Annotated in this window: 50 protein-coding genes and 1 riboswitch (1 of these 51 running past the window's edge); of the genes, 42 read left to right on the top strand and 8 right to left on the bottom strand. The window is 36.6% G+C overall.

From position 1 onward, the window contains the following. The 4 genes from thrA to KBJ98_RS11470 form a co-directional block, all read left to right on the top strand. Positions 1-734 carry the final stretch of a bifunctional aspartate kinase/homoserine dehydrogenase I gene (thrA, locus tag KBJ98_RS11485; protein WP_210790831.1) on the top strand. Its footprint begins 1,681 nt before the window's first position, so only the last 734 of its 2,415 coding nucleotides appear in the window; its start codon lies off the left edge, out of view; it ends in the stop codon at positions 732-734. Positions 735-830: 96 nt separating this feature from the next. After that, complete coding sequence (locus tag KBJ98_RS11480) at positions 831-1,256, top strand: OsmC family protein (RefSeq protein ID WP_210790828.1); 426 nt, start codon at positions 831-833, stop codon at positions 1,254-1,256. A gap of 120 nt (positions 1,257-1,376) precedes the next feature. Further along, the gene (locus KBJ98_RS11475) at positions 1,377-2,549 is read left to right on the top strand and encodes a trans-sulfuration enzyme family protein (protein ID WP_210790826.1); all 1,173 of its coding nucleotides are present in this window, start codon (positions 1,377-1,379) and stop codon (positions 2,547-2,549) included. 101 nt (positions 2,550-2,650) lie between these two features. Further along, the gene (locus KBJ98_RS11470; RefSeq protein ID WP_210790824.1) at positions 2,651-3,061 is read left to right on the top strand and encodes an RrF2 family transcriptional regulator; all 411 of its coding nucleotides are present in this window, start codon (positions 2,651-2,653) and stop codon (positions 3,059-3,061) included. A 163-nt stretch (positions 3,062-3,224) separates the two neighbouring features. On the opposite strand, the gene KBJ98_RS11465 is transcribed toward KBJ98_RS11470, so the two are convergent. Further along, on the bottom strand, positions 3,225-4,007 hold the full coding sequence (locus KBJ98_RS11465; protein WP_210790823.1) for a sulfite exporter TauE/SafE family protein: 783 nt from the start codon (positions 4,005-4,007) through the stop codon (positions 3,225-3,227). A 287-nt stretch (positions 4,008-4,294) separates the two neighbouring features. On the opposite strand from KBJ98_RS11465, the gene KBJ98_RS11460 reads away from it, so the two are divergent. From KBJ98_RS11460 to metF, 11 genes are all read left to right on the top strand, one after another. Beyond that, entirely contained in the window at positions 4,295-4,990 is a 696-nt protein-coding gene (locus tag KBJ98_RS11460) for a phosphoadenylyl-sulfate reductase (RefSeq protein ID WP_210790821.1), read from the top strand. 129 nt (positions 4,991-5,119) lie between these two features. Further along, the gene (gene cysD, locus KBJ98_RS11455) at positions 5,120-6,019 is read left to right on the top strand and encodes a sulfate adenylyltransferase subunit CysD (protein ID WP_086453338.1); all 900 of its coding nucleotides are present in this window, start codon (positions 5,120-5,122) and stop codon (positions 6,017-6,019) included. 153 nt (positions 6,020-6,172) lie between these two features. Continuing rightward, a complete protein-coding gene (locus KBJ98_RS11450) occupies positions 6,173-7,417 on the top strand; it encodes a sulfate adenylyltransferase subunit 1 (protein WP_210790819.1) in 1,245 nt (414 codons plus the stop codon). A gap of 95 nt (positions 7,418-7,512) precedes the next feature. Further along, positions 7,513-9,603, top strand: a complete 2,091-nt coding sequence (locus tag KBJ98_RS11445; RefSeq protein WP_210790817.1) for a HEPN domain-containing protein — start codon at positions 7,513-7,515, stop codon at positions 9,601-9,603. Continuing rightward, complete coding sequence (cobA, locus tag KBJ98_RS11440) at positions 9,596-10,369, top strand: uroporphyrinogen-III C-methyltransferase (RefSeq protein WP_210790815.1); 774 nt, start codon at positions 9,596-9,598, stop codon at positions 10,367-10,369. Before KBJ98_RS11445 ends, cobA begins: the two co-directional genes overlap by 8 nt. Positions 10,370-10,371: 2 nt before the next feature. Then, entirely contained in the window at positions 10,372-10,950 is a 579-nt protein-coding gene (locus KBJ98_RS11435) for a precorrin-2 dehydrogenase/sirohydrochlorin ferrochelatase family protein (RefSeq protein ID WP_166136126.1), read from the top strand. A 230-nt stretch (positions 10,951-11,180) separates the two neighbouring features. After that, on the top strand, positions 11,181-12,233 hold the full coding sequence (locus KBJ98_RS11430; RefSeq protein ID WP_210790813.1) for an NAD(P)/FAD-dependent oxidoreductase: 1,053 nt from the start codon (positions 11,181-11,183) through the stop codon (positions 12,231-12,233). 174 nt (positions 12,234-12,407) lie between these two features. Then, positions 12,408-12,520: riboswitch (SAM riboswitch) on the top strand. A gap of 249 nt (positions 12,521-12,769) precedes the next feature. Next, positions 12,770-13,771, top strand: coding sequence for a homocysteine S-methyltransferase family protein (locus KBJ98_RS11425; protein WP_210790811.1), 1,002 nt, complete (start codon positions 12,770-12,772; stop codon positions 13,769-13,771). Positions 13,772-13,983: 212 nt separating this feature from the next. Continuing rightward, the gene (locus KBJ98_RS11420; protein ID WP_210790808.1) at positions 13,984-14,634 is read left to right on the top strand and encodes a hypothetical protein; all 651 of its coding nucleotides are present in this window, start codon (positions 13,984-13,986) and stop codon (positions 14,632-14,634) included. A 300-nt stretch (positions 14,635-14,934) separates the two neighbouring features. After that, positions 14,935-17,610: a methionine synthase gene (metH, locus tag KBJ98_RS11415; RefSeq protein ID WP_210790806.1), complete on the top strand. Its 2,676-nt coding sequence runs from the start codon at positions 14,935-14,937 to the stop codon at positions 17,608-17,610. Positions 17,611-17,691: 81 nt separating this feature from the next. Continuing rightward, a complete protein-coding gene (gene metF / locus KBJ98_RS11410) occupies positions 17,692-18,648 on the top strand; it encodes a methylenetetrahydrofolate reductase [NAD(P)H] (protein WP_210790804.1) in 957 nt (318 codons plus the stop codon). Positions 18,649-18,853: 205 nt separating this feature from the next. Here the strand turns inward: metF and gldA are convergent, their stop codons facing one another. Then, positions 18,854-19,750, bottom strand: coding sequence for a gliding motility-associated ABC transporter ATP-binding subunit GldA (gene gldA, locus KBJ98_RS11405; protein WP_210790802.1), 897 nt, complete (start codon positions 19,748-19,750; stop codon positions 18,854-18,856). Positions 19,751-19,938: 188 nt separating this feature from the next. On the opposite strand from gldA, the gene KBJ98_RS11400 reads away from it, so the two are divergent. The 15 genes from KBJ98_RS11400 to KBJ98_RS11330 all read left to right on the top strand — a co-directional run bounded on the left by KBJ98_RS11400 (position 19,939) and on the right by KBJ98_RS11330 (position 38,566). After that, positions 19,939-21,186 (top strand): dicarboxylate/amino acid:cation symporter, encoded by a 1,248-nt coding sequence (locus tag KBJ98_RS11400; protein WP_210790800.1) that lies wholly within the window; start codon positions 19,939-19,941, stop codon positions 21,184-21,186. A 389-nt stretch (positions 21,187-21,575) separates the two neighbouring features. Further along, the gene (locus KBJ98_RS11395; protein ID WP_210790798.1) at positions 21,576-22,403 is read left to right on the top strand and encodes a prephenate dehydratase; all 828 of its coding nucleotides are present in this window, start codon (positions 21,576-21,578) and stop codon (positions 22,401-22,403) included. A gap of 43 nt (positions 22,404-22,446) precedes the next feature. Next, the gene (locus tag KBJ98_RS11390; protein ID WP_210790795.1) at positions 22,447-23,592 is read left to right on the top strand and encodes an aminotransferase class I/II-fold pyridoxal phosphate-dependent enzyme; all 1,146 of its coding nucleotides are present in this window, start codon (positions 22,447-22,449) and stop codon (positions 23,590-23,592) included. A 209-nt stretch (positions 23,593-23,801) separates the two neighbouring features. Then, entirely contained in the window at positions 23,802-24,659 is an 858-nt protein-coding gene (locus KBJ98_RS11385) for a prephenate dehydrogenase (RefSeq protein ID WP_210790793.1), read from the top strand. Positions 24,660-24,752: 93 nt separating this feature from the next. Beyond that, positions 24,753-25,835, top strand: a complete 1,083-nt coding sequence (locus tag KBJ98_RS11380; protein ID WP_210790791.1) for a bifunctional 3-deoxy-7-phosphoheptulonate synthase/chorismate mutase type II — start codon at positions 24,753-24,755, stop codon at positions 25,833-25,835. A 132-nt stretch (positions 25,836-25,967) separates the two neighbouring features. Then, positions 25,968-26,945 (top strand): ribosome small subunit-dependent GTPase A, encoded by a 978-nt coding sequence (gene rsgA / locus KBJ98_RS11375; RefSeq protein ID WP_210790789.1) that lies wholly within the window; start codon positions 25,968-25,970, stop codon positions 26,943-26,945. A gap of 80 nt (positions 26,946-27,025) precedes the next feature. Further along, on the top strand, positions 27,026-27,478 hold the full coding sequence (gene dtd / locus KBJ98_RS11370) for a D-aminoacyl-tRNA deacylase (protein ID WP_210790788.1): 453 nt from the start codon (positions 27,026-27,028) through the stop codon (positions 27,476-27,478). Positions 27,479-27,625: 147 nt separating this feature from the next. Continuing rightward, positions 27,626-29,533 (top strand): DUF3857 domain-containing protein, encoded by a 1,908-nt coding sequence (locus KBJ98_RS11365; protein WP_210790787.1) that lies wholly within the window; start codon positions 27,626-27,628, stop codon positions 29,531-29,533. A gap of 6 nt (positions 29,534-29,539) precedes the next feature. Further along, positions 29,540-31,540: a DUF3857 domain-containing protein gene (locus KBJ98_RS11360; protein ID WP_210790786.1), complete on the top strand. Its 2,001-nt coding sequence runs from the start codon at positions 29,540-29,542 to the stop codon at positions 31,538-31,540. An 8-nt stretch (positions 31,541-31,548) separates the two neighbouring features. Then, complete coding sequence (locus tag KBJ98_RS11355) at positions 31,549-33,552, top strand: transglutaminase domain-containing protein (protein WP_210790785.1); 2,004 nt, start codon at positions 31,549-31,551, stop codon at positions 33,550-33,552. A gap of 2 nt (positions 33,553-33,554) precedes the next feature. Further along, the gene (locus KBJ98_RS11350; RefSeq protein ID WP_035661076.1) at positions 33,555-33,881 is read left to right on the top strand and encodes a nucleotide pyrophosphohydrolase; all 327 of its coding nucleotides are present in this window, start codon (positions 33,555-33,557) and stop codon (positions 33,879-33,881) included. Between the two features lie 100 nt (positions 33,882-33,981). After that, a complete protein-coding gene (gene aroA, locus KBJ98_RS11345) occupies positions 33,982-35,232 on the top strand; it encodes a 3-phosphoshikimate 1-carboxyvinyltransferase (protein WP_210790784.1) in 1,251 nt (416 codons plus the stop codon). A gap of 156 nt (positions 35,233-35,388) precedes the next feature. Further along, positions 35,389-36,438, top strand: a complete 1,050-nt coding sequence (queA, locus tag KBJ98_RS11340; RefSeq protein WP_210790783.1) for a tRNA preQ1(34) S-adenosylmethionine ribosyltransferase-isomerase QueA — start codon at positions 35,389-35,391, stop codon at positions 36,436-36,438. Between the two features lie 314 nt (positions 36,439-36,752). Next, positions 36,753-38,042: a kynureninase gene (gene kynU / locus KBJ98_RS11335; RefSeq protein ID WP_210790781.1), complete on the top strand. Its 1,290-nt coding sequence runs from the start codon at positions 36,753-36,755 to the stop codon at positions 38,040-38,042. A gap of 98 nt (positions 38,043-38,140) precedes the next feature. Next, positions 38,141-38,566: a YMGG-like glycine zipper-containing protein gene (locus KBJ98_RS11330; protein ID WP_210790779.1), complete on the top strand. Its 426-nt coding sequence runs from the start codon at positions 38,141-38,143 to the stop codon at positions 38,564-38,566. A gap of 57 nt (positions 38,567-38,623) precedes the next feature. On the opposite strand, the gene KBJ98_RS11325 is transcribed toward KBJ98_RS11330, so the two are convergent. Beyond that, positions 38,624-40,156, bottom strand: a complete 1,533-nt coding sequence (locus KBJ98_RS11325) for a cryptochrome/photolyase family protein (protein ID WP_210790777.1) — start codon at positions 40,154-40,156, stop codon at positions 38,624-38,626. A gap of 3 nt (positions 40,157-40,159) precedes the next feature. Then, the gene (locus KBJ98_RS11320) at positions 40,160-40,801 is read right to left on the bottom strand and encodes a flavin reductase family protein (protein ID WP_210790775.1); all 642 of its coding nucleotides are present in this window, start codon (positions 40,799-40,801) and stop codon (positions 40,160-40,162) included. A 169-nt stretch (positions 40,802-40,970) separates the two neighbouring features. Between KBJ98_RS11320 and KBJ98_RS11315 the strand changes: the two genes are divergently transcribed. Next, positions 40,971-43,358: a penicillin acylase family protein gene (locus KBJ98_RS11315; RefSeq protein ID WP_210790773.1), complete on the top strand. Its 2,388-nt coding sequence runs from the start codon at positions 40,971-40,973 to the stop codon at positions 43,356-43,358. A 66-nt stretch (positions 43,359-43,424) separates the two neighbouring features. Next, positions 43,425-44,765, top strand: a complete 1,341-nt coding sequence (locus KBJ98_RS11310; protein ID WP_210790771.1) for an FAD-dependent oxidoreductase — start codon at positions 43,425-43,427, stop codon at positions 44,763-44,765. 30 nt (positions 44,766-44,795) lie between these two features. On the opposite strand, the gene KBJ98_RS11305 is transcribed toward KBJ98_RS11310, so the two are convergent. Genes KBJ98_RS11305 through KBJ98_RS11295 form a run of 3 tightly spaced genes read right to left on the bottom strand, consistent with a single transcriptional unit; the run spans position 44,796 to position 48,004 of the window. Then, positions 44,796-46,052 (bottom strand): NAD(P)/FAD-dependent oxidoreductase, encoded by a 1,257-nt coding sequence (locus tag KBJ98_RS11305; RefSeq protein ID WP_210790769.1) that lies wholly within the window; start codon positions 46,050-46,052, stop codon positions 44,796-44,798. A 43-nt stretch (positions 46,053-46,095) separates the two neighbouring features. After that, positions 46,096-46,458: a cupin domain-containing protein gene (locus KBJ98_RS11300; protein ID WP_210790767.1), complete on the bottom strand. Its 363-nt coding sequence runs from the start codon at positions 46,456-46,458 to the stop codon at positions 46,096-46,098. Positions 46,459-46,477: 19 nt separating this feature from the next. Continuing rightward, positions 46,478-48,004: a helicase HerA-like domain-containing protein gene (locus KBJ98_RS11295; RefSeq protein WP_210790765.1), complete on the bottom strand. Its 1,527-nt coding sequence runs from the start codon at positions 48,002-48,004 to the stop codon at positions 46,478-46,480. Positions 48,005-48,379: 375 nt separating this feature from the next. Here KBJ98_RS11295 and KBJ98_RS11290 point away from each other — a divergent pair, with 375 nt between their 5' ends. From KBJ98_RS11290 to KBJ98_RS11255, 8 genes are all read left to right on the top strand, one after another. Beyond that, a complete protein-coding gene (locus KBJ98_RS11290; protein ID WP_166136215.1) occupies positions 48,380-49,198 on the top strand; it encodes a MotA/TolQ/ExbB proton channel family protein in 819 nt (272 codons plus the stop codon). 70 nt (positions 49,199-49,268) lie between these two features. Next, positions 49,269-49,880, top strand: a complete 612-nt coding sequence (locus tag KBJ98_RS11285; RefSeq protein ID WP_394369381.1) for an ExbD/TolR family protein — start codon at positions 49,269-49,271, stop codon at positions 49,878-49,880. Between the two features lie 18 nt (positions 49,881-49,898). Next, positions 49,899-50,447, top strand: coding sequence for an ExbD/TolR family protein (locus tag KBJ98_RS11280; protein WP_166136221.1), 549 nt, complete (start codon positions 49,899-49,901; stop codon positions 50,445-50,447). Between the two features lie 36 nt (positions 50,448-50,483). Further along, positions 50,484-51,281 carry an energy transducer TonB gene (locus KBJ98_RS11275; RefSeq protein ID WP_210790761.1) on the top strand — a complete coding sequence of 266 codons (798 nt, stop codon included), beginning with the start codon at positions 50,484-50,486 and terminating at the stop codon, positions 51,279-51,281. Continuing rightward, a complete protein-coding gene (locus tag KBJ98_RS11270; protein WP_210790759.1) occupies positions 51,281-51,511 on the top strand; it encodes a hypothetical protein in 231 nt (76 codons plus the stop codon). Before KBJ98_RS11275 ends, KBJ98_RS11270 begins: the two co-directional genes overlap by 1 nt. Before the next feature lie 3 nt (positions 51,512-51,514). Continuing rightward, complete coding sequence (locus KBJ98_RS11265; RefSeq protein ID WP_210790757.1) at positions 51,515-52,435, top strand: PstS family phosphate ABC transporter substrate-binding protein; 921 nt, start codon at positions 51,515-51,517, stop codon at positions 52,433-52,435. A 16-nt stretch (positions 52,436-52,451) separates the two neighbouring features. Next, the gene (locus tag KBJ98_RS11260; protein WP_210790755.1) at positions 52,452-54,125 is read left to right on the top strand and encodes a tetratricopeptide repeat protein; all 1,674 of its coding nucleotides are present in this window, start codon (positions 52,452-52,454) and stop codon (positions 54,123-54,125) included. 183 nt (positions 54,126-54,308) lie between these two features. Then, positions 54,309-54,941: a 7-carboxy-7-deazaguanine synthase QueE gene (locus KBJ98_RS11255; protein ID WP_210790753.1), complete on the top strand. Its 633-nt coding sequence runs from the start codon at positions 54,309-54,311 to the stop codon at positions 54,939-54,941. A gap of 63 nt (positions 54,942-55,004) precedes the next feature. On the opposite strand, the gene KBJ98_RS11250 is transcribed toward KBJ98_RS11255, so the two are convergent. Then, on the bottom strand, positions 55,005-55,715 hold the full coding sequence (locus tag KBJ98_RS11250; RefSeq protein ID WP_210790751.1) for a class I SAM-dependent methyltransferase: 711 nt from the start codon (positions 55,713-55,715) through the stop codon (positions 55,005-55,007). A 76-nt stretch (positions 55,716-55,791) separates the two neighbouring features. Here KBJ98_RS11250 and KBJ98_RS11245 point away from each other — a divergent pair, with 76 nt between their 5' ends. Both KBJ98_RS11245 and KBJ98_RS11240 read left to right on the top strand, forming a co-directional pair. After that, positions 55,792-56,286 (top strand): YkgJ family cysteine cluster protein, encoded by a 495-nt coding sequence (locus KBJ98_RS11245; protein ID WP_210790750.1) that lies wholly within the window; start codon positions 55,792-55,794, stop codon positions 56,284-56,286. Positions 56,287-56,365: 79 nt separating this feature from the next. Then, entirely contained in the window at positions 56,366-57,592 is a 1,227-nt protein-coding gene (locus KBJ98_RS11240) for an ABC transporter permease (protein WP_210790749.1), read from the top strand. Positions 57,593-57,671 lie beyond the last annotated feature (79 nt).

Genomic DNA, 57,671 nt, shown 5'->3' with positions numbered 1-57,671 from the left:
ACAAAGTGGCCAATACGTTGAGTTATAGTTTTTATAAAAAATTACGAAAAGTTCTGGCAGAAAACCAAAAGACGTATCTTTATGAAACCAATGTTGGAGCAGGATTACCTTTGATTGACACTATTAAATTGTTGCATCTTTCTGGTGAAAACATCACAAAGATTAAAGGCGTTTTCTCAGGAACATTGAGTTATTTGTTCAATAATTTTTCGGCTAAAGATGTACCGTTTAGCGAAATTTTGAAAGAAGCCATCGAAAATGGATATACCGAGCCAGATCCGAGGGAGGATTTATGCGGAAATGATGTAGGTCGAAAATTATTGATTTTGGCTAGGGAACTAGACTTGCAAAATGAGTTTGAAGAAATTGCGATTCAAAATTTAATTCCAGAACATTTGCGTAGCGGAGATGTGGGAGAGTTTTTGAATAAATTGACGGAGTTTGATCCTATTTATGCAAAAATAAAAGCCGATCAAAAACCGAATCACGTGTTGCGTTACATAGGCGAATTGTCAGGGGATTTGCAAAATGACAAAGGAAATCTCGAAGTAAAATTAGTTTCGGTGCCATCAGATACGGCTTTGGGCGGATTGAAAGGTTCGGACTCTTTCTTCGAAATTTACACCGAATCGTACGGAGACCGACCAATTGTAATTCAAGGTGCAGGCGCAGGATCTGCGGTAACGGCAAGAGGTGTTTTTGGTGATATTTTAAGGTTGTCTGATAAAGGGTAATTGAAGTGAACAGTTTTCAGGAATCAGAATTTAAATATAAAATCAGTTGTATCCGCGTGAGGAAATCCGCGTCATCAGCGTTCAAAAAAGTTAGTAATGAAAATAACATTAAACAGAGTAAACGATAATTTCCATTTCGAATTAAAAAACGAAAGAGGGCATTTGGTAAACTTAGATAGCCGTCCTGAATATGGAGGAAACGATATGGGCGCCAGTCCGATGGAATTAGTATTGATGGGAGTTGCTGGTTGTAGCGCCATTGATATGATTTCGATTTTAAAAAAACAACGTCAAGAAATCACATCTTTCAAAGCTGAGGTTGAAGGCGAACGCGTACAAGTTGGAGAAGCAAAACCATTTAAAAATATCCATGTGGTGTTTTATTTAGAAGGTGATATCAAGGAAGACAAAGCCGCAAAAGCAGCACAACTTTCTTTTGAAAAATACTGTTCGGTTTCCAAAACATTAGAACCAACAGCAACCATACATTACAAAGTAGTTTTGAACGGACTGCCATTATAAATTATCCAATAAAAAAACACAGATTGCACAGATTTACACAGATTTGTCAGTTTGATTTTGAAATTTAAAACAATATGAATTGGTGCAAATTCGTGCAATTCGTGTTAAAAATAAAAAAAGATGAACAATCAAGAATTTGGTTTCGAAACCCAAGCCATACGCAATCAGTTAGAAAGAACACAATATTTAGAACATTCGGTGCCTTTGTACCTCACGTCTAGTTTTGTATTTGAAGATGCCGAAGACATGCGTGCCTCATTTGCGGAGGAAAAAGACAGGAATATTTACAGTCGTTACAGCAACCCAAATAACAACGAATTTATTAGCAAAGTTTGTGCTATGGAAGGAGCAGCAGCTGGTTTTGCCTTTTCATCTGGTATGGCCGCGGTGTATTCTACTATGGCTGCTCTATTAAGTTCAGGGGATCACATTGTTTCTTCGAGCAGTGTTTTTGGTGCCACGCATTCGTTGTTTATTAATTATTTTCCAAAATGGAACATTCAAACCTCGTATTTTGACATCAATCAACCCGAGACTATTGAAGGTTTGATTACTCCTGACACAAAAATTCTTTTCGCAGAGTCACCAACCAATCCTGCTGTTGATATTATTGATTTGGAATTGCTTGGAAATATTGCCAAAAAGCATAATTTAATTTTAATTATTGACAACTGTTTTGCAACGCCTTATTTGCAGCAACCAATCAAATGGGGAGCGCATTTAGTGGTGCATTCAGCTACCAAATTAATGGATGGGCAAGGTAGAGTTTTGGGCGGAATAACAGTTGGCGATGCTGTTCTGATTCAGAAAATCTATTTGTTTTCCCGACTTACAGGACCTTCTTTATCGCCTTTTAATGCCTGGGTATTGTCTAAAAGTTTAGAAACATTAGCCATTCGATTGGACAGACATTGCGAAAACGCCCTGAAAGTGGCGGAGTTTTTAGAGAATCATCCTCAGGTAAATAAAGTGAAATATCCTTTTTTGAAATCGCATCCTCAGTATGAAATTGCACAAAAGCAAATGAAGTTGGGCGGCAATATTGTTGCTTTTGAAATAAAAGGAGGATTAGAAGCCGGAAGGGCTTTCCTAGATAAAATTAAATTGTGTTCGCTTTCGCCAAATTTAGGGGATACCAGAACTATTGTTACGCATCCAGCCTCAACAACACACAGTAAATTATCTGTTGAAGAACGTTTGGCGGTAAGTATTACCGATGGTTTGGTGCGTGTTTCTGTAGGTTTAGAAACCGTAACTGATGTAATTGCAGATTTGGAGCAGGCGCTTTCGTAACGGATAGATTTGGGATTAACGATTTTAGATTGTAGTTTTGGTTCAAACAATGCAATGTTTCATAAATGCGAATCTTTTTAATACAATTCTAAAACAGTAAAATGCTCTCAAAAAAAACAAAATACGGTATCAAAGCTTTGACCTTTTTGGCTCGACGAGAAGACCAAACTCCTGTTGCTATTGCTGATATTGCACAATCTGAAAACATTTCGCTTAAATTTTTAGAGAGTATTTTATTGTTGTTGCGTCATTCTGGTTTTTTGGGAGCCAAAAAAGGAAAAGGTGGTGGTTATTACTTGATAAAAGAACCGAAGGACATCAGCATGGCCAAAGTATATCGCATTCTGGAAGGGCCAATCGCCTTATTGCCGTGTGCCAGTCATAATTTTTATGAGCCTTGTGACGATTGTACCGATGAAGCCACTTGCGCCGTTCGTAAATTAATGACCGAAGTACGTGATAATACATTGATGATTTTAGAAAATAATTCACTGGCTGACATTGCTTTCTAACAGGGTAAATTGTAGCTAAAATATTGATATTCGAAATTAATTGTTCTGTTGCAGTTTTTTCTTCTAAGTATAAATAATTATATATTGAACAATATTGGAAATAAGAAAATCCCTTTCAGGACCTTGAGGCTGAAAGGGATTTTTTTATGCAGTTGTATTGGAGTTAGAAAATCAAATTATAGCCAACAAAAAACAACATAATTGCTATTGCATTTCGTAGTAATAAATCGGGAACTTTACCGCTTAAGAGACTTCCAATAAAAATACCTGGTAGCGATCCCATTAGTAATTGACCAAGTAATGTTAGATCTAAATTACCCATAGATGCGTGTCCTAAGCCTGCAACCAATGTTAAAGGCACAGCGTGCGCAATCTCTGTTCCAACTAATTTGGGCGTTGGTAATAAGGGGAAGAGAAAAAACAGCGTTACAGTACCTAAAGCTCCTGCGCCAATTGAAGTTAGAGTGACAGTAACACCAAGTAAAACTCCAATGGCTACGGTAAGAGCATTTTGAGTTTTACTTTCACGATGAAATTTGTCACCTGCATATTTTTGAGCAATTACCATTAGTTTTTTCTTAAAAATGATAGCAACTGAAGTGAATAATAAAGCCCAACCCAAACTGTATTTGATTATGCTATTGATTGCTGAAATGTCAGTTTTAATGCTGTTTAAAATCCATAAGGTCAACAAGGCTGCAGGCACACTTCCTAAAGATAACCAAGCGGTAATACTCCAATCGATATTTTTTTTCTTGTGATGCACAAATATGCCGCCCATTTTGGTAAAGGCTGCATACAGTAAATCAGTACCTACCGCTGTGGTAGGTGGAATACCAAACCAGAGTAAAATGGGAGTCATCAAAGAGCCACCACCTACACCGGTTAATCCTACTATAAATCCCACTATGAGACCGGCAATAACAAAACCTATTTGAAAATCCATTTATTTTAATTTTTTACAAAAGTAAAACTATTTTATAATAATCCTATAGATAAAGTAGAGTTTTAAATTTTGACAAAAAAATCATGATTTTAAATTTTTAATTCTGAAGTGGTTTAAAATTATTGAACTATCCTGGGACTTACTTTTGAACGAAATCGCTATAGTAGAAAAATGAATAAGCCTTGCTTGTTTTTTTGCGTTTAAAGTTTTGTAACTTACAAATAAATAGTACTTTTGCAAAGTAATCTAGTAAACCGATAGGGTAATAGATTTTTAAATAAAAATTCATGAGTACAACCATAGCAAAAGAACTGATTGAAAAAACCAAAGACTGGAACATTGAAACTGTTTTTAGTTTTTTAGCCAAAGAGTATAAAGATAAAGTGGTTTTTTCGACCTCTTTTGGTCAAGAAGACCAAGTAATTACAGCAATGATTGCCAATAGCGGTGCTGGGGTTCAAATTTTCACATTGGATACCGGTCGATTGTTTCAAGAAACGTATGATGTTTTTCATAAAACTCAAAAAAAATACAATCAACATATTAAAGTATTTTTTCCAGAGGCAGCAGCGGTAGAAAATTTATTGGAAACTAAAGGACCTAATAGTTTCTACGAATCAGTTGAGAATAGAAAAGAATGTTGCTCCATTCGTAAAGTAGTGCCTTTGCGCAAAGCTTTAAAAGGAAATTCGGTCTGGATTACCGGATTAAGAGCAGAGCAATCCGAAAACAGAAATGATTTAGCACTATTTGAATACGATGCGCATTTTGAAATTATCAAATTCAACCCACTCTTAAAATGGACTTTGCAAGAAGTAGAAGATTATTTAGAAAAAAATAATGTACCACAAAATGCATTGCACAAAAAAGGGTTTGTAAGCATTGGTTGTGCGCCCTGTACGAGAGCCATCACTCCAGATGAAGATATCAGAGCCGGAAGATGGTGGTGGGAATCGAGTCATAAAGAATGCGGGTTGCACTAAAAATAGAATAAAGAGAATAGAATAAAGAGAATAGAATAAAGAGAATAGAAAAACAATAATAGTTGTAAGATTTTAGTCGAGGTCACAACAACCTTACACTTTAAACTTTAAACTCTTAAACTAAAAATAATGAGTTCAGTATTAAAAACAAACGCTTTAGAAAGCGAAGCGATATATATTTTCAGAGAGGTAATTTCTCAGTTTGACAAACCAGTTTTGCTTTTTTCGGGTGGAAAAGATTCGATTACGTTAGTTCGCTTGGCGCAAAAAGCTTTTTTTCCAGCTAAAATTCCGTTCCCATTGTTACACGTAGACACTGGGCATAATTTTCCGGAGACCATTGAGTTCAGAGACAAATTGGTAGCGGAACTAGGATTAGAACTAATTGTGCGTAATGTACAAGACGCCATTGATCAAGGAAAAGTGGTTGAAGAGACTGGAAAATATTCCAGCAGAAACAGCTTGCAGACCACAACACTTTTAGATGCTATCGAAGAATTTAAATTTGATGCGTGTATCGGTGGAGCACGTCGTGACGAAGAAAAAGCTAGAGCCAAAGAACGAATCTTTTCAGTTCGTGATGATTTTGGTCAATGGGATGAAAAAAATCAGCGTCCAGAATTGTTCGATTTGTTGAACGGAAAAATAGAGAACGGTCAAAACGTACGCGTTTTTCCAATTTCGAATTGGACCGAGCTAGACGTGTGGAGTTATATCGAACAAGAGCAAATTGAAATTCCGTCGATTTATTTTTCACACAAGCGTAAAGTATTCTTACGTGATGGTATGATTTGGTCGCATTCTCCATTTGTGTACCAAGAAGAAAACGAAGAAATTGTAGAACGTATTGTTCGTTTTAGAACGGTAGGTGACATGAGTTGTACCGCAGCAGTTGATTCTTACGCAGCAACAATATCTGAAGTAGTGGGCGAAATTAGATCTTCAACAATTTCAGAAAGAGGAGCGAGAATTGACGACAAACGTTCGGAAGCAGCGATGGAAAAAAGAAAACAACAAGGATACTTTTAGAAAAGAATTATAAATTATGAATTATGAATTTTTCAAAAATTCCTAGAATTTATAATTCAACATTTAAAATAAAAAAATCAAATTTAAAAGTGTGGGTAGGGTAATTTGAGGAAACTTGAAACCTTAAACTTTTAAACTTTAAACAAAATTCAGATGGAAGTTTTAAAAATAGCAACAGCAGGAAGTGTAGATGACGGTAAGAGTACCTTAATTGGGAGATTATTGTATGATACGCAATCGTTGACAACAGATAAATTAGAAGCAATAGAAAAAAGCAGCAAGCAAAAAGGATATGATTATTTGGATTTTTCTTTGGCTACGGACGGTTTAGTGGCCGAAAGAGAACAAGGAATTACCATTGATGTGGCGCATATATATTTTTCGACAGCCAAAAAAAGTTACATCATTGCTGATACTCCTGGTCACGTTGAGTATACGCGAAACATGGTTACAGGAGCTTCGACCTCGCAAGTATCGATCATTTTAATTGATGCTCGTAAAGGCGTAATTGAGCAAACCTACCGCCACTTTTTTATCAATAATTTATTGAGAGTAAAAGAAGTTATTGTGGCGATCAACAAAATGGATTTGGTAGATTATTCAGAAGAAGTTTTTAATAAAATCAAATCGGATTTTGAAGCTTTAAATGCTAAAAGTACGTTCAAAGAACAAAACGTGAGTTACATTCCGTTAAGTGCTTTGACAGGTGATAATGTAGTAGAATCTTTAGGCGGAATGCCTTGGTACCAAGGTCAAACCATTTTGGAGCATCTGGAAGCGTTAGAGCCAGCTGATGTTTACGAAAAAGGAAAAGCGCGTTTCCCTGTTCAAACCGTTATCCGACCAAAAACAGAAGAATACCACGATTTTAGAGGTTATGCCGGAAAACTGTATGGGAACAATATCAAAGTGGGTGATGCAGTAACGGTGCTACCTTCTTTAACAGAATCAGTGGTGACAAATATTCATTTTTTTGACAAGCAATTTGAGGAAGCAGCTGTTGGCTCTTCGATCACCATCGAATTAGAAAATGATATCAATGTAACTAGAGGCGACATGATTGTAAAATCATCTGAGTTGCCAAAAGTAGAAAAGGACATCAACACCACCGTATGCTGGATGGACACTAAAAAGCTAGTTCCTGGTGCTAAATATTATGTTCAACACAATACTAACAGAGTTTTGGCTAAGATTGATAGTGTGAAAAATGTGATTGCAACTGACTTCTCAGGAACAACAGAAGCCTCTCAACTAGCCATCAACGAAATTGGCGAAGTAAATATTAAGTTAAGCAAAGCCATTTATTTTGATGCGTACAACGATAATAAATCAAACGGCGCCTTCATCTTAATTGATGCAACAACCAACACAACAGCAGGAGTAGGATTTATAAAATAACCTTTAGCTATTGGCTTTAAGCCTTCAGCAAAAATGTAAAATGAATTTCATAAACAGCTAAAAGCCCAAAGCTAATAGCGAATAGCTTATAACAAATGGAAAGTTTTAGAACCGAAATTGAAGATCCGATTGTTCAAAAAGACATAATCGATTTAGAAAGAAAAATTGCTTTATTCCGTGACGGAAAAATTGATGACGAGCGTTTTCGTAGTCTGCGTTTAGCACGTGGCGTTTACGGGCAGCGTCAGGAAGGCGTACAAATGATTCGTATCAAGTTGCCTTTTGGTAAAGTGACTAGCGAGCAACTCGTACGCATCACAAAAGTCTCTGATGAGTATTCAACAGGGCGTTTGCACATTACTACGCGTCAAGATATCCAAATTCATTACGTGAGTTTAGATCGCACGCCACAACTTTGGGCTGAACTAGAAAAAGACGATGTTACCCTGAGAGAAGCTTGTGGAAACACAGTTCGAAATATTACCGCTAGTGAAACAGCAGGAATTGATCCAGAGGAACCTTTTGATGTGTCTCCGTATGCGCATGCGATGTTTCAGTTTTTCTTGAGAAATCCGGTTTGTCAAGAAATGGGACGAAAATTCAAAATGTCTTTTTCATCATCTGATAAAGATACCGGTTTGAGTTATTTACACGATTTAGGATTTATTCCAAAAATTGTAGACGGTGTAAAAGGTTTCAAAGTGATGTTAGGTGGAGGTTTAGGTTCGCAACCGAGTCATGCCGAATTGCTGACAGAGTTTATTCCTGCCAATCAAATCATTCCTACTACAGAAGGGATTTTAAGAATTTTTGACCGCTACGGCGAAAGAGCCAAACGTTTAAAAGCACGTTTGAAATTTTTACTGAAAGAAATAGGGAAAGACGAATTTTTACGATTGGTAGACGAAGAGAAAAAAGCCTTGTCTCACCAAACTGTTGAAATTGATACCACTGCTTTTGAAGGAGCTATTGCAGCGCCATTATTAGAAGTTCCAAAAGTCGAAATTGAAGATACAGCAGCTTTTGAAGCGTGGAAAAAATCAAATGTAATTCCGCAAAAACAAGCGGGTTATGTGGCCATCGGAATCAAAGTACAATTAGGCGATTTTTATACTGATAAAGCTAGAGCATTAGCGCATTTGATCAAAAATTATGCAGCAAACGAATTGCGTTTTACGTTGCGTCAAGATATTTTAATTCGTCACGTAAAAGAGGAAAACCTTCCTTTCTTTTACCAAGAATTAGCCAAATTAGATTTTGTAACCACAGGCTACAACACGATTGCTGATATTACAGCTTGTCCGGGTACAGATACGTGTAACTTAGGAATTGCGAGCAGCACTGGAATTGCGGTAGAGTTAGAACGTGTTTTAACTACTGAATATCCGCAATACAGCAACAACCGTGAAATTACCATTAAAATTAGTGGTTGTATGAACGCTTGCGGGCAACACAATATGGCCGAAATTGGATTTCAAGGAATGTCAATAAATGCTGGTAAATTAGTAGCTCCAGCCTTGCAAGTTTTGTTAGGAGGAGGAAATTTAGGAAATGGAAACGGAAGATTCTCTGATAAAGTAATCAAAATCCCGAGCCGAAGAGGACCAGATGCTTTGCGATTGATTTTAAATGATTTCGAAGCCAATGCCAACGGACAATCGTTCTTGAATTATTATGACGCTCAAGGCGAAAAATATTTCTACGAATTTTTGAAACCATTAGCTGATGTAACCAATCTTACTGAAGCTGATTTTATTGACTGGGGAAATGCAGATAATTATGTAAAAGCAGTTGGGGTAGGAGAATGTGCTGGAGTTGTAATTGACTTAGTTGCTACTTTATTATTTGAAGCGAAAGAAAAATTGACTTTTGCTCAAGAAGCTTTTGAAGATGCAAAATGGTCGGATGCAATTTATTTGGCGTATGCCGGATTTGTAAACGGAGCCAAAGCCTTATTGCTGGCTGAAAACCAAAAAACAAACCACCAAGCGGGAATTATCGATTTGTTTGATACCGTTTTTGTGGCTACAAATACAATTCAATTGCAATCTTCTTTACGAGAATTGGTATATCAAATTAACCAAAATGAACCTTCTGCTGAATTTGCTAAAAAGTACATTCAAGATGCCATTGTGTTTTTTGATGCCATCGAAGCGTATAGAAATAAAGACTTAGCTGATGCTTAAAAAGAAACAACCCATCGTAACACTAGTTGGTGCGGGTCCTGGCGATCCTGATTTACTGACGATCAAAGGTGCCAAAGCATTAGCAGAAGCGGATGTGGTATTGTACGACGCCTTGGCCAACGAGGAGATTTTGACGTATGCTCCCAAAAAAGCGATTAAAATTTTTGTAGGAAAACGCAAAGGCTGTCATGAATATTCGCAAGATCAAATCAACCAATTGATTGTTGACAATGCTTTGACGTACGGACATGTAGTTCGCTTAAAAGGAGGTGATCCTTTTATTTTTGGCCGTGGAAGTGAAGAAATTGATTTTATAGAAAGTTTTGGTATACCTACATCTGTGGTGCCTGGAATTTCATCCTCGATTGCTGTTCCGGCTTACCAAGGGATTTCATTGACCAAAAGAGGCGTTTCTGAAAGTTTTTGGGTAATTACGGGCACAACTTCTGACAGGAAATTGTCAAATGATGTGGCTTTGGCTGCACAATCATCAGCAACGGTGGTTATTTTAATGGGAATGAGCAAACTCACTCAGATTATCGATTTGTTCCAAAAAGAATCTAAAGGCGAAACACCGGTTGCTATTATTCAAAACGGAACGACCGCTCAGGAGAAAATAGGGGTTGGAACCATCAACAACATTGAGCACGTTGTGGTGCAAGAACAATTAAGTTCACCTGCTATCATCGTCATTGGCGAGGTGGTTAAAGAGAGCAATAAATTAAAAGGCTTTTACGAAGAATTTATAGCCAAAGAATTAAAATAAAAGTGGAGAGAAACGAATTATATCCTATTTTTTTAAAATTACACAACCTCAATGTGCTCATTGTGGGCGGCGGAAATGTGGGTTTAGAAAAACTATCGTTTCTGTTGAAATCCAGTCCCAATGCCAATGTTGAGGTAGTGGCGCCTTGGTTTTTACCAGAGTTAGAAACCTTGGCGGCAAGTCACCCAACAGTGAAGTTGACCTATAAAAAATTCAATCGCTGGATGCTCCGTAAACGCCACATGGTTATTGCCTGCACCGATGATTTGAAGGTGAACAAGAGGATTTATGATTTGTCCCGAAAAAGATATTTGATTTGCAATATTGCTGATACACCGCCATTGTGTGATTATTATTTGGGGGGAATTGTAACCAAAGGGAATGTGAAAATTGCCATTTCAACCAACGGAAAATCACCCACAACGGCCAAACGACTGCGAGAGTTTTTTGAAGAAATAATTCCAGACGATATCAATAAAATGGTCGAAAATTTGAATGAATACCGAAAAACGCTGAAAGGTAATTTTGAGGAAAAAGTTCAAAAAATGAATGAAATCACAGAGACGCTCAAAGCAAAGTAAGTACAAGACATAATCTTAAGTTCATAGAAAAAAGCTAAGATGTAATAGTTCTTAATAATCAGTTTCTGTTTTTTTAACTAAACAGAATGGTGATATTTGTACTCAATTCAAAATAAAAGTATTGAGCTCCTAGGTTCAATACGATAACACATAGAAACACAATTAACAATTTCCATTACAGCCTACAAGTACAACTGGAGGCAAAACAAAGGATACTAAATTAAATCAAAATGATTAAAACAGACATACTCATTATTGGCGCCGGGCCAACAGGTTTATTTGCAGTTTTTGAAGCAGGTTTATTAAAATTAAAATGCCATATATTAGATGCTTTGCCACAAGCTGGTGGGCAGTTATCAGAATTATATCCTAAAAAACCTATTTATGATATTCCTGGATTTCCAGAAGTATTGGCTGGTGATTTAGTAGATAATTTAATGGAGCAAATCAAGCAGTTTGAACCAGGATTTACCTTGGGCGAACGTGCCGAAACCATCGAAAAACAAGAAGACGGAACATTTATTGTGACTTCAAACAAAGGCAAGAAATTCCATGCGCCAGTTATTGCTATTGCTGGTGGATTGGGTAGTTTTGAACCAAGAAAGCCATTGATCGAGGACATCGAATTTTACGAAGACAAAGGAATTAAATACTTCATCAAAAATCCAGAAAAATTCCGTGACAAGCGCGTGGTTATCGCTGGAGGTGGAGATTCGGCTCTAGATTGGAGTATCTTTTTGTCAAATGTAGCTTCAGAAGTGACTTTGATTCACCGTCGCAACGAGTTTCGTGGTGCTTTAGACTCTGTAGAAAAAGTGCAAGAGCTTAAATCAGCCGGTAAAATTAAAATGATTACACCAGGTGAAGTAGTAGGTTTAAAAGGTGCTGAGCATCTTGAGGCAGTTGTTGTCGAGGAAAATGGCGCACAACGCACGATCGAAACCGATTACTTTATTCCGCTTTTTGGTCTTACGCCAAAGTTAGGTCCTATCGGCGACTGGGGATTAGAAATCGAAAAGAACGCCATCAAAGTAAACAACGCCTTAGATTACCAAACTAATATTCCTGGAATTTTCGCTATTGGTGACGTAAATACCTATCCAGGAAAATTAAAATTAATCTTGTGCGGATTCCACGAAGCCACATTAATGTGTCAAGCGGCCTACCAAATCATTAATCCAGGCAAGCGTTATGTGTTAAAATACACTACCGTTTCAGGTGTAGATGGTTTTGACGGAACTCGTAAAGAAGCTCCAAAAGCGGTTGTAAAAGCAATCGTGTAAATAAAGTTGCAGCGTCACAAAGGTTCTGAATTGCTAAGGTTGGTTAAAATCTTAGCAATTCAGAACCTTTTTTTATTTTAAAGTTTTGCAACAAACTAAGCTACAATCTTTAAAAAAAATACTTGCAATTGTTAGCGCTATGTCGTTCCTTTGCACTGTTCCTATATTTATTGAAAGTTATCACGAAAGGCGGAGGGAAAAGACCCAATGAAACCTTAGCAACCCTTTATTTTTAAAGAAGGTGCTACATTCTACTTTATACAACCAGTATCAAAGATAGATAACACAAGAATACTTCTACAGTATTTCTCAAACCTTTTCTTGACAACATATCGAATTTTTTAGAGCAGATTAATGGCGCTTTTCAGCCATGATCGTTCCTGCTGTTCGCTATATCTTTTTATTCGCCGAAAAAAGGCGAATAAAAAGGATGCCGCTGCCATCAGGGCTATAAAGAAAAATTGGGAACTTTTGGAAATACTAATCAAAAGTAAAAATCACCATTTCAAATTGTGATTTACAAGAAATACAAAGTTATGTCAAGCATTCACGAAGCCATTAAAAAAAACATCCTCATCCTTGATGGAGCTATGGGAACCATGTTGCAACGTTATAATTTCTCCGAAGAAGATTTTAGAGGAGAACGTTTCAAGGATTTTCCACATCCATTAAAAGGAAATAATGATTTATTGTCGCTCACTCAGCCACAAGCCATAAAAGACGTGCACGCCGCTTATTTTGAAGCTGGAGCTGATATTGTTGAAACCAATACCTTCTCAGGAACCACGATCGGCATGGCCGATTACTATCTGGAAGAATATGTGTATGAATTGAACTATGAGTCGGCAAAAATAGCCCGCGAAGTAGCAGATGAATTTACCGCCAAAAATCCGGACAAACCTCGTTTTGTAGCGGGTTCCATTGGACCCACGAATAGAACAGCAAGCATGTCACCAGATGTAAACGATCCCGGTTATAGAGCTGTAACTTTTGATGATTTGCGCATTGCGTACAAGCAACAAGTAGAAGCGCTTATGGATGGTGGTTGCGATTTACTTTTGGTAGAAACTATTTTTGATACCCTAAATGCCAAAGCAGCGCTTTTTGCCATTGAAGAAGTAAAAGACGAACGCAATCTTGATATTCCAATTATGGTTTCTGGAACGATAACTGATGCTTCCGGAAGAACGCTTTCGGGACAAACGGTTGAGGCTTTCTTAATTTCTGTGTCGCACATACCGTTGTTGAGCGTAGGATTCAATTGCGCACTTGGTGCCGATTTGCTCAAGCCGTATTTACAAACTTTGTCGCAAAACACATCGTTCAACGTATCGGCGCATCCTAATGCAGGATTACCGAATGCTTTTGGAGAATATGACGAAACACCAGAACAGATGCAAGCTTTTATCAAAGAATATCTCGATGATAATTTGGTCAATATCATAGGCGGTTGTTGCGGAACAACACCAGCGCACATCAAATTAATTGCCGATATCGCAAAGGAATACAAGCCGAGGGTTTCGACTGCGGTGATGTAGTTTCGTAGAGACGCGATTTATCGCGTCTAACACAAAGTAATCACAACGATAGCGTGGATTGGCAGTCCATGTCAACAAAGAAAAACAAATAAATGAGGTGAATAGTTGTTAATTCGATTATTTTGAAGGGAAATGTAAATTGCTAATTGGAATGGGCACGAACTGAAAATCTAAGCTATCTGGTTCATAAAATTAAGAGGAAAACAAATAAAATGAATTATAAAGAACAACTTGAAACTCTAGAATGGAAAGAAAAGAGGAAAGTGATTTTGGAAAGAGACGAATGTCAATGTACAAAATGCAGTGAAAAAAGAAGTGATTTTTTAGGATTTGATTATGAATTCGGAGTTTTAGATTATAATGACTTTACAAATAAAGGTTATGTAATTAAAAGAACAGGAAATTTGTTGGAAAAACTAGAACTATCATTGAATAATGTTTCAATTAAATGCAATTTTCTAGTTGGAGACTTAATAAAAGTACCATTGAATAAACTAAAAATTGCAAAGCAATGGAAAGAACCAAAAAATCCTTTAATGTTCAAGTTTAATTCTTTGGAATTAGTTTGCTTTAATGAAGATGAATATGATGAGGATAAGTTTTTTGATTTAAATATCCATCACAAATATTATCAAAAAGGAAAAAAAGCATGGGAATATGCAAACGATGCTCTAATTACTTTATGTAGGAAGTGTCATCACACGGAGCATAATACAAATCATATTCCTATACTAGATGATAAAGGACAAATTATTGATTTTGCAAAGAAATGTGATAAGTGTAATGGTTCAGGTGCACTTTCAGATTATAAATACTATCATAACGGTATTTGTTTTAAATGTAATGGAAGAGGTGATGTATAATTGTTGCTTTTGGATGATGAGTTATAAAGATTAAATTTTAGCAATAATAATGTTGTTCAGCACTCTTTCCGCGTGAGGGATAGCAGTGGAGCTCCTTTTTCTTGAATTGCCTCGGGTTTAAACCCGAGGCAATTCAAGAAAAAGAGCGGGAACGAATAGCCCGACCCGACTTTTTTTGGAGGGACACGCCCAAAAAAGAATTGAAATAAAATGGTAAGGTTTTGAAAACTTTGCAGCAAATAATATCATAAAAACAACTCAGAACCTATGCTACTTAGGATCTTAGTAACTTAAATTAAAATGGCAGAAAAAAGAAGAAACCTAGTATTATCAGGATTAGAACCCTTAATCATTACGCCGGAAAGTGTATTTGTGAATGTAGGGGAACGAACCAATGTGACGGGTTCACGAAAATTTCTTCGATTGATTAAGGAAGAAAAATACGATGAGGCGCTTGATATTGCGCGCCAGCAAGTAGAAGGCGGTGCACAAATCATTGATATTAACATGGATGAGGGAATGCTCGATGGCGTTTATGCTATGACAAAATTCCTGAATTTAATTGCGGCTGAGCCGGATATTTCGCGTGTGCCGATTATGATTGACAGTTCGAAATGGGAAATCATTGAGGCGGGTTTGAAAGTCGTACAAGGGAAATGTGTTGTGAATTCGATTTCGTTGAAAGAGGGCGAAGAAGCTTTTGTACATCATGCTAAATTGATAAAGCGTTACGGAGCGGCGGTGATTGTGATGGCATTTGACGAAGAGGGTCAGGCGGATAATTACGAAAGGCGTGTTGAAATTTGCCAGCGTTCGTATGATATTTTGGTGGGAATTGGATTTCCACCACAAGATATCATCTTCGATTTGAATATTTTCCCAGTAGCAACTGGTATGGAAGAGCACCGCTTGAATGCGTTGGATTTCTTTAGAGGAACCAAGTGGGTTCGCAAAAATTTACCGCACGCACACATCAGCGGTGGGGTGAGTAACGTTTCGTTTTCATTCAGAGGGAACGATACGGTTCGTGAGGCGATGCACTCGGTTTTCTTGTACCACGCCATTCAAAACGGAATGACAATGGGGATTGTAAATCCAGAAATGTTGTCGATTTATGATGAGATTCCGAAAGATTTATTGGAACATGTTGAAGATGTGATTCTAGACAGACGCGACGATGCGACTGAGCGTTTGCTTGATTTTGCTGAGAATGTAAAAGGAGATGGTACAAAAACCAATGAAGCGGTAGTTCAAGAATGGCGAAATGGAACCGTTCAAGAAAGAATTACACACTCATTAGTGAAGGGAATTGATGCGTTTATAGAAATTGATGTAGAGGAAGCTCGATTGGCTGCCACAAAACCAATTGAAGTAATTGAAATCAACCTGATGGCGGGAATGAATGTCGTGGGAGATTTGTTTGGTTCGGGTAAAATGTTTTTGCCACAAGTGGTTAAATCGGCACGTGTAATGAAAAAAGCAGTGGCGTATTTATTGCCTTTTATTGAAGCAGCAAAGCAAGTTGGCGACAAATCAGGGAACGGAAAAATCCTGATGGCAACCGTAAAAGGTGATGTTCATGATATTGGAAAAAATATAGTTTCGGTGGTATTGGCTTGTAATAATTATGAGATTGTCGATTTGGGTGTAATGGTGCCTCCAGAAAAAATTATTGCAGCAGCTATTGAGCACGAAGTAGATATTATTGGATTGAGCGGATTGATTACGCCATCGCTTGACGAAATGGTGTATCTCGCTAAAGAATTGGATAAAAGAGGACTGAATATTCCCGTCATGATTGGTGGTGCAACAACTTCGCGTGCGCATACGGCCGTGAAAATTGCGCCTCAATACAATTCGACTGTCATTCACGTTAACGATGCCTCGAGAGCGGTAACGGTAGCGGGTAATTTATTGGATCATAACCGAAAAATATACGCTAGTGATATTCGAGCAGAATACGATGCGTTTAGAGAAACGTTTTTGAATCGCTCCCGCGACAAGAATTTCTTGACCATTGAGCAAGCCCGAAAGAATAAATTGCAATTGGATTGGGATAATTTCACTCCCGTGAAACCTAAAGTAATTGGCAAGCAAATCGTAGAAGTTGAGTTAGAAACTTTGGTGCCTTATATCGATTGGACGCCATTTTTTAGAACTTGGGAATTGTTTGGGAAATATCCAGTTATTTTAACCGATGAAGTAGTTGGAGAACAAGCGACTTCGGTTTTTGCAGATGCACAAGCGATGCTGAAAGTAATTTTAGAGGAGAAAAAGTTAACAGCAAAAGGCATTTACGGAATTTTTCCTGCGAATCAAATCAATGATGATGATATTGAATTGAGAGACAAAAACGGAAATCCATTACAATTATTTTTGACTTTGCGCCAACAATCTCAAAAAACCCAAGGTGCACCTAACATCGCTTTGTCTGATTTTATTGCTCCAAAAGAAAGTGGGAAGGTAGATTATATGGGAGCCTTTTGTGTAACTACTGGTTTTGGTGTGGATGAATGGGCGGCTGAATTCGAAAAGGATTTAGATGATTATAATTCGATTATGGTGAAAGCGCTTGCTGATCGTTTTGCAGAAGCTTTTGCTGAATATTTACACGAGAAAGTACGTAAAGAATTTTGGGGTTATGCTGCTGATGAGAATTTATCTACCGAAGATATGATTGATGAGGTTTATAAAGGGATTCGACCAGCGCCAGGATATCCAGCTTGTCCGGATCATTTAGAGAAACCGACTATTTGGAAATTATTAAATGTTGCAGAAGAAATTGGAGTAACCTTAACCGAAAGTATGGCGATGTGGCCGGCTTCATCAGTATCGGGTTACTACTTTGGAAATCCAGAAAGTAAATATTTTGGACTCGGAAAAATTAAAGAAGATCAAGTAATTGACTACGCCAAAAGAAGAAATGTTTCCACTGATGTAGCCATGAAATGGTTGAACCCGAATATTGCCGATTAGGAATTTTGTTTCAAGTTTAAGGTTTCAAGTTACTCGAGAGAACTTTAAACTTTAAACTTGGAACTTGAAACAAAAAATAAAATGAAAGTAACACAACATATAGAAAAAGCAAAAGGAGAAACTTTGTTTTCATTTGAAATTATTCCGCCTCAAAAAGGGAAAAGTATTCAAGAATTGTATGATAACATTGATCCTTTGATGGAGTTCAAACCGCCATTTATTGATGTGACTACCTCACGCGAGGAGTTTATTTATGTTGATAAAGGCAATGGTTTATTGGATAAAAAGCTAACCAGAATGCGACCAGGAACCCTCGGAATTTGCGCTTCGATAACACACAAATACAACGTAGATACGGTGCCTCATGTATTGTGCGGTGGTTTTACCAAAGAAGAAACAGAGTATTTACTAGTAGACTGTCATTATCTGGGAATCAATAATGTGATGGCGTTGCGAGGCGATGCCATGAAGGACGAACAATCCTTTGTTCCAAAAGTGGGAGGAAATCGCTTTGCTATTGATCTAGTGCAACAAATCAAATTGTTGAATCAAGGCAAGTATTTGCATGATGTGATTCATGCAGATAATAAGGCTGATTTTTGTATTGGAGTGGCAGGATATCCTGAAAAACATTTGGAATCTCCTTCCTTACTTTCTGATTTGAAAAGGTTAAAAGAAAAAGTGGACGCAGGTGCTGATTATGTGGTGACACAAATGTTTTTTGACAATGCAAAATATTTTGAATTTGTTGCCAAAGCCAGAGAAATGGGAATTACAGTACCTATTATTCCAGGCATTAAGCCACTGGCGGTACAAAGACATTTGCAAATTTTACCACAAATATTCCGAATTGATTTGCCAGAAGATTTAATTGATGCAGTAGACAAATGCAAAACTAATGCAGATGTAAAACAAGTGGGAATCGAATGGGCTATTCAGCAATCCCGCGAACTAAAAGCTGCTGGAGTCCCTGTTTTGCACTATTATTCGATGGGTAAATCTGAAAATATCCGTCAAATTGCGAGTCAACTTTTTTAGTAATTTATTCTTTATATTTAAAAAGCTTCTAGTGCACTTAGGTGATTTAGAAGCTTTTTTTATTGTTTTATCATCTGCCGAAGCAGTAAATAGACTTGTTGAGATTCCTCCCTCGTCGGAATGACAAAGTCAAGTTTTTGTATTGTTGTCGAGTTCGTTTTTTGTATGTGAAAATAACTGAATACTAAAAACTGAACACTGCCAACTATTTCGTAATCTCTCTAAACACCGCTTCTAAGTTTTTATTCTTTTGATTGAGTTGTAAGGTTTTCAAACCATTGTTTTGTGCAAAATCAAATACTACAGAGCGCATGTCTTTATCTGATTTAAAAGTCAGTTCCCACATCATGTCGTGAATGTTGACATACGAAACAAGATTTTCAATTTTAGAAATCAATTGTTCCTCGACTTGAAAATCAAATTCCACTTCAATGACTTGTTCTTTATCTTCAGAAATTAAGTTATCCAGTTTTTTATCGGTTACAATTTTTCCATTGTTGATGATGATTACACGATCACAAATAGCCTCAACCTCCTGCATAATGTGTGTAGAAAGAAAAACAGTCTTGTCTTTCCCCACGTTTTTAATTACGTTTCTAATCTCCATCAACTGGTTTGGATCTAAACCAGTGGTAGGTTCATCTAAGATTAAAACATCAGGATTGTGTAGTAGCGCATTGGCTAATCCTACACGCTGGCGGTACCCTTTAGAGAGTTGGCCAATTTTTTTGTGGCTTTCGGAACTTAAACCGGTCAATTGAATTACCTCTTCGATTCGAGATTTGGCAACTTTGTACACATCAGCGTTAAAGGCTAAATATTCACGAACATACAAATCCAAATACAACGGATTATGCTCTGGCAAGTACCCAATAGAAAGTTGCACGGCTTTTGGATTGGTGTTTACATCTTGCCCGTTTACCTTGGCAGTTCCTTCATCAGCGGTAATGTAGGTAGTTAAAATTTTCATCAAAGTCGATTTTCCAGCTCCATTTGGACCTAAAAAACCAACAATTTCTCCTTTGTTAATTGAAAATGAAATGTTATTTAATGCTTTTTGAGCACCGTAGCTTTTGGAAATGTTATTTACTGCTATTGACATGATGAATTATTTGTTGCAAAAGTAAACAGAAAATGAATGGATTTGTTGTTCGATTGCCTACTAATTCATGAATAATTTTTTCACGAATAGTTGCGAGTACTTCTATTCGAAATGATAAAAAAGTAGCATTGTGATTGCACCGCTATCATTTAGATTTCTATATTTACTAAAAATAGCTCAAAAGACACATGAAAGACATAGGATCAGGAGGTTTCTTGAAAAATTACAAAAGTATTATGTTACTTCTTGGTGGTATCCTTGCAGGAAGTATATTAGGTTTGGTTTTTGGTAAAGAGGTGGAGGTTTTGAAACCTTTGGGAGACATTTTTCTAAATTTGTTGTTTACGGCTATCATTCCATTAGTGTTTTTTACCATATCGGCATCAATTGCTACTTTAGAAAAAACCGAAAAACTAGGAAAGTTATTCTTAATCGTAATTGGAGTCTTTTTGTTTACGGTCTTGGTTTCTGCAATCCTTATGGTAGTTGGAGTTTTGATTTTTCCAATTCATCAAGATATTATCATTTCTAAAATTCCGCTAGAAATTGTAGCCGAAAATAGCAGTGGCTCTCAGATTACGCAATTGCTTACCGCGGGTGATTTTTATGCATTGTTGTCCCGGAAAAACATGCTGGCACTCATTCTTTTTTCATTTTTAGTGGGTTTTGCCAGCTTGCAATCTGGTGAAAAAGGCAACGATTTCAGTAGGTTTTTACGATCTGGTAATGAAGTAATGAAACAATTGCTACACATTATTATGAAAACAGCGCCTGTAGGTTTGGGAGCTTATTTTGCTTATCAAGTGGGTATTTTTGGTCCGCAATTGTTTGGTGCTTATGCCAAGCCGCTAGGGCTTTATTATGCTGTTTGTGCTTTTTACTTCATCGTATTCTTTAGTTTGTATGCCTACATGGCGGGTGGCAAATTAGGGTTTAAAGTGTTTTGGAAAAATAATATAACACCTTCGCTAACAGCTATTGGTACCTGTAGTAGTATTGCTACAATTCCTGCGAATCTTGATGGTGCCGAAAAAATGAATATTCCTGCTCACATTAGGAATGTAGTTATTCCGTTGGGCGCACCTCTGCATAAAGATGGTTCGAGTATGTCATCCATTATTAAGATAGCCGTTATTTTTGCCATGTTTGGTAAGGATTTTACGGATCCAGTTACGATTCTCACCGCTTTGGGAATTACAGTGGTGGTTTCTGTTGTTGAGGGTGGTATTCCTAATGGCGGCTACATAGGCGAAATCCTAGCAATAACCGTTTATGGTTTCCCCATGGAACAAGCCTTGCCAGCGGCAATGATTATTGGAACTTTGGTTGATCCAATGGCAACTTTGTTAAATGCTAATGGGGATTTGATTTCGGCAATGTTGGTGGCAAGAATTGCTGAAGGGAAAAAGTGGCTTTCTGAAAAAGTACTAGTATAAATCACGTTCCATATTGTATGTTACAGGATAACTAAGTCTATTTTTTACTTAACAATACAAGAATTGCTGTTGTACGAATGGTATTTTTAGAGCCTTTTTTTAAACATTACATAATTAATAACCAACTTTTTAGCGAATCTCTTTTTTGTGTCATAAAATCAACTTTTTTTTGGGTGCAGTAAAAAATTATGTATACATTCGCAAAGTAATCAATACAAAAAAGACAACAACATGTTGAGTAACCGATTTTATTTTAGCAACTCTTATTATTTCTTCTGGAAAGTAGAAAGGGATTGTTGCATGGTTATTTAATTCAAAAATTAAATTGATACTATAGATATACAATCCCGATGCAAATCGGGATTTTTTTTTGCTTAAAAGTGTGTAAAATGAATACAATTATAGGAATACAAGGCATTACGGGCTCGTTTCATCATCAAGTAGCTCAAGAATATTTCAATCAGGAATTTATTCTTGACGAGTGTTTGTCTTTTGAGGAATTGGTAGACAGCTTGTTAGCAGGGAAGTCAGATCAAGCTGTGATGGCCATAGAAAACTCTATCGCAGGGCCTATTATTCCGAATTACGCGCTAATCGACAAGAATAATTTACACATAATTGGAGAGCATTATTTGAGTATTCATCAAAATTTAATGGCGTTAAAAGGTCAGAAAATTGAAGATATTCAGGAAGTACATTCGCATCCGATGGCGCTTTTACAATGTATGGATTTCTTAAAAAAATATCCCAATATCAAATTGGTTGAAGACAAAGACACTGCTGAAACAGCACGAAGAATTCAAGAAAAGCAACTGAAAGGAATAGCAGCAATTGCGAGCAAAACAGCTTCCGAAATGTATGATTTGGAAATTATTGCGCCCGAAATCCAAACGATTAAGAACAACATGACACGCTTCGTGATCATCAAAAAAGAAAATTCATTTGTTCCCGAAAGTGAAATTAACAGAGCATCGATAAAATTTGAACTCGACCATAAACGCGGGAGTTTAGCAGCAGTTTTAAACGTGATGAGCGATTGTAAATTGAATTTAACTAAGATTCAATCTTTGCCCAAAATTGAAACGCCATGGAAGTATTCCTTTTTTGTGGATGTCACTTTTGAGAAATACGAAGATTATGCGAAAGCAAAATCATTATTGAACATTATGGCCGAATACTTTAAAGTCTTGGGTGAGTACAAGAATACTAAAATATAAAGAGCCTCGAGTTACCAAATTACACAGATATAAAAATTTACACATGATTACCACAGCAAAGCGTCTCCATATCATTGAAGAATATTATTTCTCCTCCAAATTGAGAGAAGTAAGGCAACTGGCAGCCGAAGGCAAACCCATCATTAATATGGGAATTGGGAGTCCAGATTTACAACCGGCGCCTACAATTGTTGCTGCCATTGTAGCTGCCATGCAAGATGAAAACGCGCATCAATACCAGAGTTATCAAGGTTTACCAGAGTTGCGCGAAGGTATGGCTGCTTTTTATTCCAAAAATTATGGTGTAGCTCTCAACCCTGTAACAGAAATTTTGCCTTTGATGGGTTCCAAGGAAGGAATTATGCATATTTCGCTGGCTTTTTTGAATGAAGGCGATCATGTTTTGATTCCGAATCCGGGCTATCCTACGTACACATCAGTGACTAATTTAGTAGGAGCGGTACCAGTGTATTATGATTTAAAAGAAGGAAACCAATGGGAACCGGATTTTGAAGCTTTGGAACAACTGGATTTAACCAAAGTGAAAATCATGTGGATTGGGTATCCGCATATGCCCACGGGAGCTCGAGGCAGTTTGGAATTGTTTGAAAAATTAGTGGCTTTTGCTGCAAAACATCAAATTTTATTGGTCAACGACAATCCGTATAGTTTTGTTTTGAATGACAATCCGATGAGTTTGTTGCAAGTAGAAGGAGCAAAGGATGTAGCTTTAGAACTGAATTCTTTGAGTAAAACTTTTAACATGGCAGGCTGGCGAGTAGGAATGGTTTTAGGAAACGCTAATGCCATTGATGCGGTTTTGAAGGTAAAAAGCAATATGGATAGCGGCATGTTTTACGGAATTCAAAAAGGAGCTGTTGCAGCGTTGAAAAGTGATAAAGCTTGGTTTGATGCTATGAATGAAATCTATAGAAAAAGACGAATTGTTACAGAGGAGCTCGCTGAAAAACTAGGTTGTAAAGTGTATAAAGAAGGTGTTGGTTTGTTTGTTTGGGCAAAATTACCTGATGGAGTTACATCAGCAGAAGTGTTTATTGATAGGATCTTGCATGAGAAATCAATTTTTATTACACCGGGAACTATTTTTGGAAGTAATGGAGAAGGATACATTCGGTTTGCTTTGTGTGTTGAAGAAGAAAAAATTAGAGAAGCAATCAGTCGATTTTAAGCATTTGACCGCCAAAGGGGAATGAAATAGCAGCGAGATGTATTGTGATAAGTTATTATTTATGATAAAATGAATTGGTTTAATGAAAGAATAAATTTCTGTATAACGAGGTTTCCTAGCCCTGATAGTAGTGGAAATCCTTTGCTGCCGGGGTTCGGCAGGAAAGATTGCAACGGATAGCAGGATAAGCTTCGGATAAAAATAAAAAAATGAAAGTATTTGTAATAGGCATAGGTTTGATTGGTGGTTCGATGGTGTTGGATATTAAAGATTTGTATCCGCACGCCACGATTTATGGGATTGACACCAATGAAAAACATCTAGATCAGGCAATTGAGTTGGGTGTTATTGATGAAATGGCAACATTTACAGATTTAATACATGCTGATTTTGTGATTGTTTCGGTTCCTGTAGATGTAGCGCTCACGGTTGTACCACAAGTTTTGGAGTCAATAGGAGACCAAACGATTGTTTTTGAGGTGGGTTCGACAAAATTACCTATTTGTGAAGCTATAGCCAACCACGCCAAAAGGAGAAATTTTATAGCTACGCATCCTATTGCTGGAACGGAGTTTTCGGGACCATCGGCAGCGATAAAAGGGTTGTTTCAAGGCAAAACAAACATTATTTGTGAGGTGGAGAAAACGACTTTCAAATTGCAAGAGCGCGCCTTGGCGTTGTTTCAAGAAATGGGAATGCGGATTAGGTATATGGATCCGAAATCACACGATAAGCACATTGCGTATGTGTCGCATTTGTCTCACATCAGCGCTTTTATGTTAGGGAAAACAGTCATTGATAAGGAAAAACACGAGCAGGATATTTTTGATATGGCAGGTTCTGGTTTTGAAAGTACCGTGCGTCTCGCTAAAAGTTCGCCCGCAATGTGGACACCCATTTTTAAACAAAACAGAAAGCAAGTTGTAAAAACTTTAAATGAATATATCTTGAATTTATCTAAATTTAAGGAGCTTTTAGAAAATGAGGATTACGAGGCGATTTACAATGAAATGGAAAGCGTGAATAAGATTAAAGAAATATTGAATGGGATGAATGTTAAGAAGTAAACAGTTGACAGTTTTCAGTCACAGTTAACAGTGAGCAAAGTCCACAATAGAAATATAAAAAAAACGAAACTTAGAAAATAAAATTTAGAAAAGATGGAAAATAAGAAAGAAATGAGAAACTGGTTGGAGGCATTTAATTTGACCCACCCATTAGTGATAGCAGGGCCATGTAGCGCTGAAACCGAAGATCAAGTATTGAAAATTGCACATGAGTTAAAGGATTCTGATGTAAGTGTTTTTAGAGCAGGAATCTGGAAACCAAGAACGCGTCCGGGAGGATTTGAAGGAGTGGGCGAAATAGGTTTGAAATGGTTGAAGAAAGCCAAAGAAGAAACAGGTTTGCTAATGGGAACCGAGGTAGCCAATGCTGCTCACGTAAAATTAGCTTTAGAATATGACATTGATGTGTTGTGGATAGGTGCCAGAACAACGGTAAACCCTTTTGCAGTTCAGGAGATTGCTGATGCATTAGTAGGAACAGATAAAATTGTTTTGGTGAAAAATCCTGTAAATCCAGATTTATCTTTGTGGTTAGGTGGTGTAGAGCGTTTGTACAATGCCGGAATCGAAAAATTAGGAGTAATTCACAGAGGATTTTCGACCTATGAGAAAACCAAATACCGCAACATTCCAGAATGGCAAATTGCTATTGAATTGCAAAATAAATTCCCTGACTTGCCATTGATTATTGATCCTTCGCACATTACTGGTGATCGCAAAATGATCTTAGAGGTTACGCAAGAAGCATTAGATTTGAATTACGATGGGATGATTATTGAAACGCACATTGATCCAGATAATGCTTGGAGTGATGCCGCACAGCAAGTAACACCTGATGCGTTGAAACAAATTTTTATTGATTTGAAAGTGCGTAAAATTGATGATGTATCGGATGATTTTACTCAGAAAATGAAAAAATTAAGAGCTAATATTGACGTTTTAGATGCTACTTTGCTAGAGCTTTTAGGCAAACGTATGAAAGTAGCTGATGAAATTGGTGTGGTGAAAAAAGCAGCTAACGTAGCTGTTTTGCAAAACAACCGTTGGAACGAAATTTTAGGTAAAATGATTTTAGATGGAGAAACCAAAGGACTTTCAGAAGAATTTGTTTTAAAATTATTCAAGGCCATTCACCAAGAAAGTATCAGCCATCAAGATAAGGTGTTGAATGCGTAATTTCTTGTAAGTTTTTGATAAATCCTCCGGAGCTTCGTTAAGAAGATTTTGGAGGATTTTTGTTTGAACTTGTTTCTAAAAAAACTCTACACTTTGAACTTCAAACTTCAAACAAAATTTTACCTTTGCCCCATGACAGGACTCGTTTACAAATCTACAGGAAGTTGGTACACCGTAAAATCAGAACAAGGAGATTTTATAGAATGCCGCATCAAAGGAAAATTCAGAATCAAAGGTATTAAAAGTACTAATCCCATTGCTGTAGGTGATGTAGTTGACTATGAATTAGAAGAAACTTCAGATGCTGTAACAGGTACAATTCACGGAATTCACGATCGTAAAAATTACATCGTACGAAAGTCGGTTAATTTATCGCATCAAATGCACATTATTGCCTCTAATATTGATCGCGTTTTTTTATTGATTACGGTTAATAATCCGCCAACTACTTTTAATTTTATAGACCGTTTTTTAGTAACGGCCGAGGCGTACGGAATTGAGACCGTGTTGGTTTTTAATAAAATAGACACTCTTGATGATGCTACTCTTGACGAGCAATTGTACATGCAGCATGTATACCAGCAAATTGGATATCAGTGTTTGCGCGTATCCTCAACTGAAATGAAAGGTGTTGAGGAATTGAAAGCAATGATGATTGGTAAAGTAAGCATGTTCTCTGGTCATTCAGGAGTTGGAAAGTCTACTTTGGTAAATGCCATGGAGCCCTCATTACATTTGCGTACTAAAACTATTTCGGAGGCAAGTAAGCAAGGGCAGCACACCACAACTTTTGCAGAAATGTTTGATTTGTCTTTTGGTGCCAGTATTATTGACACACCTGGAATCAAAGGATTTGGGATGGTTGATATGGAGCCGGCTGAAATTAGTGGTTATTTCCCGGAATTTTTCAAACTAAAGGATCAGTGTAAATTCAACAATTGCTTGCATAAAGAAGAACCGAAATGTGCTGTTAAAGAAGCATTGGAAAGAGATGAAATTGCCTGGTCGCGTTATAATAGTTATCTTAAAATTTTAGAAGGAGACGATGAGCATTATCGCACTGATCTTTATGACGAAGATAGAAAAGCAAGCGATAAAACGAGGGAGTAATATTTTGAAAAGTTAGAAGTAACGAGGGATATAGATTTTTTTACTTTCGACTTTATGACTTTTAACTTTATGACTAATTAATGAAAGTAGTAATCCAAAGAGTTTCGCAAGCCTCAGTCACAATTGACAGTCAAATTGTAGCCAACATTCAAAAAGGATTGTTGGTATTGATTGGTATTGAAGATGCGGATACGCAGGAAGATAGCAGCTGGCTGAGTTCTAAAATAGTCAATCTCCGTATTTTTGGAGATGAAAATGACGTCATGAATCTTTCTGTAAAAGATATCGATGGTGATATTATTGTAGTCTCTCAATTTACACTTCATGCCTTAACCAAAAAAGGCAATCGCCCATCTTATATTAAAGCATCAAAACCAGAAATAGCGATTCCTTTGTATGAACAATTTGTAACCCAAGTAGAACAGGATTTGGGTAAAAAAGTACAAACCGGAGTTTTTGGTGCCGATATGAAAGTAAACTTGCTAAACGATGGTCCAGTAACTATTGTAATTGATAGTAAAAATAAAGAGTAAAAATAGTTTTACATTGTGAGATTTGTGCTATTTTTGAACACCACGAATTAGGAAATCCTTAACAAGCAATCAATGCGCTTTTCTTTGAATTGCGAATTTTTCTAGAACCCACTTGGGTTCATCATTCATCATCTTTATTTTTATCAAATGAGAATTACAACTCTTGTTGTTCTTTTTGCTGCCATTTTTGCATCAAGTTTGAACGCCCAAAAAATTAATTATACTGCTGTAACCATTGCGGATAGTATTAAAAACAATGCCAATGCAGTTATTAGACTCAATCAGTTAGACATTTCTATAGCTTCGCAAAGAAGTATGAACATCAAAACCAAAAGGGTGGTCACCGTTTTGAATGAATTGGGATTAAAAGCAGTAGATGCTGTCGAAAATTTTGACAAAAGACGCACAGTTAAAAATATCGAAGCTGTTGTCTATGATAACTTTGGAATCGAAATCAAAAAGATAAAACGCAAAGATTTTAAAGAACAAAGTGCATCGGGAGGAAGTACACTTTTTTCAGATGGGCGTTTTATTTATCTAGAATATACACCTACACAATACCCATTTACCATTGTTTACGAGAGCGAAATTGAAACCTCTAATACTGCGTTTATTCCTACTTGGTCTTTGCTTTCAGAATATAATGTGAGTATTGAAAAAAGCATCGTCAATGTCAATGTGCCTCAAGCATTGGGTTTTAGGAAAAAAGAATTCAATTTCGCCAATTTTAAGATAAAAACTATAGTTGATTCGCCAACGCAATTGCAGTACGAAGCGCTCAACATTATTGCCGAAAAATACGAGGATTATACACCAGCTGCTAAGGTGTTTCCTAGAGTAATGATGGGTCTAGAAAATTTTAATCTTGAAGGAGTTGACGGAACTGCAAAAAATTGGAAAGAGTACGGAAAATGGTTTTCAGAAAATATTCTTATCGGTACGACCAGCCTCAGTGAAGAAGCAAAAGCTAAAATAAAGGCTTTGGTGGGTACTGAAACTGATCCGATTAAAAAAGCTAAAATTGTTTACAAATTTGTTCAAGAAAAATCGAGATATGTCAGTGTGCAAGTCGGTATAGGCGGTTTCAAACCGATGTTGGCCTCCGATGTTGATCGATTGGGGTATGGTGATTGTAAGGCACTTTCAAACTACACTAGAGCGCTTCTTGAGGTGGTTGGGGTCCCTTCGTACTACACAGAATTGTACGGTGACCGCGATATTCGTAACATCGAAGCTGATTTTTTCTCTATTCAAGGAAACCATGCTATTTTGTGTATCCCAAATGCAGACGAAAGTATCTTTCTAGAATGTACGAGCCAAGATGACCCCTTTGGTTTTCAAGCCAATTTTACTGACGATCGTGATGTTGTGGTCATGAAACCTGAAGGGGGAGAAATTATTCATACTAAAAAGTACCACGATAATGCTAATGGTCAAATTTCGACAGGGAACTATAGTTTAGATGCTCAAGGAAACCTCACAGGGGCTATAAAAATTGTGTCTACTGGATCTCAGTACCAATCCAAAGCTTCCATAGAAAAAATGCAACCTGCCGATAAAGACATCCATTATAAAAGATACTGGACTAATATTAACAATTTGAAAATAGCTAAGATTGAACTTCAAAACGATAAGGATAAAATACATTTTGTTGAGAATATTAGTTTAAGCGCTGAGAATTATGCTCCAAATACTGGTGGAAAAATGATGGTAGCAATTAACTCCTACAATCAATTTTTAGGAACTATAAAGCGTATTCGTAATCGTAAAAACCCGTTCGAAATACCTCGTGGTTACCTTGATACTGATGAAATAGCAGTAGCGCTACCTGCAGGATTTCAAATTGAATTTTTACCGGCGAACTTCGAATTAAAAACCAAATTTGGTGATTATAAAACCGAAATTATTAAAAAAGACAATAACAACCTGGTGTACAAAAGAACCATCCTCATCAAAAAGGGTATTTATGCTAATTCTGATTATGATGGGTACCGTTTATTCATGGAGCAGATTGCTAAAAATGACAATGCCAAATTACTTTTAACCAAAATTTAATCTCTTATGACTCTAAAGAAAATTACTTGGACTCTTTTCTTTCTGATCTTATGTTGCAAAATTCAAGCCCAAAACTTTGAACTCGGAAAAGTTTCTGTAGCTGAATTACAAGAAAAAGAACATCCACTTGAACCTGCCGCACCAGCTGCTATTTTATTCGAAAAAGGAAAAAATTACTTTGAGTATACATCAGATAAAGGCTTTACCATGGCAACAGAGGTTAAGGTTAGGATTAAAATTTACAAAAAAGAAGGTAACGATTGGGCTACAAAGAAAATTCAGTATTATAGTGCAAGTAATGGTCGAGAAACTTTGTCATTTTCGGATGCGGTTACTTATAATTTAGTTGGTGATAAAATTGAAAAAACAAAGTTAAAAAGTGATGGTGAATTTACTGAGGAACTGAATAAGTATTGGAGCCAAAAGAAAATTACAATGCCTAATGTTAAAGAAGGATCTGTAATTGAATACAAATATGTCATTCGTTCCCCTCGTGTAGGCAGCTGTAGAGATTGGTTTTTTCAAAATAGTATTCCGGTAAATTATTCAGAGTACAAAAATACCGTACCTGAATATTTTGAATATAATGCCAATATTAAAGGATTCTTGAGGCCTAAAGTTGAGGTTCAAAAAGGGAGTAATTATATAGAGTTGGGTAGCGCTAGACAAGGAGCTCAAAACAAATGGGACAAGGAAAAGCTCTCCTACGTAGAGACTACTACAATTTATTCTTTTCAAAATGTTCCTGCAGTAAAGGAAGAGGCATACGTTAATAATATTGAAAACTATACCAGTACTCTGGTACAGGAATTAGCTATCACGAAATATCCTGGTGAGCCTTTTAAATCTTTTTCGACAAATTGGGAAGCAGTTGTGAAAACTATTTATGACTATGATGATTTTGGTCCAGAATTAAATAAATCAGGTTATTTTGAGGATGATCTTAAATTGGTCCTGAAAGATGCAAAATCCGAAGAGGATAAAATAAAATCGATATTCAAATTCGTTCAATCTACTATAAAATGGAATGAATACAATGGTTATTCATGTAATGATGGAGTTAAAAAAGCATATAAGGATAAAACCGGGAATGTTGCCGAAATCAATTTAATGTTAACTGCCATGTTGCGTCATGCAGGTCTTGAAGCTAATCCGGTATTGGTAAGCACGCGTTCAAATGGTGTTGCATTGTTTCCTAGTAGAACGGCTTTTAACTACGTAATTGTTGCAGTTCAACAAGGTAAAGATCTTATGTTGTTAGATGCTGCTGATCCTTTTTCTGTTGCCAATGTATTGCCAGTGAGAGACTTGAATTGGTTAGGGAGATTGATAAAAAAAGACGGAACTTCATTAGAAATTGATTTAATGCCAAAACAGTTATCCGTAGATTATATTTCAATGAATTATAGTATTGATGCCGAAGGTCAAGTTGCGGGTAAGTTACGTCGCCAGCGCACAGATCATAATGCAATGAGTTATCGAGGATCGGTAAAAGGTGTGAAAGAGGACGCATACTTGGAAAAATTTGAGGAGGATAACAATAATATCGAGGTGAGCGACTACGTTAGAACAAACGAAAACGACTTAGATGCTCCTGCGATTGAGTCCATGTCGTTTAAAGGATCAAATTTTACCGAAAAAATAGGCAATACGTTGTACGTAAAACCATTGTTGTTTTTTACAACTTTAAGTAACCCATTTAAGCAAGAAACAAGAGAATATCCTGTTGATTTTGCATACGGGTTTTTAGATAAGTTCACTATCAATATTCAAATTCCTGAAGGGTATAAGGTGGAATCTTTCCCAGAATCAGCAGCAATGAGTATGGAAAATGAGTTAGCAAGCTTTAAATTCTTGATAAATGTTTCTGGTAGTACGTTACAAATATCTTTCAATAGCCAAATGAATAGCCCAATTTTGGGATCAGAATATTATCCTGCTTTAAAAATGTATTTCCAAAAGATGATTGACAAACAAAACGAGAAAATTATTCTTGTAAAATTATAAAAACTGTAATGATCAAAAATTGGTTTGTTGTATTATTGGCTTGTATTGGTTTACAACTAAACGCACAAGATCTGGAATTGGGTAAAGTTTCTATTGACGAACTTAAGGTAAAACAACATCCAAAGGATTCTAGTGCTGTGGCCGCAATAATTTTTAATAGAGCTAAAACTACTTTTAAGTATAATTTAAAGGATGGATTTTCAATAGGTACAGAGTTTCAGGTTCGCGTAAAAATTTATAAAAAAGAAGGGTTGAATTGGGCTACTTTTAAGGTGCCCTTTTACATTGGTTATGAAGATAGGAACGATGAGTCAGTTCAATTTTCCGATGCAGTTACCTATAATTTAGTTAACGGTGTTATTGAAAAATCAAAACTGAAAAGTGAGGGCAGTTTTGTGACCAAAGTAAATGAGTATTGGAAGGAAGCATCTATAACACTACCTAACGTTAAAGTAGGTTCTATAATTGAGTTTAAATATTTTTTGAAGTCAGAAAACATAATCAAATTTCCTAGTTTTTATTTTCAATATGAAATTCCGGTAAATTTCGCTCAGTTTACAACAGCAATACCCGGATTTTTTGTTTATAAGGCACTTGTTAGTGGTTTTGCACCAATCAAAACGGCACAGAAAGTTTCAGGAGGTTCTTTTAGTTTTCCTAGTAGATATGACCGGACCAGAACAGACTTCGTTAATTTTCAACAAGTGATAAGCACTTACTCTGCTGAAAACATTCCTGCTTTAAAGCCAGAGCCTTTTGTGGACAATTTGCAAAATTATAGAGCTTGTTTGAAACACGAATTAGAAAAAACACAGTTTTACCAAGAACCTGAAAAAGACTATGCCTCAACTTGGGAAGGGGTGAGTACCTCTATTTTTGAGGATAAAAATTTTGGTAAACAGCTAGATTTTGGTCTTTTCTTTTTAGATGATGTAAAAGAAATTATTAAAAACGATACAAACACCCCGCTCAGTTCTGAGGAAAAAATGAATCGCATTTTTACATACGTACAACAAAGAATGAATTGGAATCATGAAAATGGGTATTACACGGATAAAGGAGTTAAAGATGCTTACAGTAGTAGAGCTGGTAATTCAGCCGAAATAAACTTTATTCTCATCAATATGCTGCGTATAGCAGGAGTTGATGCCAACCCCGTTTTGGTAAGCACCTTAGATCATGGAGTTCCAGTATATCCAAATAGAACAGGATTCAATTACGTAATTGCATCCGCAACGATTGAAGGTAAAAATGTATTGTTAGACGCTACCAATAAATATACCAGTCCCGATATTTTACCATTGAAATTGCTCAATTGGCAAGGAAGATTAATTCGAAAAGATGGGTCATCCGAAGAGATAAATCTGGTACCTAAACAGCCTTCCTCGATAAATCACAATTTGTTTGCAAAAATAAATTCTACAGGGAAGATCGAAGGAAAATTTAAAGTGTATCACACTGCTACCGAAGCATTTTTATTTCGCGAAAATCAAGCTAATCAGGATCAAAATACGTACCTTGAAAGATTAGAAAATAAATGGAACGGTCTCGAAATTACCGGCTACGGTACAGAAGAAAATAAAACAATTAGCAGTCAGGCAATTAGTGAGAAATTTGATTTTTCAACGGTAAATCATTGCGAAATTATTGCAGGTAAATTATATGTAAATCCAATGTTGTTTTTAACTAGTGCAATCAACCCCTTTGTTCAAGAAAACCGTGAGATGCCCATCTATTTTGCTTACCCAAAAAATAGAAAATATAATTTTAATATTGAAATCCCTGCAGGGTACGCTGTGGAGTCAAGCCCTAAGCCAATTAAAATCTCAACTCAAGGAAATGAAGTCGTATTTTCGATGAATAGCACCGTGGTTGGTAATACTATTCAAATGATAGTCAGTGAAGAGATCAAAGGAGCTTTATTTAAAGCAGAATTTTATCCGGAGTTAAAGACTTTCTATCAAAATGTAATTAATAAGCAAAACGAAAAAATCATTTTAAGCAAAATATAATAATGAACTTAAAGAACGCACAACTCGACGTAGACACTTGGATCAAAGAACACGGTGTACGCTATTTTAATGAATTAACTAATATGGCACAGCTTACTGAGGAAGTAGGCGAAGTAGCTCGTATTATTGCCCGTCGTTACGGTGAACAATCAGAGAAAGAAAGCGACAAAAACAAAGACCTTGGCGAAGAATTAGCAGATGTGGTTTTTGTAGTGTTGTGTTTGGCCAACCAAACAGGAATCGATTTACAAGCTGCTTTCGACAAAAAAATGGATCTGAAATCGGTTAGAGACAAAGATCGTCACAAAAACAATGAAAAACTGAAATAATTTGTCAATTGTAAATTATGAATTATGAACGAGTAGTAGTAAATTGCGCAGCTAGGGTATTTAATTTATAACTCGCAATTCACAACTCACAATTATACGCATGAATTTAAGACTAAGCACTAATTCACAATTTACAATTCACAATTCGCAGCTCGATATAACAGGTTCTAAAAGTGAAACCAATAGATTACTACTGTTACAAGCGCTATTCCCAAATATTACTTTAGCCAATACCTCAAATTCAGATGATAGTGAGGTTATGGCTAAGGCCTTAAAGCAAGTTGCAGCAGCCAATGGACAGCCACAAGTGGTAGACATTCACCATGCCGGAACCGCTATGCGTTTCTTAACAGCTTATTTTGCTGTAACGCCCGGAGCAACAGTAACGCTGACAGGTTCGCAACGCATGACCGAACGCCCTATAAAAGTTTTGGTTGAAGCATTGGAGCAGTTGGGTGCTAAAATCACCTATGAAAAGAATGCGGGCTATCCGCCAATCAAAATCGAAGAGCAAAAAATTACAGCCTCTAAAGTCTCGATTCCCGCCAACGTGAGTAGTCAGTACATTTCAGCCTTGCTATTGGTGGCTCCCAAACTCGAAAATGGTATCGAAATCACTTTAGTAGGTGAAATTACTTCTATTCCATACATCAAAATGACCTTGGCCTTACTTAACGATTTGGGTATTACAACCCGCTTTGAAGGCAACAGCATTACAGTAACTCCTCAAAAAGAATCTGAAAGCAAAATAATGACAGTGGAGTCTGATTGGAGTTCCGCATCCTATTTTTTTAGTATTGTAGCGCTTGCTGATCAAGCCACAATCGTTTTAAATAGTTACAAACAAACCAGCCTTCAAGGCGATGCTGCTTTGGTAAGTATCTATGAACAATTAGGTGTGCGTACTGAGTTTAACGGTAACCAAATGACATTAACGAAGGATGTTAATTTTGTTCCAGCAACGCAGCTCTCTTTCGATTTAAACAATACACCTGATATTGCGCAAACCATTGTGGTTACTTGTTTAGGTTTAGGAATTGGCTGTCACCTCACGGGTCTTCATACTTTAAAAATTAAAGAAACGGATAGACTGGAAGCACTTAGAGTCGAACTAACTAAATTAGGCGCAGCCATCACAGTTACTAATGATAGTCTAACTTTAGAGCCATCAGCAACTTTAAACAAAGAGGTTACTATTGCAACGTATAATGACCATCGTATGGCTATGGCTTTTGCTCCTTTGGCTATTAAAGTTCCGTTGCACATTGCGGACGCTGGCGTAGTTTCAAAATCTTATCCTGATTTCTGGATAGACATGGAGTCGATCGGCTTTCAGGTAGCGCATTTATAAGATTTAAATGCAACGTTATCAGTTGTTTTTGAAAATAAAAGCCAAAACACTTGACAACGCCTATCTCACAATCGTATATTTGCACCCGAAAGATTTTTATGTTGCTACAATGTGAGTTACTGTGTAAAATCTTAAACTTTTAAAATAAAAAAATAAATGAAGTTATCCCATTTTCAATTTGATTTACCAAAAGAACTTCTTGCGGAGTATCCAGCCGAAAATAGAGACGAGGCTCGTCTCATGGTTATTGACCGTAAAAAACAAACTATAGAGCACAAAATGTTCAAAGATATCATCGAATATTTTGACGAAGGTGATGTTTTAATTCTAAATAACACTAAAGTTTTCCCTGCTCGTTTGTATGGTAACAAAGAAAAAACGGGTGCTAGAATCGAAGTTTTTTTACTAAGAGAATTGAATGCAGAGCAAAGATTGTGGGACGTATTAGTTGATCCAGCTCGTAAAATCAGAATTGGTAATAAATTGTATTTCGGTGACGATGATTCACTTGTTGCTGAGGTAATCGATAATACTACTTCTCGTGGTAGAACTTTACGTTTTCTATACGATGGCTCGTACGAAGAATTCCGTAATAAATTGACTGAACTTGGAGAAACTCCAATTCCAAAATACATTTCGAGAGATGTAACTCCAGAAGATGCAGAGCGTTACCAAACCATTTATGCCAAAGAAGAAGGTTCAGTAGCCGCTCCTACAGCAGGTTTACACTTCTCTAAGCATTTGCTAAAAAGACTTGAAATCAAAGGCGTGAATTTTGCCGAAGTGACCTTACACGTTGGTTTAGGAACATTCAACCCAGTTGAAGTAGAGGATTTGTCTAAGCACAAAATGGACTCTGAAGAGTTAAAAATCACGCAAGAAGCCTGTGATATCGTAAACGAAGCAAAAGCCAAAAGAAAACGTATTTGCTGCGTAGGAACCACTTCTATGCGCGCCGTAGAAAGTTCAGTTTCGTCGCAAAACACTTTAAATCCGTTTGATGGTTGGACCAATAAATTTATTTTTCCTCCTCACGATTTTGCAGTGCCTACGTGTATGATTACCAATTTTCATACCCCAAAATCAACGCTTTTAATGATGATTTCTGCTTTTTGTGGTCACGATTTAATGAAAAAAGCCTACGCTGAAGCCATCGAAGAAAAATACAAATTCTACTCTTATGGCGATGCCATGTTGATTTTGTAATTCAGTACAGAACATATTTAAAAGAATCTCGTCAGCAATGGCGAGATTTTTTTTTGCGTGTGCCCCTCCCAAAAAAAGGTCGGGTCGGGCTGTTCGCTCTATCTTTATTTTCTTTTAAAAAAAAGAAAATAAAGGATGCCGCTGCCATCCCTCACACCAAATAGCGGTACATTTTCGTGTACTTTAAAATAGTCAAACTTGTTATGAGTACGCAATTTTGATAATTTTTTCTTCAATTCAAGTAGTGCTATTTCAAACATTCATTTGTTACACTAGCTTGATTTTTTGTACTTTTACCTTTCAAATAATTGTATATGAAATTTCAAAATACCCTTGAATTTGCAAGGCAACTCGATGCACAAGATCCTCTTAATAAATACCAATCCGAATTTATTTTTCCAAAAGTAAACGATAAAAAAGTCATTTACTTCACCGGAAATTCGCTCGGTTTACAACCCAAACGTACCAAAACCTATGTTGATGAGGTTATGAATGATTGGGCAAATCTCGCCGTCGAAGGTCATTTTTACAGTGACAAACCTTGGTGGGATTACCACGAACGCTTTGCAGATCCTTTAAGTAAAATCGTTGGTGCTTTGCCAACTGAAGTTACGGTAATGAACACGCTCACTGTGAACCTGCACTTGCTTATGGTTTCGTTTTACCAGCCAACTAAAACGCGTTACAAAATCATTTGCGAGGAAAAAGCATTTCCATCAGATCAATACATGTTTCAAAGCCAAGTTGATTTTCATTCTCGAGCAGTAGGTTTTGATAAACAAGCTGCTTTGGTCGAGATTAAAAGACGTGAAGGCGAACACAACATCCGCCTAGAAGATGTTTTGGCAAAAATTGAAGAGGTAGGCGATGAGTTGGCGCTTGTACTTATTGGTGGCGTAAATTATTACACTGGCCAAGTTTTTGACATGAAAACCATCACTGCAGCGGGTCATAAAGTAGGAGCCTTTGTAGGTTGGGACTTGGCGCATGCCGCTGGAAATGTCAAATTAGAACTCCATGATTGGAATGTTGATTTTGCAGCTTGGTGCAGCTACAAATACATGAATTCAGGACCTGGTAATGCATCTGGTTGTTTTATTCATGAAAAACACCACAACAATTCGCAGTTGCCTCGCTTTGCTGGTTGGTGGGGACACAATAAAGAACGTCGTTTTAAAATGGAACCTAATTTTGATCCTGTTCACGGTGCGGATGGTTGGCAAATAAGTAATTTACCTATTTTGTCTTTAGCACCCTATCTCGCCTCTGTTGATATGTTTGCTGAGGTTGGCATGGATGCGCTCCTTGAAAAACGCGATCTCATCACCGCTTATTTAGAATTTGTTTTGCATGAAATCGATAGCGAAGTAGACAGTACTTTTGAAATTATCACTCCAAGTAATCCTGAGGAGCGCGCTTCGCAATTATCAGTTTTCCTGCATGGCGAAGGTCGTAGCCTATTTGAGTATTTAATGAAAAACGGCGTGATTACAGATTGGAGAGAACCTAACGTAATTCGTCTGGCTCCAGTTCCTTTATATACTTCGTTTGAAGATATGTTTGAGTTTGGTCAGATTTTGAAAAAGGGAATCCTAGGCAAGTAAAATCGTTGAATTATATAAATCACAAAAGGAATTCCATAACATAAATGTTTCAAAGCCAATATATCTTTGTAACATAGAAATTTAAAAAACATATCATTATGAAAATAGTATACTTTATGCTACTTGCCTTAGCAGTAGTTTCATGTCAGAATCAAACAAAAGCCGATGTAGCAAAAGCTAAAGCTGCAACTGTAGACTCAATGAAAGTAGCCATGGAAAAGCAAAGAGTAATCGACTCGATGCAGCAAGTTATGGTTAAAATGGAGGAAGAAAAATTAGAAACTAAAAAAGAGGTAATTGTTGTTAACCAGCAAGCGCCAAACACGACAACAACTACAACCACAACGCAAAAAAAGGGTTGGAGTAGTACTGCCAAAGGTGCTGTAATTGGTGCTGGTGTAGGAGCAGCAACTGGAGCAATCATCAGCAAGAAAAAAGTTCAAGGAGCTATTATAGGTGGTGTTGCAGGAGCAGGAGTTGGTGCTGGAACAGGTGCCATAATCGACGGTAGTAAGAAAGACTAATTAGTTTTATATAAATAAATAAAGGTTCCTTTTCAATTGAGAAGGAACCTTTTCTATTTAATATGCATCCATGTTGCTAATGATTTCGTTTGCTTTGAGCTTAATTCGGTACAATTCTTCTGGATCGATTTTTTTTAACAAATTAAGCATCATCGCCATACGTTGATTGTCTTTGAAATATTCCTTTTTTTCATCCAAAAAGTTCCAATACAAACTATTAAACGGACAAGCTTTGTCTCCGAATTTGTCTTTCACATTGTAATGGCATTTGGCACAATTATTACTCATTTTGTTGATGTAACTTCCTGAAGAAACATATGGTTTGGTGGCAATAATTCCGCCATCAGCATATTGTGACATCCCTCTGGTGTTGGGCATTTCAACCCATTCAATAGCATCAATATAAACACCAAGATACCAGGCGTCTACTTCGTCAGGATGTATTTGCGTCAACAAAGTGAAATTCCCAATCACCATCAAACGCTGTATGTGATGGGCATAAGCTTCGTCTAAACTTTGTTGAATGGCATGTTGCATACAATTCATTTTGGTTTTTCCAGTCCAGAAAAAATCAGGAAGTGAGTTGCTATTATTTAAGGCATTCATTTGGCTATAATTGGGCATTTCTTTCCAGTAAATCCCACGGATGTATTCGCGCCAGCCTAATATTTGGCGTACAAAACCTTCTACTTGCGATATGCTGATAGTATTTTCATTGGCCCAATAATGCGCAACAACGGTATCGACGACTTCTTTTGGCGAAATCATTTTACTATTCATTGCAAATGACAAACGACTGTGGAAAAGAAATTTTTCATCAGTGTGCATGGCATCTTCGTAGTCGCCAAAATACGGCAGCAACTTTCTGCAAAAATAATCTAGCACTTCTAAACAAGCCGCTCTGGAAGTGGGCCAGCTAAAGTCTGTGGGTTTGATAGCTCCAAATGTGGTAATGCCAGCATTCTGAATTTGTTGCAAAACGGCTGTAACATCTGCATGGAAATTTTTCTCTGCTGGTACCGGAACTTCGCCTTTGTATTTTTTTCTATTGTCGGCATCAAAATTCCATTGATTTCCCACAGGCGTTGCGCCTTGCATGAGTACATGATGTTTTTTACGCATGTTGCGGTAAAAATTTTCCATCAGCAACAACTTTTTACCTTCAAAAAAAGTACTAAGTTCAGTTCTGCTCGTGTAAAAATGTTCCGTATCAAAAACTTCAGTTGCTATTTGTAAGTTACTACAAATATTTTGCAATAGCTGATCCAAGCGGTATTCGTCAGGAAGTTGGTATTCGAATTTTTCAATTCCGTTTTCCTGAACACAATTTTTTATTAATTGTTCTAAATTTTGAGGATTGTTTTGGGCGTCGATTTCAAAGTACAATACACGATGCCCTTTGGCTTGTAATGTTGTAGAAAAATTACGCATCGACATAAAAAACGCCACAACTTTTTGGATGTGGTGTTTGACATAGTCGGTTTCTTGCCTCATTTCAGCCAAAAGATAAAACGTATCATCATTTACTTCCTCGAACCAAGAATGTGCTTCATTTAGCTGATCGCCCAATAGTAACCGTAATTTTTTCATCTATTATTTTTTGAAAAAAGAGGTTGTTGGTTGTTCCTTACGAGCATATTGGTAACGGTCAAGTAAAGTGGGTAAACAATACCCATCTAAACCATTGATGGCCACAACACCAGCTTTATCGAGTTGCAACCAATTGGCAGGATGCTCTAATTCGTCGTTATAAAACAAATGTTCAATCGAAGCTATAATGTGAATGGTATCATTTTCGGCAATAAAATATTCATTCAGGTATTTGCAGTACAATTGCACTGGGCTTCCTTGTACAAAAGGAATTTCTAAATCGTCTTTATACTCTTCAGTTAAATTGGTTTTTTCAAATTCAGAAATACCATATTCATAGTTTGCTGAGGTGTGGTGTGCGTCAGCAATCATTGATTCAGTGATATGGTTTATTGTGAAATAGCCCGTCTCTTTAATATTTTTATAGGTATCTCGCGGAACTGTTGTCGGTCGCATAATAAAACCAATCATCGCCGGATGACTTCCTAAATGGGTAACGCTGCTAAAAATAGCCACATTCGAAATTCCATCTGCTGATTTGGTAGCTATTAAGTTAGCTGACTTATATCCCGTACATGAATTGATTAAATTCAATCGGGCTACTTTTTCCATTTGTGAGATGGTATCTTTGGTAACGTGCTTCATATTGTCTTGTTTTTAAAACAAAGATACTTTTTTGTTTAATAAAAAATAAAAAATATTAAACAAAAATAAAATAGTACTAGCTTTGTCGTTTTATTGAGTAGGTGAGAAGGTAATTCTGTTTTAATATCCTTTCAAAACCTATATATTTGTTTTCCAATTTTTATTAAAAATGACTAAACTCCGTAAATTATCTATTGTTTTATTAGGCGTTGTCCTTATTCTGGTTTGCTCTGTGTTGCTTTATGGTTTTTATCTGAAACCCAATTACGAGGGCGAAGTGGCTTTGAAAAATATTCAAAATGAGACTACCGTTTATTTTGATGAGTTTGGGGTTCCTCATATTTATTCCAATAATTCAAAAGATGCTATGACTGCTTTGGGTTACGTGCATGCGCAAGACCGTCTTTGGCAAATGGAATTAATGCGACGCATTGCACCCGGCCGTTTATCTGAGATTTTTGGTTCAGTGGCACTCAAGAGCGATCTGTTTTTTGCAGGTTTGGGCATCGAAGAAGCTTCCGCAAAAGCGATAGCTGATTTAGATACAAATAGCGCCAGTTACCAGCTTGCACAAGCCTATCTTGATGGCGTTAATCAATATCTTGACGAAGGTGTTACGCCAGTTGAGTTTAGTTTGTTGGGGATCAAAAAACAAAAATTTAGCATGAAGGATGTGTACAATATATTTGGGTACATGTCTTTTAGTTTTGCAATGGCGCAAAAATCAGATCCTTTAATGACTGATATTCGTGATAATTTAGGTGCTGTTTATTTGAAAGATTTCGGTTTAGACGGTGCTTTTAATACTACCAAAATTCGCAATGCAAAAGACAGACCACAAGAATATGCCGCTATTTCTAAAGCGGTTGCGCAACTGTTAGAGCGCTCTCCTGTTGCTCCTTTTATCGGAAGTAATAGTTGGGTTATTGGTCCCAAAAAAACGAAAAATGGGAAAGTTATTTTTGCAAATGATCCGCATATTGGATTTTCGCAACCAGGAACGTGGTACGAAGCCCATTTGGTAACGCCTGAATTTGAGCTTTATGGTTCGTATTTAGCCGGAACTCCTTATCCTTTGCTGGGTCATAACAGAGAGTACGCTTACGGTTTAACCATGTTTGAAAATGATGATGTGGATTTGTATGAAGAAAAAAATCATCCCACTGATGCTAATTCTTATGTAACACCAGCAGGCTACCGCAAATATGATGTTAGAAAGAAGACGATTCAAGTAAAAGATTCTACATCCGTTAGTTTAAATGTGAAAATTTCAAGACACGGCCCAGTGATAAATGACCTAATTGAAGGTCTTCCGTCAAAAAATCCTATCGCAATGTCGTGGATTTATACGCAACAACCCATTCAAATTTTAGATGCGGTTTATATTTTGTCGCATGCAAAAAATAAAGCCGAATTTCAAAAAGGAGTTTCCTTAATTGCGGCACCAGGCTTGAATGTCATGTATGGCGATGCCAAAGGTAATGTGGCGTGGTGGGCTACCGGAAAATTGTACAAGCACCAAGCCGGAGTGAATCCTAATTTTATTTTAGATGGAGCAAGTGGTAAAAATGATATTGCTACCTATCTTGATTTTTCTAAGAATCCGTCTGCTGTAAATCCAAGATGGAACTACGTTTATTCTGCCAATAATCAGCCGGAGGCAGTAGATGGTTTTAACTATCCAGGCTATTATTTGCCCGAAGATAGAGCCAAGCGTATCACTCAATTACTAGATCCAAAATCTGATTGGGACAAGGCAAGTGTAGGAAGCATGATTTTTGACAATACATCAGCTACTGCCCCAAGCTTGGTTAAAAATTTACTATTGATTTTAGGAAATGAAAAAGCAACAACTATTCAAAAAGAAGCGCTTTCAATTTTGAAAACTTGGAAAGGATCGCACAACCTGAACGATGTGGCGCCTACCATTTATAACAAGTTTTTGTTTTGCTATTTAAAAAACACCTTCGAGGATGAATTAGGTACTGATCGATTCAAGTCTTTTCTAGGAACACACATAATGAAACAAGTCGTGGCTAGACAATTGGCAACCGAAAATTCCATTTGGTGGGACAATAGCGCTACAAAAAATAAAAAAGAATCTCGAAAGGATATTTTGAACTTATCTTTTGCGCAAGCGATAGCTGCTTTAGAATTACAGTATGGTACTGATGTAAAGACTTGGACTTGGAACAAAGTGCATACGGTTGAGCATCAACATCCGCTAGGGAAGGTCGCTGCTTTACGCAATATTTTCAACGTAGGTCCATATGAAGTTTCGGGTTCTAATGAAGTAATCAACAACTTGTTTTTTGATTACACTGCCGATGGAAACTATCTCGTAAAAGGAGGTCCTTCTACACGCAGGATTATTGATTTTTCGGATATCGAAAATAGTTGGAGCGTATTACCAACCGGACAATCAGGAAATGTGCTGAGTAGTCATTACAGCGATCAAGCCGAATTGTACAACACCGGCAAATTCAGAAGAATGATCCTTAACAAAGAGGAAATTGTTCGTACTTCTTCAAAATTAGTGTTTAAAGTCAGTAAATAATTGCTTTTTTAGAAAGGCTGACGTTTTTAATCAGTAATTTTGCTTAACTTTTGATTTAAAAATACAATGCAAACTCCTCAAAAAATTGCGGTAGTAGGTTCAGGTCTCGTAGGAACGCTCTTGGCGATATACTTAAAGAAAGCCGGTCATACGGTGCACGTGTACGATAGAAGTCCTGATATTCGTAATATTCAGTTTTCGGGACGCTCCATTAATTTGGTAATGTCTGATCGAGGATGGAAAACATTGAGTGATATTGGTCTCGATGACGAAATTAGAGCTATTGGTATTCCAGTTGATAAACGTGGAATTCACATGCAGGATGGCAGCTACATTACACAAAATTACGGCAAAGAAGGTGAAGCTATTTTTTCACTTTCAAGGGGAATTCTTAATCGTAAAATGATTGATTTAGCTGAAAAGGAAGGTGTAGAATTCTTTTTCAATCAAAAAATTTGGGATGTAACACTAACCGATGCAACACTTCATGTTGGTGAAACCGAGCGTGGCGAGTGGACTGAAATAAAATTTGATAAAGTTTTTGGCGCTGATGGTGCATTTTCAAGAATTCGTCATCGCATGCAACGACAGTCCATGTTTGATTACTCGCAAGAGTTCATGAAAATTGGCTATAAAGAATTGCATATCCCTGCCAATGCAGATGGTTCACATAAAATAGATAAAAATTCGCTGCACATTTGGCCTAGAGGCAATTTTATGTTGATGGGCTTATCAAATCTTGACGGAAGTTTTACTTGTACCTTATTTATGCCTTTTGAGGGCGAAAATTCATTTGAACAACTCAAAGATGAGGCGCATTTGGTAGCTTTTTTTGCGAAGTATTTTCCTGATACCAAAGAAGTGATTCCAGATTTAGTGGTTGATTTTTTCAAAAACCCAACTAGCTATTTGGTGAAAATGAAGTGCTATCCCTGGACATTTGAAGACAAGTTAGCTCTTATTGGTGATGCAGCTCACGCTATAGTTCCGTTTTATGGTCAAGGTATGAATGCTGGTTTTGAAGACATCACGGTTTTAAGTGAATTAATGCAGGAGCATGGTGATGATTGGAGCCGCATTTTTTCGGAATACCAGAAATCAAGAAAGCCTAATGCCGATGCAATTGCCGAACTAGCCGAGCGCAATTTTTTAGAAATGAGTGCCAAGACAGCTGATGAAAACTTTCTACTTCAAAAGAAAATAGAAAAATGGTTCTCGGATAAACATCCTGATAAATGGATGCCTTTGTACAGTAGAGTTACCTTTAGTTTGCAACCGTATGCCGAAGCCTTGGCAGTGGGAGATTACCAAAATGAAATTATGCAAGAAGTTTTAAAAATGGATAATATCCAAGAAATTTGGAACTCAGATGTTGTCGAACAGAAAATTATAGCTTTACTCCAATAACAAAAACGGACTCCAATTAGGAGTCCGTTTTTATTTCTTTACCGCTGGTTTTAGTAAAACTCGTAAAGTACTGTCGTTGTTGAAATAGCTAAACATCCAATTGACAAAGATAGAAAGCTTGTTTTTTACGCTCAAAATAAGCATTAAGTGAATAAACATCCAAGTTAACCATGCCAATCGGCCTTGAAAACTAAATTTTGGCAAGTCAACAACTGCTTTTCGTTTACCAATTGTGGCCATGCTTCCTTTGTCATGATATTCGTAATCGATCAAAGTACGTCCTTTTAATAAACTTTTAAAATTATTTGCCAGTATTTTAGCTTGTTCAATTGCAACACTAGCTACTTGAGGATGGCCTTTTGGATATTTTGGAGTTTCCATGTACGCAACATCTCCCAATGCATAAATATTGTTTAGACCGATAATATTACTTTTTCGGTTCACCACATATCGGTTTCCTCGCGTTATCGTACTTTCAGGTAGTCCATTCAAAGTGTTCCCTATAATTCCTGCTGCCCAAATCACATTTTTTGACGGGATAATGGCGCCACTTTGTAACTGAACATTGGTGCCGTCGTATTGGCTCACAATAGTATCGGTTTTTACAATTACACCTAATTGCTCTAAGTATATGCGTGACATCTTTTGCGAGTCGGGACTCATTGGACCTAAAATGGCTGGCGATCCTTCGAGTAAATAGATGGTCAGTTTAGAGAAGTCCTTATCTGGATAATCCTTCGGCAAAATATTTTTTTTCATTTCCGCCAAAGCGCCTGCAAGTTCCACTCCCGTTGGTCCACCGCCCACCACAACAAAATTGAGTAAAGCAGGCAAGTCATCAGCAGAGGCAATTAAGGTATCTTCAAAAGTCTGCAAAATTTGATTGCGAAGCTGAATTGCCTCAGGCACCGATTTCATCGGAAAAGCAAATTTCTCTATTGATGGGTTGCCAAAATAGTTGGTAGTACATCCAAAAGCGATCACTAAATGATCGTACTCAAATGCGCCAATACTAGTTTGTACAATTTGTTGCTCCGTTTCAACTTTTTGAACCTCTGCAATCCGTATTCTTACATTTTTAGAGTGTTGAAAAACTTTTCTTAACGGAAAAGAAATACTGGCAGGCTCTAATCTTGCCGTTGCCACTTGGTACATCAATGGCTGAAATTGATGGTAATTATTCCTATCAATGAGTAGAACATCATAATCCGTGTTTTCTAAATCCTGTGCCAAACGTAAACCCGCAAATCCGGCACCTATAATGATGATTCTTTTTTTAGTAGTCATAGTTGTTGTTCTTGTAGACCCCAAGTTACGAATTTAAAAAGTGTTACTCTTCTCTATTAACATTTTCTATAGAGAAGGCAGGTGTACAAATGGCTATGTACTCGCATGGAGCATCAAAAGGATTTGAATACTGCACGCGCGTATTGCGCTCAATTTTTATGGATTGTCCTGCTTCTAAAACAATGGTTTCATCATCAATAATAAATTGTTTTTTACCACTAATAATATAGGTGTACTCATCAAATTCAGGAGTTTGAAAAGGTTCGCTCCACCCGGGCGGTGCTACCATGTGCGCTATTGATATATCTTTGTTTTGTGTGGTTGCTAAACCATGATGCTCTTCAATTAGTTTTCCGTCAGTAGTTGGAACAATAAAAGGGGCAGTTTGAATAAAATATTTTTTCATTTTTGATTATGGTCGATTGTTATTTTTTGAAAACTTTACTTAAAACTCCAAATACACCTCGAATGAAGGTGGCACTAGTAATTACTTTGAGTACTGATTTACCAACAACTTCGGCGGTGCTTGGTCCTTGTTTTTCTGTTTTAACGGTTTCTTCGGTTTCAGAAGTTGTGTTTTCAGAAGCTTCCTTAGTTGCGGCCTCAATTTTTTGATTCAGAATTTCGTAAGCGCTTTCGCGATCAATTAATTCACTGTATTTTTTAACTAGCTTTGATTTTTGATTAATCTCCTGAATTTCCGTTTCGGTTAAAATATCCATTCTGCTCATTGGAGCCCGCATCATAGTAGCCACTAGTGGAGTAGGGATTCCTTTTTCATTCAATGCGGTTACAAGCGCCTCTCCAATTCCTAAACTGGTCAAAATTTCGTCTGTTTGATAAAATTCTGATGTTGGGTAGTTGTCTGCGGTTTGTTTGATAGCTTTTCTGTCATTTGCTGTAAAGGCTCTCAAAGCATGCTGAATTTTTAAACCTAGCTGGGCAAGCACTCCACTAGGAATATCCATCGGGTTTTGCGTAATGAAATAAATACCAATGCCCTTCGAACGAATTAATTTGACAATAGTTTCGATTTGTTCAAGCAAAACTTTACTAGCTTCGCTAAATATTAAGTGGGCTTCATCAATAAAAATGACCAATTCCGGTTGTTCAGCATCACCTTTTTCAGGCATTTGCTGGTAAATTTCAGCAAGCATACTTAGCATGAAGGTCGAAAACAGCTTTGGTTTATCCTGAATGTCTGTTAATCGCAGGATATTGACATAGCCTTTTCCTTCCTCGTTGATGCGCAACAAGTCGTTGACGTCAAATGATAATTCGCCAAAGAACAAATCAGCGCCTTGTTGTTCGAGTTCAATTATTTTTCTCAAAATAGTTCCGGTAGTCGAAGTAGAAATTTTTCCGTATAATTCTTCAATTTCTTCTTTTCCTTCCTCAGTAATATAGTTGATTACTTTTTTAATATCTTTTAGATCAAGTAGTGGCATTGCATTATCGTCGCAATACTTAAATATAACTGCAACTACGCCAGCTTGCGTATCATTTAAATTTAAAATACGAGAGAATAGCACTGGTCCAAACTCTGAAATGGTTGCACGTAAACGAACACCGCTTTGCTCCGATAAGGTCAAAAGTTCAACAGGAAAACTTGCATTACTGTATGGAATATTGATTTTGGCGTGACGCTCTTGTATAAAGTCTTTAACTTCTCCCTCTTTTGCAATTCCGCTAAAGTCTCCTTTTATGTCCATCATCAACACGGGAACGCCAGCTTGTGAGAGTTGCTCTGATAGCACTTGTATTGTTTTTGTTTTACCGGTTCCCGTTGCTCCTGCAATCAGGCCGTGTCTATTCATTGTTTTGAGCGGAATAGTGACAAAGGTATCAAGAACAGGAACACCGTTCAAAATCCCTCCACCCAAGGTGATGCTTCCGCCTTTATGACTGTAACCGGATGTAATTTGTGTCTTAAAATCTAATGTTGTACTCATAGTTAGGCTTTGTTTTTATGCTTTTGCAAGGTATTGCATTTTTATAATATTACCAATTGTCGCTTTTTCTGCAGTGTTACTGCTTAATTGTTGCTAAATTGATGAGTTTGTAGTTTTCTTCTTAGTTGCTTTCTTATTGATAAATTACAATAAATAATCATAAAAAAACGATATTATTATATCTAAAATATCTTTATACTTAATGATATTGATGAAAATGAGGTCGTTAATCAATTAATTGTGTTTTTGAAATAAATTTAATGACAATTAAATAAAAAAAAGTTTTTTTATTTGAACTAAAAATATAAATTTGCCTAACTACAAGTTTAATATAACTAAGATAATTTATTTAAAACTATTAAAATTAAAAAAAAAATGGCAAACGTTAAAAAAGAAAAAGCGGCAAACGGAGGAGGAATGATCTCAGGAATCATTATTGTAGCATGTATTTTTGTTGGATGGTTGATTTGGAATTTCATAATGGGTAATGGTGCTAATTTCGAAGGTGGAGTTAATACGGGTCACCCACTACCAGGTAATATGTTGGCAATGGTTTACAAAGGAGGTCCTATTGTACCAGTATTGTTAGGATTGTTGTTAATGGTAGTTGTATTCTCATTTGAGCGTTTTGCTGTAATTTCAAAAGCAGCTGGAACAGGAAATTTAGATACTTTCATGATCAACTTACAAAAAGATATCAAATCTGGAAACATCGAAGGTGCTATTGCAGCTTGTGACAAACAAAAAGGTTCTGTTGCTAACCCAATCAAATCTGCTTTGTTGAAATACCAAGAAGTAAAAAGAGAAGGTTTAGATAGTGAAGCTGCTGCTGAAACTATTCACAAAGAAATCGAAGAGGTTACTTCATTAGAAATGCCAATGTTAGAGAAGCACATGACTGTACTTTCTACAATGGTATCTTTAGGAACTCTTGCAGGATTATTAGGAACTGTAACAGGTATGATTAAAGCATTTAGTGCGTTATCTGCAGCAGGTACTCCTGACCAAGCAGCTCTTGCGAATGGTATTTCTGAGGCCTTGATCAACACTGCAACAGGTATCTCTACTTCAGCATTAGCGATTATTGCTTACAACTTCTTTACATCTAAAATTGATACTTTGACTTACTCTATTGATGAGGCTGGTAATACAATTGTAAATACTTACAGACACTTCAGAAGTGCTCAAAAATAATTAATAATGTATTTTGCAGGAAGGTAACCTTGTAATGGTTGCCTTTTTGTAAAAATTAAAATATATATTGATGGCTATAAAAATGAAGAAAAAAGCAGGGTCTACGGACATGACTGCAATGTGTGATGTAGCTTTTCTTTTGTTGTCGTTCTTCGTAATGACAGCAACTGCAAAAATACCTGAAGCATTGCCAGTTGATACTCCTGCGTCGACAGTTCAGTCTAAGTTGCCAGAAGATAATTTAGCTACCATTACAGTAGGGAAAGGAAAAGTTTTCTATGATTTGAAAGGTAGAGAAGTTAGAAAAAAAGCGCTTGAATTGATGGGTGAAAAGTATGGTGTACAGTTTACAGAAACTGAATATGAAACTTTTGCTTTGATGGAAGGAATTGGTGTTCCAATTACTAGCCTAAAACAATTGATTGCAATGAAGACAGCTGACAGAAACAAACCAGGCGTTCAGCCAGGTGTGCCTAAAGATTCTTTAGATAATCAATTGAAAGATTGGATTTACACTTCACGTCAAGCAAATATTGATGTAAATGACAAGGAATTGCAAGTCGCAATAAAAGGTGACTCAAAAGAAGAGTATCCAGCTATTAAAAAAGTGATGGATATATTACAAGAGCAAAAAATCAATAATTTCAATTTGGTTACTGGTCTTAGAGCAACTACTAAATAATTTTAAAAATACACTAAAATGGCTGAATTAAATACCGGCGACGGTGGTGGCAAAAAAGGTGGTAAAGTAAGAAGTAAAAAATCAAACTCGAAAGTAGATTTAACTGCAATGGTGGATCTAGCGTTTTTGTTGATTACATTCTTCATGCTTACGACAACTCTGTCTAAACCTCAATCTATGCCTTTGGGTTTGCCAGATAAAGATGAGGATGATACCAAAAACAAGGACATCAAAGTTGATGAAAATCGTACTTTAACTGTTTTATTGGGAGATAATGATAAAATGGTTTACTATATGGGCTTATTAGCTACTCCTATAGCGGGTCCAAAAGAAATTGCTTACGGCAAAGAAGGAATTCGTGCCGAACTTTTAAAAAGAAAAGCATCTGTAGTTGAATACACAGGCAATAAAGACAAAGGTTTGATCGTTATTATTAAACCAGGTAAAAAATCCAATTACCGCAACCTTGTTGATATTCTTGATGAGATGGCTATTGTTGGAGTTCCAACAAATGCTATTGTAAATGATATTACACCAGAGGAATTAAAATTGATAGGAGATAAGTAAGCAAATTACTTATTGATAACCAAAAAATCAACAAAGATGAAATTAGACATATTTACAAACCAATGGCTTGACATTGTATTCGAAGGTCGAAATAAGGCGTATGGCGCTTACGAGCTTAGAAAGTCAAATAATAAGACAACAACGAAGGCTATGATCTTTGGGGCCATTGTATTTGCTGTTGCAATAAGTATGCCTTTAATATTAGGCTTACTTCCTGATTCTTCTGAAGATGATGCAGCGTTAGATACTAAAATTGTTAGTATTAAGTTGCCTCCTAAAAAAGAAGAAGTTAAGAAAAATATTCCACCACCTCCACCACCTCCACCAAAAGTGGATCAAGTGAAATTCGTTAAGCCTGTTGTTGCGAAAGCAGAAGAGGTGACCGAAGAGCCACCTAAAATGGTTGAGTTGAAGGATAAAAAGTTAGGTGCTGAAACTATCAAAGGAGATCCAGACGCAGTTTTGACTGTTGAGCCGGTAGGTACTGGTAAAGCGGAAGTTGTTGAAGAGGCTCCAGATAATCAAATTTACAACACCGCAGGTATCGAAGTAAAGCCTGATTTCCCTGGTGGAATTAATAAGTTTTACAAGTTTGTGGGAGACAACTACACAACTCCTGAAGATGCTCCTAGTGGTAAAGTGTATATTACTTTTGTAGTTGAAAAAGATGGGTCTTTAACCGACGTTAAAGTGGTTAGAGATGTTGGTTATGGTACAGGAAAAGAAGCTATTCGAGTTTTGAAAAAATCTCCAAAATGGTCTCCTGGTATACAAAATGGTAAACCAGTTCGTGTTCTGTATTCTATTCCAATTGTGATTCAAGCACAAGAATAATGTTAAATAACATACTTAATAATATTAAGAAGAAATCGCTTAGAGAGCGATTTCTTCTTGTTTTAGGAATTTTGTTTTTGGTGCTGTATGTGGTCTTGGGTAGTTTTATAATTTTTATGAAAAACTTTCCACTCGACATGCCTCCGGCTGCTAGAATGGCTTTTGGTGCGATTTTAATCGCTTATGCTTCGTTCCGATTCTCCAGAATCATTAATGATAACAATACTTAAGAAATGAAAAATTTTGTTAAACTATCCGCTGTTCTTTGTGTTTCGTTGTTTTTAGTGCTATTTTCCTGTAATCAAAACAAGAGTTCCGATGCACCTGAGACAATTTTAAAAGGTCAAGCTACCGTTTTTGTTGATGAAACTATAACGCCAATTGTGGAAGATCAGGTTGCTGTTTTTGAAAGTGAGTATCAAGCGAAGATTAAATTAAAATCCCAATCTGAAGCAGAAACAGTATTTTCTTTGGTTAACTCAAAGGGAGGTATTGCAATTTTATCTCGAGATTTAACGGTTGATGAACTAGAAATTTTCAAGCAAAGGAAAATTAATCCTAAGGTTACTCCTTTTGCTACGGATGCAATTGCTTTTGTGGTGAATAGAAACAGTACTGATACTTTAGTTGCCTTACAAGATGTTATTTCTTTTATGAAAGGACAAGAGGTTAGTGGTATCAAAGGTTTGGTGTTTGATAATCTTAATTCTAGTACTGTGCGGTATTTGCGAGAGTTGGCTGGTTTGAAAGATATTCCACAAAAAGGGATCTTTTCTTTTAAAACCAATGACGAAGTAATCAAGCATGTTTCTGAAAATGATGATTTAATCGGAGTTGTTGGTGTTAATTGGTTGTCGCAGCCTAAACCTGCTATGAAGCAGTTTACAGATAATTTAATTACCTTACGTGTTAAAGGTCTGAAGGGGAATGGTTATTATTTGCCTTCGCAAAATGATATAGCCGAAAAGAAATATCCTTTGGCACGCGATTTGTATATAATCAATTGTCAGGGATACTCTGGTTTAGGAATGGGCTTTGCTTCATTTGTCGGGGGAGATATTGGACAGCGAATTGTATTAAAATCGGGATTGTTACCTATTAGGATTCCTACTAGAAAGTTTACAATCACAAATAATCAAAATGATGATAAATAAATTAACTACTATTAAAATGAACAAATTAACAACATTCAGCGTTGCCTTTTTAGCTACAGCTTTATCGGCACAAGCTCAGGATTTAGCGCAAGCCAAAAAAGCTATAGATGCAGAGCAATACGAAAGTGCGAAGTCTATTTTAAAATCGATCATAAAAGCGAAGCCGTCAAATGGTAATGCTTATTTCACATTAGGTAATATCTATCTAACACAAAGCATTCAAGATTCAGCTAAGGTAACTTTTGATAAAGGTCTTGCGGCATCTGAAGACGGTAGGTTAAATAATATCGGTTTAGGTCAGATGGATTTGGACAAAATGGATATTGCAGCTGCTCAAGCAAAATTTGCCTTGGCTTTAAAAGACATGAAGAAAAGGGATGTTCAGGAATTTGTTTATGTTGCAAGAGCGTATATGAATGCTGAGAAACCAGATTATAAAGCAGCCATTGCAACCTTGACAAATCCTGCTATCAAGAATAATCAAGATGCTCAATTGCAATTAGCTTTAGGTGATGCGTATTATGGAGATGGTAAACAAAACGAGGCGTATGTTGCATATAGAAATGCTTTTCAATTAGATAGTTCTTTATTGAAAGCCAAAATGCAATTAGGAGTATTGTTGAAAGGTGCTAAGTCTTATGACGAAGCTTTAAAAGCGTACAATGAAGTAATTGCTATTAATCCAAGTTATGGTCCTGTTTACAGAGAGCTAGCTGAAACGTATTATAAAATTGCGCGTAACAAACCTTCAACCGCTGCTGCAAATTACAAGATTGCTCTAGAGAATTATGATAAATACATGTCATTTACAGATTATTCTATTCAGTCTAGAATGCGTCGTGCTGACTTTTTGATTTTGATCGAAGATTATGCTGCATTAGAGGTTGAGGCAAATAAAATGATTGAGTTGGATAAAGTAAATCCAAGAATTTACCGTTACTTAGGTTATGCTGCCTACAAAAATGGTAATACTGATGTTGCAATTAAATCATTGGAGACTTTTATCAATACCCCTGGTAACAAAGTAATCACTTTAGATTATTTGAACTTAGGTTTAAGTAGAATACAAAAGGGAACTTCTGCTGATGGTGCTTCTATTGATAATGCTGCATTTACAGCTGGAGTTGCAGATATTAAAAAGGCGATTGAAATGGAGCCCTTAATCGTGCAATCTTTAAGTGAGGTTGGAAGAAAGTTCTTTACTCAAAAGCTATACAGTGAAGCTGCAGCTATTTTTGAATTTGGTGCAAACACTAAAGAGTCAACTAGCTACCTTGATGATAATGTTTATTTTGGATTATCTCACTACTATGCAAACGCTAATAAATTAAAAGATGGTAAAGTAGATAAAGAAGGTATGGCTAAAGCTGATGCTGCTTTTGAGAGAATTCTTGTTGCAAGTCCAACTTACAACGAAGCTTACCTTTACAGAGCGCGCGCTAACAGATTGTTAGAAAAAGACGACGTTATGGTGCAAAACTATCAAGAGTATGTTTCAAAAATTTCTGCTTTAGGTGAAGCGGAAGTTGCTAAGCCAGCTGTAAAAGCTAAGTTTATCGAAGCTTACAATAATATGGCTGCAAGTTTTGCCAATTCTGACAAAGCAAAAGCAATAGAGTTTTTCAATAAAACCTTAGCATTAGATCCTGCAAACAATTATGCTGCAGAATCAATTAAGATTTTAAAATAATTAAATCTTTTATAAGTAATAGACCGGTGACTTTTAGTTACCGGTTTTTTTATTAGGTACAGGTAGCATGATAATAGGATATCTAATCTTTTGTTCTTGCCATTGTTGTGCTTGTAGTGTTTCCTTGTGTTTATGCAATCATCTACTTTCAAAAAGTGTATCTTTGCACTTTAATTTACAATAATGTTATCAAAAGAAATTCAGTTAGAGGTTAATAAAGGGGCTATGCTTCCGTTGATGGAGGAGTTTTATACCATTCAAGGCGAAGGGTATCATACAGGAACTGCTGCATACTTTATCCGTATAGGTGGTTGTGATGTGGGATGCCACTGGTGTGATGTGAAAGAGAGTTGGAATGCCGAATTGCATCCGCCAACAGCTGTTGATACCATTGTGCATAATGCAAGTCAATATTCAGAAACTGTCGTGGTTACTGGTGGTGAACCTTTAATGTGGGATATGGAGCTTTTAACCGCTAAGTTAAAAAGTAAAAATCGCAAGGTACACATTGAGACCTCGGGTGCTTATCCGTTGTCTGGTAAATGGGATTGGATTTGTCTTTCTCCAAAAAAAAATAAATTGCCCACAACTACCGTTTACAATAGTGCTCATGAGTTGAAGGTGATTATTCATAATAAACATGACTTTATTTTTGCCGAAGAGCAAGCAGAACTCGTTAATGATAATGCTATTTTGTTTTTGCAACCGGAGTGGAGTAAAAAAGAAGAGATGACACCACTAATAGTTGACTATGTCATGAATAATCCCAAATGGCGCGTTTCCTTGCAAACTCACAAATATTTGAATATTCCTTAAATACAAAACCTCGACATTCATGATGATCGAGGTTTTTTTTTACTTTCCATTCGTATTGTTCTTTTACATTGATAATCGTGCGAGGTAATCATAATGATCTCCCTCTTTGATAAGTTCACATTGCAAACCTACATCATGTGCTGTATTTTGAAGTGTATTGTAATCAAGATATAACCAAGGAAAATCTTCTTCTTTTTCGTTTTTGTACTTTATACTAAATTTTAGCTCGCCATAATATCCATCAGAAGGAATCCATTTTCCGCCATCTTCATCGTTGTCGAACATGTAAATTAGATCTGATGAGTCAATTAATATTTGGCCTTGTGGCGCTAGCAAAGTTTTAACATGTTTTAAATATTTAGGTGTTTCTGCCAAAGTTCCAAATATCCCGGTACCATTCATAAGTAGTAAAATAGTATCGTATTGATTTCCGTCCGAGCTAGTGTCTAGAATATTTTGAACCGTTGCGTTTTGTACACCACGTAGTAAACAGGTTTTAATAGCATTTGCAGAAATGTCAATCGCGTGAACATTTAGTTTTTTTTCGTTTTGTAAGTACAAGCTATGACTTCCTGCTCCACATCCTACATCTAACACCTTACCTGTTGTCATTTGTAAAGCAACTTGTTCTAGTAATGGCATTTCTTGAAAAGAACGAAATAAATAAGCTACCGACATTTCATCCTCTTCTGATATTGTGGTTTCGGTTAATATATTTTCAGGTGAATTGTTGGTTTGGTAATCGAGCATTGCTTTTCCAAAAAGATCTTTCATATAAATTGGTGTACGTTGTAATCGTTATTACTCTAGAAGTTGTTTACTTTTGTATTTCAAACTTTAAAAAGGACACTTGAAACAGATTTTAAATAACCTTCCTAAAGAGGCCAAAGATAAGCATATCGAAAATAAAAAGTATTTTGATAAGCTGAAAAAGAAGACACCTAAGAATCTCGATTATGTAATGCAAGATTTGCATGATGCTGAATTCAAAAAAACGGATTGTTTACAATGTGCTAATTGTTGTAAAACAACAGGGCCTTTGTTTACTTTGGCTGATATTGAAAGGATTTCAAAACATTTTAGACAAAAACCACAGCAATTCATTCAGCAGTATTTGCGTATCGATGAAGATCAAGATTATGTACTGCAATCGGTTCCTTGTACTTTTTTAGATAATGACAATGCTTGTTTTATTTATGATGTACGACCAAAAGCATGCAGAGAGTTTCCGCATACTGATCGTAAAAAGTTTCAGCAAATTACAGATCTTACTTTAAGTAACGTTGCAATTTGTCCCGCAGCATTTAATATTGTAGAGGCGATGAAGAAAAAGTTGCCTCTGTAAGTTACTTTTGGTAAAACTTTGTCAGATGATCAAGTTGCTAATGTATCCATTCAATAACCATTGATTAAAAAATAAGATTTTGAATTTAGAATATTTTATTGCCAAAAAGCTAATTAAAGCCAAGGAGCATAAAAGCACTATTTCGTCTCCCATTATTAAAATTGCGGTGGCTGCCATTGCAATTGGTATAATTATGATGATTGTCTCTGTGGCAACAGGTGTTGGGTTGCAACAAAAAATCCGAGAAAAAGTAGCTGCTTTCAATGGTCATATTGAAATTACAAATTATGATAGCAATCAGTCTGATGTAACCTTGGTTCCTATTTCTAAAAAACAAACCTTTTACCCAAAGTTTTCGTCTGTTCAAGGTGTTGATCACATTCAAGCTGTGGCTAGTAAAGCGGGAATTATTAGAACGCCAACGGCTTTTGAAGGAATCGTCTTTAAAGGAGTAGGTAACGACTACAAGTGGAATAATATTCAAGAATACTTAGTAGAAGGTCGAATTCCAAATACTGCAAATAATCTAAATGAAGAGGTGGTGATTTCGCAGTTCATTGCAAATCGTCTCAGTTTAAAATTGGGAGATAGCTTCAATACCTTTTTCATGAAGGAGCAGGGATATAACTTAAGAAATTTTAAAATTGTAGGTATTTTTAATTCCGGTTTTCAAGAATTTGATGCGTCTTATATTTTAGGTGATATCCGTCACGTGCAGCGAATGAACAAGTGGAGCCCTGACCAAGTAGGTGCTTTCGAAATTTTTGTTCGGGACTTCACGGCCATTCAAGCAGTAGGCGAGCAGGTGTACGCCGAAACCGCATCGACATTAGATAGCAAAACGATAATCGAAAAATACAGTTATATCTTTGAATGGCTTCAATTATTTGATATCAACATCATTGTTATTTTAGTAGTGATGATTCTGGTTGCAACCATCAACATGGTCGTAGCATTGTTGGTACTTATTCTCGAGCGAACACAAATGATTGGTATTCTCAAAGCATTAGGCGCAAATAATTGGTCAGTGCGTAAAATATTTCTTTATAATGCAGGTCATCTTATCGGTCGAGGTCTTCTTTGGGGCAACGGAATAGCTATTTCGTTGTTGTTGCTGCAAGATCAATTCGGAATTATAAAGCTAAATCCAGAAAATTACTATGTCAATCAGGCGCCGGTATCAATAAGTATTCCTGCTATTTTATTAATAAATGTTTTAACCGTAGTGGTGTGTTTACTTGTTTTAGTAATTCCCTCGTACATCATTACAAAAATTTCACCGGTCAAAGCCATTCGTTACGATTAATTTTTTTTCGTGCGTTCCGCCTTACTTGCTCTTGCCTTTTGTTAGGGCAAGATCAAGAAAGGCGTCGGGCTATTCGCTG

Source organism: Flavobacterium erciyesense, from assembly GCF_018069925.1.
In the GTDB taxonomy this organism is placed as follows: domain Bacteria; phylum Bacteroidota; class Bacteroidia; order Flavobacteriales; family Flavobacteriaceae; genus Flavobacterium; species Flavobacterium erciyesense.
This window is presented reverse-complemented; position numbering and strand designations above follow the sequence as displayed.

Coding starts and splice junctions, on each gene's coding strand:
- KBJ98_RS11325 (WP_210790777.1), bottom strand. CDS start 40,156: ATGAAAAAATTACGGTTACTATTGGGCGATCAGCTAAATGAAGCACAT.
- KBJ98_RS11350 (WP_035661076.1), top strand. CDS start 33,555: ATGAACTTAAAGAACGCACAACTCGACGTAGACACTTGGATCAAAGAA.
- KBJ98_RS11390 (WP_210790795.1), top strand. CDS start 22,447: ATGATTACCACAGCAAAGCGTCTCCATATCATTGAAGAATATTATTTC.
- KBJ98_RS11420 (WP_210790808.1), top strand. CDS start 13,984: ATGAATTATAAAGAACAACTTGAAACTCTAGAATGGAAAGAAAAGAGG.
- KBJ98_RS11425 (WP_210790811.1), top strand. CDS start 12,770: ATGTCAAGCATTCACGAAGCCATTAAAAAAAACATCCTCATCCTTGAT.
- rsgA (WP_210790789.1), top strand. CDS start 25,968: ATGACAGGACTCGTTTACAAATCTACAGGAAGTTGGTACACCGTAAAA.
- KBJ98_RS11400 (WP_210790800.1), top strand. CDS start 19,939: ATGAAAGACATAGGATCAGGAGGTTTCTTGAAAAATTACAAAAGTATT.
- cysD (WP_086453338.1), top strand. CDS start 5,120: ATGAGTTCAGTATTAAAAACAAACGCTTTAGAAAGCGAAGCGATATAT.
- KBJ98_RS11265 (WP_210790757.1), top strand. CDS start 51,515: ATGAAAAATTTTGTTAAACTATCCGCTGTTCTTTGTGTTTCGTTGTTT.
- KBJ98_RS11275 (WP_210790761.1), top strand. CDS start 50,484: ATGAAATTAGACATATTTACAAACCAATGGCTTGACATTGTATTCGAA.
- KBJ98_RS11315 (WP_210790773.1), top strand. CDS start 40,971: ATGACTAAACTCCGTAAATTATCTATTGTTTTATTAGGCGTTGTCCTT.
- KBJ98_RS11445 (WP_210790817.1), top strand. CDS start 7,513: ATGGAAAGTTTTAGAACCGAAATTGAAGATCCGATTGTTCAAAAAGAC.
- cobA (WP_210790815.1), top strand. CDS start 9,596: ATGCTTAAAAAGAAACAACCCATCGTAACACTAGTTGGTGCGGGTCCT.
- KBJ98_RS11365 (WP_210790787.1), top strand. CDS start 27,626: ATGAGAATTACAACTCTTGTTGTTCTTTTTGCTGCCATTTTTGCATCA.
- metF (WP_210790804.1), top strand. CDS start 17,692: ATGAAAGTAACACAACATATAGAAAAAGCAAAAGGAGAAACTTTGTTT.
- KBJ98_RS11305 (WP_210790769.1), bottom strand. CDS start 46,052: ATGACTACTAAAAAAAGAATCATCATTATAGGTGCCGGATTTGCGGGT.
- KBJ98_RS11310 (WP_210790771.1), top strand. CDS start 43,425: ATGCAAACTCCTCAAAAAATTGCGGTAGTAGGTTCAGGTCTCGTAGGA.
- KBJ98_RS11450 (WP_210790819.1), top strand. CDS start 6,173: ATGGAAGTTTTAAAAATAGCAACAGCAGGAAGTGTAGATGACGGTAAG.
- KBJ98_RS11330 (WP_210790779.1), top strand. CDS start 38,141: ATGAAAATAGTATACTTTATGCTACTTGCCTTAGCAGTAGTTTCATGT.
- KBJ98_RS11260 (WP_210790755.1), top strand. CDS start 52,452: ATGAACAAATTAACAACATTCAGCGTTGCCTTTTTAGCTACAGCTTTA.
- dtd (WP_210790788.1), top strand. CDS start 27,026: ATGAAAGTAGTAATCCAAAGAGTTTCGCAAGCCTCAGTCACAATTGAC.
- KBJ98_RS11285 (WP_394369381.1), top strand. CDS start 49,269: ATGGCTATAAAAATGAAGAAAAAAGCAGGGTCTACGGACATGACTGCA.
- KBJ98_RS11300 (WP_210790767.1), bottom strand. CDS start 46,458: ATGAAAAAATATTTTATTCAAACTGCCCCTTTTATTGTTCCAACTACT.
- KBJ98_RS11475 (WP_210790826.1), top strand. CDS start 1,377: ATGAACAATCAAGAATTTGGTTTCGAAACCCAAGCCATACGCAATCAG.
- KBJ98_RS11465 (WP_210790823.1), bottom strand. CDS start 4,007: ATGGATTTTCAAATAGGTTTTGTTATTGCCGGTCTCATAGTGGGATTT.
- KBJ98_RS11395 (WP_210790798.1), top strand. CDS start 21,576: ATGAATACAATTATAGGAATACAAGGCATTACGGGCTCGTTTCATCAT.
- kynU (WP_210790781.1), top strand. CDS start 36,753: ATGAAATTTCAAAATACCCTTGAATTTGCAAGGCAACTCGATGCACAA.
- KBJ98_RS11430 (WP_210790813.1), top strand. CDS start 11,181: ATGATTAAAACAGACATACTCATTATTGGCGCCGGGCCAACAGGTTTA.
- KBJ98_RS11360 (WP_210790786.1), top strand. CDS start 29,540: ATGACTCTAAAGAAAATTACTTGGACTCTTTTCTTTCTGATCTTATGT.
- queA (WP_210790783.1), top strand. CDS start 35,389: ATGAAGTTATCCCATTTTCAATTTGATTTACCAAAAGAACTTCTTGCG.
- metH (WP_210790806.1), top strand. CDS start 14,935: ATGGCAGAAAAAAGAAGAAACCTAGTATTATCAGGATTAGAACCCTTA.
- KBJ98_RS11255 (WP_210790753.1), top strand. CDS start 54,309: ATGTTATCAAAAGAAATTCAGTTAGAGGTTAATAAAGGGGCTATGCTT.
- KBJ98_RS11460 (WP_210790821.1), top strand. CDS start 4,295: ATGAGTACAACCATAGCAAAAGAACTGATTGAAAAAACCAAAGACTGG.
- KBJ98_RS11270 (WP_210790759.1), top strand. CDS start 51,281: ATGTTAAATAACATACTTAATAATATTAAGAAGAAATCGCTTAGAGAG.
- KBJ98_RS11320 (WP_210790775.1), bottom strand. CDS start 40,801: ATGAAGCACGTTACCAAAGATACCATCTCACAAATGGAAAAAGTAGCC.
- KBJ98_RS11385 (WP_210790793.1), top strand. CDS start 23,802: ATGAAAGTATTTGTAATAGGCATAGGTTTGATTGGTGGTTCGATGGTG.
- KBJ98_RS11480 (WP_210790828.1), top strand. CDS start 831: ATGAAAATAACATTAAACAGAGTAAACGATAATTTCCATTTCGAATTA.
- KBJ98_RS11355 (WP_210790785.1), top strand. CDS start 31,549: ATGATCAAAAATTGGTTTGTTGTATTATTGGCTTGTATTGGTTTACAA.
- KBJ98_RS11295 (WP_210790765.1), bottom strand. CDS start 48,004: ATGAGTACAACATTAGATTTTAAGACACAAATTACATCCGGTTACAGT.
- KBJ98_RS11470 (WP_210790824.1), top strand. CDS start 2,651: ATGCTCTCAAAAAAAACAAAATACGGTATCAAAGCTTTGACCTTTTTG.
- KBJ98_RS11380 (WP_210790791.1), top strand. CDS start 24,753: ATGGAAAATAAGAAAGAAATGAGAAACTGGTTGGAGGCATTTAATTTG.
- KBJ98_RS11250 (WP_210790751.1), bottom strand. CDS start 55,715: ATGAAAGATCTTTTTGGAAAAGCAATGCTCGATTACCAAACCAACAAT.
- KBJ98_RS11280 (WP_166136221.1), top strand. CDS start 49,899: ATGGCTGAATTAAATACCGGCGACGGTGGTGGCAAAAAAGGTGGTAAA.
- gldA (WP_210790802.1), bottom strand. CDS start 19,750: ATGTCAATAGCAGTAAATAACATTTCCAAAAGCTACGGTGCTCAAAAA.
- KBJ98_RS11290 (WP_166136215.1), top strand. CDS start 48,380: ATGGCAAACGTTAAAAAAGAAAAAGCGGCAAACGGAGGAGGAATGATC.
- aroA (WP_210790784.1), top strand. CDS start 33,982: ATGAATTTAAGACTAAGCACTAATTCACAATTTACAATTCACAATTCG.